At 62.0% G+C, this 57,275-nt stretch carries 53 protein-coding genes and 4 pseudogenes (1 of these 57 running past the window's edge); 21 read left to right on the forward strand and 36 right to left on the reverse strand.

What is annotated here, in order from left to right:
* Positions 1-225: hypothetical protein (locus HV744_RS30155; RefSeq protein WP_246279257.1), on the reverse strand; the 225-nt coding region annotated here is incomplete at its 3' end.
* On the opposite strand from HV744_RS30155, the pseudogene HV744_RS30160 reads away from it, so the two are divergent.
* The 5 genes and pseudogenes from HV744_RS30160 to HV744_RS30180 all read left to right on the forward strand — a co-directional run.
* Positions 189-342: pseudogene (locus HV744_RS30160) on the forward strand (IS701 family transposase); the annotation flags it as partial. The gene HV744_RS30155 and the pseudogene HV744_RS30160 sit on opposite strands and share 37 nt — an antisense overlap.
* Before the next feature lie 644 nt (positions 343-986).
* Positions 987-1,448, forward strand: coding sequence for an IS200/IS605 family transposase (gene tnpA, locus HV744_RS30165; protein WP_175153007.1), 462 nt, complete (start codon positions 987-989; stop codon positions 1,446-1,448).
* A 128-nt stretch (positions 1,449-1,576) separates the two neighbouring features.
* The gene (locus tag HV744_RS30170) at positions 1,577-2,896 is read left to right on the forward strand and encodes an IS4 family transposase (RefSeq protein WP_175153008.1); all 1,320 of its coding nucleotides are present in this window, start codon (positions 1,577-1,579) and stop codon (positions 2,894-2,896) included.
* Positions 2,897-3,496: 600 nt separating this feature from the next.
* Positions 3,497-4,096: pseudogene (locus HV744_RS30175) on the forward strand (sugar transferase); the annotation flags it as partial.
* A gap of 102 nt (positions 4,097-4,198) precedes the next feature.
* Positions 4,199-5,305, forward strand: a complete 1,107-nt coding sequence (locus tag HV744_RS30180; protein ID WP_175153010.1) for a glycosyltransferase — start codon at positions 4,199-4,201, stop codon at positions 5,303-5,305.
* A gap of 128 nt (positions 5,306-5,433) precedes the next feature.
* Here HV744_RS30180 and HV744_RS30185 read toward each other — a convergent pair whose 3' ends face one another.
* The 3 genes from HV744_RS30185 to HV744_RS30195 form a co-directional block, all read right to left on the reverse strand.
* On the reverse strand, positions 5,434-6,354 hold the full coding sequence (locus HV744_RS30185) for a glycosyltransferase (protein ID WP_175153011.1): 921 nt from the start codon (positions 6,352-6,354) through the stop codon (positions 5,434-5,436).
* A 98-nt stretch (positions 6,355-6,452) separates the two neighbouring features.
* The gene (locus tag HV744_RS30190) at positions 6,453-7,397 is read right to left on the reverse strand and encodes a glycosyltransferase family protein (RefSeq protein ID WP_175153012.1); all 945 of its coding nucleotides are present in this window, start codon (positions 7,395-7,397) and stop codon (positions 6,453-6,455) included.
* 315 nt (positions 7,398-7,712) lie between these two features.
* A complete protein-coding gene (locus tag HV744_RS30195; protein WP_175153013.1) occupies positions 7,713-8,624 on the reverse strand; it encodes a polysaccharide deacetylase family protein in 912 nt (303 codons plus the stop codon).
* A 405-nt stretch (positions 8,625-9,029) separates the two neighbouring features.
* Here HV744_RS30195 and HV744_RS30200 point away from each other — a divergent pair, with 405 nt between their 5' ends.
* The 3 genes from HV744_RS30200 (at position 9,030) to HV744_RS30210 (ending at position 13,813) form a co-directional block, all read left to right on the forward strand.
* Positions 9,030-11,291 (forward strand): polysaccharide biosynthesis tyrosine autokinase, encoded by a 2,262-nt coding sequence (locus tag HV744_RS30200; RefSeq protein WP_175153014.1) that lies wholly within the window; start codon positions 9,030-9,032, stop codon positions 11,289-11,291.
* A 199-nt stretch (positions 11,292-11,490) separates the two neighbouring features.
* Positions 11,491-12,603, forward strand: a complete 1,113-nt coding sequence (locus HV744_RS30205) for an MATE family efflux transporter (protein ID WP_246279258.1) — start codon at positions 11,491-11,493, stop codon at positions 12,601-12,603.
* A gap of 94 nt (positions 12,604-12,697) precedes the next feature.
* On the forward strand, positions 12,698-13,813 hold the full coding sequence (locus HV744_RS30210) for an LTA synthase family protein (protein ID WP_246279259.1): 1,116 nt from the start codon (positions 12,698-12,700) through the stop codon (positions 13,811-13,813).
* A gap of 72 nt (positions 13,814-13,885) precedes the next feature.
* Here HV744_RS30210 and galE (HV744_RS30215) read toward each other — a convergent pair whose 3' ends face one another.
* Positions 13,886-14,908 carry a UDP-glucose 4-epimerase GalE gene (gene galE / locus HV744_RS30215; protein ID WP_175153016.1) on the reverse strand — a complete coding sequence of 341 codons (1,023 nt, stop codon included), beginning with the start codon at positions 14,906-14,908 and terminating at the stop codon, positions 13,886-13,888.
* A gap of 187 nt (positions 14,909-15,095) precedes the next feature.
* A pseudogene (locus tag HV744_RS30220) lies at positions 15,096-15,266 on the reverse strand (glycosyltransferase family 2 protein); the annotation flags it as partial.
* 25 nt (positions 15,267-15,291) lie between these two features.
* Here HV744_RS30220 and HV744_RS30225 point away from each other — a divergent pair.
* Positions 15,292-15,585, forward strand: a pseudogene (locus tag HV744_RS30225) (methyl-accepting chemotaxis protein); the annotation flags it as partial.
* A 57-nt stretch (positions 15,586-15,642) separates the two neighbouring features.
* On the opposite strand, the gene HV744_RS30230 reads toward HV744_RS30225, so the two are convergent.
* The 11 genes from HV744_RS30230 to HV744_RS30275 form a co-directional block, all read right to left on the reverse strand.
* Positions 15,643-16,377: an ABC transporter ATP-binding protein gene (locus HV744_RS30230; RefSeq protein WP_175153017.1), complete on the reverse strand. Its 735-nt coding sequence runs from the start codon at positions 16,375-16,377 to the stop codon at positions 15,643-15,645.
* 84 nt (positions 16,378-16,461) lie between these two features.
* On the reverse strand, positions 16,462-18,402 hold the full coding sequence (locus tag HV744_RS30235; RefSeq protein ID WP_175153018.1) for a branched-chain amino acid ABC transporter ATP-binding protein/permease: 1,941 nt from the start codon (positions 18,400-18,402) through the stop codon (positions 16,462-16,464).
* 8 nt (positions 18,403-18,410) lie between these two features.
* Entirely contained in the window at positions 18,411-19,286 is an 876-nt protein-coding gene (locus HV744_RS30240; protein WP_175153019.1) for a branched-chain amino acid ABC transporter permease, read from the reverse strand.
* Positions 19,287-19,435: 149 nt separating this feature from the next.
* Positions 19,436-20,650 carry an ABC transporter substrate-binding protein gene (locus HV744_RS30245; RefSeq protein ID WP_175153020.1) on the reverse strand — a complete coding sequence of 405 codons (1,215 nt, stop codon included), beginning with the start codon at positions 20,648-20,650 and terminating at the stop codon, positions 19,436-19,438.
* Between the two features lie 502 nt (positions 20,651-21,152).
* A complete protein-coding gene (locus HV744_RS37725; protein ID WP_246279260.1) occupies positions 21,153-21,503 on the reverse strand; it encodes a T6SS effector amidase Tae4 family protein in 351 nt (116 codons plus the stop codon).
* Positions 21,401-21,766 carry a hypothetical protein gene (locus tag HV744_RS37730; protein WP_246279262.1) on the reverse strand — a complete coding sequence of 122 codons (366 nt, stop codon included), beginning with the start codon at positions 21,764-21,766 and terminating at the stop codon, positions 21,401-21,403. The genes HV744_RS37725 and HV744_RS37730 overlap by 103 nt, the downstream gene beginning before the upstream one ends.
* A gap of 3 nt (positions 21,767-21,769) precedes the next feature.
* On the reverse strand, positions 21,770-22,330 hold the full coding sequence (locus HV744_RS30255) for a PAAR domain-containing protein (RefSeq protein ID WP_175153021.1): 561 nt from the start codon (positions 22,328-22,330) through the stop codon (positions 21,770-21,772).
* 551 nt (positions 22,331-22,881) lie between these two features.
* Positions 22,882-23,904, reverse strand: coding sequence for a UDP-glucose 4-epimerase GalE (galE, locus tag HV744_RS30260; RefSeq protein WP_175153022.1), 1,023 nt, complete (start codon positions 23,902-23,904; stop codon positions 22,882-22,884).
* Positions 23,905-23,917: 13 nt separating this feature from the next.
* Positions 23,918-25,066, reverse strand: a complete 1,149-nt coding sequence (locus HV744_RS30265) for a glycosyltransferase family 4 protein (RefSeq protein ID WP_175153023.1) — start codon at positions 25,064-25,066, stop codon at positions 23,918-23,920.
* A gap of 51 nt (positions 25,067-25,117) precedes the next feature.
* On the reverse strand, positions 25,118-25,948 hold the full coding sequence (locus HV744_RS30270) for a glycosyltransferase (protein WP_175153024.1): 831 nt from the start codon (positions 25,946-25,948) through the stop codon (positions 25,118-25,120).
* Positions 25,945-27,207 (reverse strand): oligosaccharide flippase family protein, encoded by a 1,263-nt coding sequence (locus HV744_RS30275; protein WP_175153025.1) that lies wholly within the window; start codon positions 27,205-27,207, stop codon positions 25,945-25,947. The genes HV744_RS30270 and HV744_RS30275 overlap by 4 nt, the downstream gene beginning before the upstream one ends.
* A gap of 279 nt (positions 27,208-27,486) precedes the next feature.
* Between HV744_RS30275 and HV744_RS30280 the strand changes: the two genes are divergently transcribed.
* The 5 genes from HV744_RS30280 to HV744_RS30300 all read left to right on the forward strand — a co-directional run bounded on the left by HV744_RS30280 (position 27,487) and on the right by HV744_RS30300 (position 33,414).
* Positions 27,487-28,881, forward strand: a complete 1,395-nt coding sequence (locus tag HV744_RS30280; protein WP_175153026.1) for a phosphomannomutase/phosphoglucomutase — start codon at positions 27,487-27,489, stop codon at positions 28,879-28,881.
* A 339-nt stretch (positions 28,882-29,220) separates the two neighbouring features.
* Positions 29,221-30,222 (forward strand): lipopolysaccharide heptosyltransferase I, encoded by a 1,002-nt coding sequence (gene waaC, locus HV744_RS30285; RefSeq protein ID WP_343056478.1) that lies wholly within the window; start codon positions 29,221-29,223, stop codon positions 30,220-30,222.
* A gap of 48 nt (positions 30,223-30,270) precedes the next feature.
* On the forward strand, positions 30,271-31,155 hold the full coding sequence (kdoO, locus tag HV744_RS30290; RefSeq protein WP_175153028.1) for a Kdo hydroxylase KdoO: 885 nt from the start codon (positions 30,271-30,273) through the stop codon (positions 31,153-31,155).
* A gap of 76 nt (positions 31,156-31,231) precedes the next feature.
* Positions 31,232-32,545, forward strand: coding sequence for a lipid IV(A) 3-deoxy-D-manno-octulosonic acid transferase (gene waaA / locus HV744_RS30295; protein ID WP_175153029.1), 1,314 nt, complete (start codon positions 31,232-31,234; stop codon positions 32,543-32,545).
* 119 nt (positions 32,546-32,664) lie between these two features.
* Positions 32,665-33,414, forward strand: a complete 750-nt coding sequence (locus HV744_RS30300) for a Fic family protein (RefSeq protein WP_175153030.1) — start codon at positions 32,665-32,667, stop codon at positions 33,412-33,414.
* A 4-nt stretch (positions 33,415-33,418) separates the two neighbouring features.
* Here the strand turns inward: HV744_RS30300 and ureG are convergent, their stop codons facing one another.
* The 13 genes from ureG to urtA all read right to left on the reverse strand — a co-directional run bounded on the left by ureG (position 33,419) and on the right by urtA (position 45,959).
* Positions 33,419-34,063 carry an urease accessory protein UreG gene (gene ureG, locus HV744_RS30305; RefSeq protein WP_175153031.1) on the reverse strand — a complete coding sequence of 215 codons (645 nt, stop codon included), beginning with the start codon at positions 34,061-34,063 and terminating at the stop codon, positions 33,419-33,421.
* Positions 34,064-34,074: 11 nt separating this feature from the next.
* The gene (locus tag HV744_RS30310) at positions 34,075-34,755 is read right to left on the reverse strand and encodes an urease accessory protein UreF (protein ID WP_175153032.1); all 681 of its coding nucleotides are present in this window, start codon (positions 34,753-34,755) and stop codon (positions 34,075-34,077) included.
* Positions 34,742-35,362 (reverse strand): urease accessory protein UreE, encoded by a 621-nt coding sequence (ureE, locus tag HV744_RS30315; RefSeq protein ID WP_175153033.1) that lies wholly within the window; start codon positions 35,360-35,362, stop codon positions 34,742-34,744. The genes HV744_RS30310 and ureE overlap by 14 nt, the downstream gene beginning before the upstream one ends.
* A 2-nt stretch (positions 35,363-35,364) precedes the next feature.
* Positions 35,365-37,071: an urease subunit alpha gene (gene ureC, locus HV744_RS30320; protein WP_175153034.1), complete on the reverse strand. Its 1,707-nt coding sequence runs from the start codon at positions 37,069-37,071 to the stop codon at positions 35,365-35,367.
* A gap of 52 nt (positions 37,072-37,123) precedes the next feature.
* Positions 37,124-37,429: an urease subunit beta gene (locus HV744_RS30325; protein ID WP_175153035.1), complete on the reverse strand. Its 306-nt coding sequence runs from the start codon at positions 37,427-37,429 to the stop codon at positions 37,124-37,126.
* Between the two features lie 18 nt (positions 37,430-37,447).
* Entirely contained in the window at positions 37,448-37,750 is a 303-nt protein-coding gene (gene ureA, locus HV744_RS30330) for an urease subunit gamma (protein ID WP_054041799.1), read from the reverse strand.
* 207 nt (positions 37,751-37,957) lie between these two features.
* Positions 37,958-38,770, reverse strand: a complete 813-nt coding sequence (locus tag HV744_RS30335; protein WP_175153036.1) for a transporter substrate-binding domain-containing protein — start codon at positions 38,768-38,770, stop codon at positions 37,958-37,960.
* Positions 38,771-39,045: 275 nt separating this feature from the next.
* Positions 39,046-39,933 carry an urease accessory protein UreD gene (locus HV744_RS30340; RefSeq protein ID WP_175153037.1) on the reverse strand — a complete coding sequence of 296 codons (888 nt, stop codon included), beginning with the start codon at positions 39,931-39,933 and terminating at the stop codon, positions 39,046-39,048.
* Positions 39,934-40,046: 113 nt separating this feature from the next.
* Positions 40,047-40,739 carry an urea ABC transporter ATP-binding subunit UrtE gene (gene urtE, locus HV744_RS30345; protein WP_175153038.1) on the reverse strand — a complete coding sequence of 231 codons (693 nt, stop codon included), beginning with the start codon at positions 40,737-40,739 and terminating at the stop codon, positions 40,047-40,049.
* Positions 40,740-40,758: 19 nt separating this feature from the next.
* Positions 40,759-41,622, reverse strand: a complete 864-nt coding sequence (gene urtD / locus HV744_RS30350) for an urea ABC transporter ATP-binding protein UrtD (RefSeq protein WP_175153039.1) — start codon at positions 41,620-41,622, stop codon at positions 40,759-40,761.
* Positions 41,619-42,803 carry an urea ABC transporter permease subunit UrtC gene (gene urtC, locus HV744_RS30355; protein ID WP_175153040.1) on the reverse strand — a complete coding sequence of 395 codons (1,185 nt, stop codon included), beginning with the start codon at positions 42,801-42,803 and terminating at the stop codon, positions 41,619-41,621. The genes urtD and urtC overlap by 4 nt, the downstream gene beginning before the upstream one ends.
* 1 nt (position 42,804) lies before the next feature.
* Positions 42,805-44,457: an urea ABC transporter permease subunit UrtB gene (urtB, locus tag HV744_RS30360; protein WP_175153041.1), complete on the reverse strand. Its 1,653-nt coding sequence runs from the start codon at positions 44,455-44,457 to the stop codon at positions 42,805-42,807.
* Positions 44,458-44,660: 203 nt separating this feature from the next.
* The gene (urtA, locus tag HV744_RS30365; RefSeq protein ID WP_175153042.1) at positions 44,661-45,959 is read right to left on the reverse strand and encodes an urea ABC transporter substrate-binding protein; all 1,299 of its coding nucleotides are present in this window, start codon (positions 45,957-45,959) and stop codon (positions 44,661-44,663) included.
* Positions 45,960-45,990: 31 nt separating this feature from the next.
* Between urtA and HV744_RS30370 the strand changes: the two genes are divergently transcribed.
* Positions 45,991-46,167, forward strand: a complete 177-nt coding sequence (locus HV744_RS30370; RefSeq protein ID WP_175153043.1) for a hypothetical protein — start codon at positions 45,991-45,993, stop codon at positions 46,165-46,167.
* A gap of 142 nt (positions 46,168-46,309) precedes the next feature.
* A complete protein-coding gene (gene aptA, locus HV744_RS30375; RefSeq protein ID WP_175153044.1) occupies positions 46,310-47,641 on the forward strand; it encodes an omega-aminotransferase AptA in 1,332 nt (443 codons plus the stop codon).
* A 140-nt stretch (positions 47,642-47,781) separates the two neighbouring features.
* On the opposite strand, the gene HV744_RS30380 is transcribed toward aptA, so the two are convergent.
* Positions 47,782-48,885, reverse strand: coding sequence for a DUF3443 family protein (locus HV744_RS30380; RefSeq protein WP_281363682.1), 1,104 nt, complete (start codon positions 48,883-48,885; stop codon positions 47,782-47,784).
* 107 nt (positions 48,886-48,992) lie between these two features.
* On the opposite strand from HV744_RS30380, the gene HV744_RS38100 reads away from it, so the two are divergent.
* Positions 48,993-49,208 carry a hypothetical protein gene (locus HV744_RS38100; protein ID WP_281363683.1) on the forward strand — a complete coding sequence of 72 codons (216 nt, stop codon included), beginning with the start codon at positions 48,993-48,995 and terminating at the stop codon, positions 49,206-49,208.
* A gap of 183 nt (positions 49,209-49,391) precedes the next feature.
* Here the strand turns inward: HV744_RS38100 and HV744_RS30385 are convergent, their stop codons facing one another.
* From HV744_RS30385 to HV744_RS30405, 5 genes are all read right to left on the reverse strand, one after another.
* Complete coding sequence (locus tag HV744_RS30385) at positions 49,392-49,850, reverse strand: DUF2844 domain-containing protein (RefSeq protein WP_175153046.1); 459 nt, start codon at positions 49,848-49,850, stop codon at positions 49,392-49,394.
* 137 nt (positions 49,851-49,987) lie between these two features.
* Positions 49,988-51,277 (reverse strand): DUF3443 family protein, encoded by a 1,290-nt coding sequence (locus HV744_RS30390; RefSeq protein WP_175153047.1) that lies wholly within the window; start codon positions 51,275-51,277, stop codon positions 49,988-49,990.
* 38 nt (positions 51,278-51,315) lie between these two features.
* Entirely contained in the window at positions 51,316-51,813 is a 498-nt protein-coding gene (locus HV744_RS30395; protein ID WP_175153048.1) for a DUF2844 domain-containing protein, read from the reverse strand.
* Between the two features lie 175 nt (positions 51,814-51,988).
* Complete coding sequence (locus tag HV744_RS30400; protein WP_175153049.1) at positions 51,989-52,312, reverse strand: rhodanese-like domain-containing protein; 324 nt, start codon at positions 52,310-52,312, stop codon at positions 51,989-51,991.
* A 59-nt stretch (positions 52,313-52,371) separates the two neighbouring features.
* Complete coding sequence (locus HV744_RS30405) at positions 52,372-53,025, reverse strand: protein-L-isoaspartate O-methyltransferase family protein (RefSeq protein ID WP_175153050.1); 654 nt, start codon at positions 53,023-53,025, stop codon at positions 52,372-52,374.
* A gap of 358 nt (positions 53,026-53,383) precedes the next feature.
* Here HV744_RS30405 and HV744_RS30410 point away from each other — a divergent pair, with 358 nt between their 5' ends.
* From HV744_RS30410 to HV744_RS30425, 4 genes are all read left to right on the forward strand, one after another.
* On the forward strand, positions 53,384-54,460 hold the full coding sequence (locus tag HV744_RS30410) for a LacI family DNA-binding transcriptional regulator (protein WP_175153051.1): 1,077 nt from the start codon (positions 53,384-53,386) through the stop codon (positions 54,458-54,460).
* A gap of 3 nt (positions 54,461-54,463) precedes the next feature.
* Positions 54,464-55,951 carry a sugar ABC transporter ATP-binding protein gene (locus HV744_RS30415; protein WP_175153052.1) on the forward strand — a complete coding sequence of 496 codons (1,488 nt, stop codon included), beginning with the start codon at positions 54,464-54,466 and terminating at the stop codon, positions 55,949-55,951.
* On the forward strand, positions 55,932-56,945 hold the full coding sequence (locus HV744_RS30420) for an ABC transporter permease (RefSeq protein WP_175153053.1): 1,014 nt from the start codon (positions 55,932-55,934) through the stop codon (positions 56,943-56,945). The genes HV744_RS30415 and HV744_RS30420 overlap by 20 nt, the downstream gene beginning before the upstream one ends.
* A gap of 114 nt (positions 56,946-57,059) precedes the next feature.
* A protein-coding gene (locus HV744_RS30425; protein ID WP_175153054.1) for a substrate-binding domain-containing protein crosses the window boundary here: on the forward strand, positions 57,060-57,275 show its beginning. The gene runs 747 nt beyond the window's last position; only the first 216 of its 963 coding nucleotides appear in the window; the start codon lies at positions 57,060-57,062; its stop codon lies beyond the right edge, outside the window.

The raw sequence follows: 57,275 nt of genomic DNA on the forward strand, positions 1-57,275 counted from the left end.
GGCGTAGTGCACGTCACTGATTCGTTCGAAGCGCAGCAGCAGACGGCGAAATTTATCTTCCCAGGCGAACACGCGCTCAATGGTGCGAAAGCGCTCTTCAAAGATCGCCGGATCGAAGCGTCGCTTACGACCGCGCTTTGGGTTTTTGCGTCCACGCCACCCATATGCAGCGATACTCAATGCGGCTTGGCTTTCACCACCACGCCACATTGAGTATCGCTGCATATGGGTTTCTGATGGCTCGGCGACTCAGGATGCGATCAGATGTACGCGATAAAAAACTTCTTCGAACGCGCGCTGCCTGCCCTTCCCCCGGATTACATCCCACGGGGCAGTTCAGCGCGCGTCGTGTACGGGCAGTCGGAGAGAGTGAAAGCCAGCATTTCGAATGACCTTCGAATCAAGGCATACATTAATCGCAAACTCGCGGCCAACTACACTACGCAGTTTCGCGAAGACGCCGCGAAGTCTGCAATGAACGATGTCACCGATTATGTGGCTTACCGCGCAGCGGCTTGCCGTATCGATCCACCATACTCGTTATCGTAAATCGGTGACGCGTCAACGCATAGCGCGAACGCCCTACCCAAATCTTTTCGACCGCGCGGAAAAACAAGTTGCCCTTTCATCACCGCTTCACCTAAGTGTGGGTACGTGATGGACGCATACAACGGATGAATTGATCAGTTGAATCGATAGTAGTGTAGGTCCGGCCAGACTATGTGTAACCGAATAAATAGACAAGCGTCTGATCTGATGATACGTCTGACTCACATTAGGCCACAGCCTATTCGTCATGACAATGGCAAGTGGTGTGCGGCAAGAAGTCCAATTGAGACTACTTCATACGAGCAGTTTAATGACAAATCGAAATCCACGTCCTATGGGCGTGGTCATCGCCTAACTGGCTATGCCTGTTAGAGCACCTGCCCATGCAGGTACCTTTCTGTGTGTTGTCCCCACAACGCATAAAAATGAAAACAAGCATGAGCAGGTTCAAGAGAGCATCGCATGTCATATGGCATTGTCAATACCACATTGTGTGGGTGCCGAAGTATCGGTTCCGTGTACTGCAAGGTCCGGTTGGCAAGCAGGTCTACAAATGCGTGATGGTGTTTAGTCAGCAACTGGGCTGCGAGGTTGTAGAACTCAATGTGCAGCCGGACCATGTGCACCTTTTGGTGAGCATTCCGCCGAAGCTGTCGGTATCCGGATTGATGGGCGTCCTGAAAGGACGTACCGCCATACGAATTTTTGCGGCCTTTCCATTTTTGAAGAAGAAACCTTATTGGGGCAATCATTTCTGGGCAAAGGGTTACTGCGTAGATTCGCTCGGTTTGAACAGCGAGATGATTCAAAAGTACGTTCGGTTCCAGGAGAAAGAAGAGATGCATCAAGAGCAGCTTCAGTTGGAACCGGGTAGAGGACCTTCTCAGAAGGGCCGCTAGGTATGCCCCCCTATCTAAGGTTTCCCCACATCTCATGCGCAGCAGTTAGGTAGCGGCGCATGATTCGCTTGTAAACCGTGGCAGGCAATGTTAACTTCGCGCAAGTTCATTGACCGTGATGTACTGCATTGTCTGGCACCGATGACCTTGACGATTGGGCGAGCGACGAGTTCGACGCGGCGGACTTGGGCGACGCGCGCCTGACGCAGCGACTCGTCGCGCTCGCGCGTCGACTGGCGCAGAGTCCGCAGTGCTCGTTTCCGCAGTCGCTCAACGGGCCCGAGCTTAAGGCGGCGTATCGCTTCTTCGATAATTCGCAGGTTGATACCGACGGGGTGTTGGGATCGCACATCCTGCAAACGCTCGGCCGCATGCAGCAGGTTCCCGTCGTGCTGGCCGCTCAGGACACCACCGAATTCAATCTGGCGCATCTTCCCGCCACCGAAGGTCTGGGCTATGGCACCGGCAACAATCTGCGCGGATTCATGATGCACAGCCTGCTGGCCGTCACACCCGAGGGCTTGCCGCTGGGCATGCTGGGCCTGAAGACGTGGGTGCGTCCGCCCGAGGAATATGGCAAGACGAAGCAGCGCAAGCGGCGGCCGATCCAGGATAAGGAGAGCGTGAAATGGCTGGAGGGCATCGGGCATCTTGCGTCGCTGAAGGCACACTGTCCCGACACGCAGGTCGTCGGCGTGTGTGATCGTGAGGGCGATGTCTATGACGTGTTCGTGGCCGAGCGGCCCACTGGGGTCGACTGGCTGGTGCGCGCGTCCTGGAATCGCAGCGTCGCGCATCCGCAGAAGTATCTGTGGGAGACCCTTGCGGCAGCACCCGTGCTGGGCGAGACCGAGCTGCTGGTGCCGGCCAGAAGCGGAAAAACGTCTGCGCGTACGGCACGCCTGACGGTGCGCTGCATGCCGATACGGCTGCGCCCGCCCCGGGCTCGCCGCAACGAGAAGTTGCCGGATGTCGAAGTATTCGCGATCCATGCCCTGGAGACTGACGTTGCTGAAGGCATTGAGCCGATCGAATGGATGCTGCTGAGCTCGGTCCCGACCCACACGCGCGAAGAAGCACTTGAACACCTGGCATGGTACGCGCGCCGCTGGACCATCGAGTCGTGGCACCGGGTCCTGAAGAGCGGCTGCCGCGTCGAGGCGCGGCAATTCGGAAACCTCGATCGTTTCGTGAGGGCCACTGCGCTGTTTGCGGTGATCAGCTGGCGCATTCTCTATGCGACGCTGCTCGCCCGGCTGGACGGCGATCTGCCTTGTGAAGTGCTACTGCAACCGGTCGAATGGCGGGCGTTGTACTGTCGAATCCATGGCACGACCAGACTGCCCACAAAAATCCCATCGCTGGCTCAGTTGGTGCTGTGGATCGCCAGGCTCGGCGGTCATCTGAATCGCAAGCATGATCGGCCCCCCGGACCGACCGTCATATGACGCGGCTTCCTCTCGCTGCATGAGATCACTGAGATGTACCGGATCTTTCGGCAAAACGAATAACCTGGCAACTCTTAAGAAGTGGGTAAACCCCAGCCCCCTATGGGGGGCTTAATGCGAAACCAGGTTCTACGAACGTGGTGATTCATTTCGAGAAATGCGGATTTCTCCGGATCTTGATGAATTTATTTTCGTCTGATGAAGTCATCTCAAACGCAACTAAATTGCCAGCGCAAGCGTTTAATGACGTGTCGTGATCGGACTGTACGATGGCGTCAGTATGCGCTATTGACAGCATTCAGACGGCGGGTCGCCATGTTACGCTCAACGCGAATCCTTAGCGACAGTCACGAGATTTATCGAAATCGAAAAATCTCTCTCTGATAGAAAAGAAATAAGCATTGCAGTATTTCGCCAAGGTGCCAGCGCCGGCACCGTCCCCAAGGATGTCTGCGTCTTTAAGGAGATAGCATGGTCGATTCCAACGCCGCCGCGGATCCGAAACTGGAAGACGCGTGCCTCGACGTCACTTCAAAACAAGCCGTCTTGGATGAATCCAATCCAACAAACACGAATATCCTCCTCGCGTGGTGGGCAGACGTCGTGAAGAGAACCATGGACGTCTGCGGAGCTACCGTCCTGCTGGTTCTGCTATCTCCGGTACTACTCGTCATAGCGTTGATCGTGATGAGGGACCACGGAAACGCTGTGTATGGACACCCGAGAATTGGCCGAGGAGGACGAACATTTCGTTGTCTGAAATTTCGCTCGATGGTCAAGAACTCAGATGAGGTTCTCGCCAACCTGCTCGCAACCGATCCGAAAGCTCGCGAAGAATGGGACCGCGACTTCAAGCTTAAAAACGATATTCGTATTACACCGGTGGGACGCATCCTGCGGAAAACGAGCCTCGATGAACTGCCTCAACTCTGGAACGTGTTGCGCGGAGATATGAGCCTGGTTGGCCCACGTCCTGTCGTGCAAAAGGAGCTTGCTCGGTATGGCCGCGATGTTCGCTACTACCTCGCGCTGAAGCCGGGTATGACGGGCTTGTGGCAAGTTAGTGGCCGCAATGACGTGGATTACCATACGCGAGTTTCACTCGACGTGAAATACGCGATGGACCGTTCGCTAGCATTCGACATCGTGATCCTCTTCAGGACGGTCAAGGTGGTGTTCGCGAAAGACGGGGCGTACTAGGTCGTCCGCATTAGCACGCGTCATTCATTGCATATCGCCGTAGTTATTTCGAGACATGGGCGATGTGTTCCGCTTTCCTTCCGGAATTGACGAGAAAATGTTATGAGAGTGGTCCACGTAATCGAATCGACTGCTACCGGAACACTTGCAGTTGTAAGCACGCTAGCCACGCGTCTCGCCAAGGAAGGTCATGAAGTGTATGTGATCTATTCCGAGAGAACTGAAACACCCAGGGACCTGCGTGCCCTGTTCCACCCGGACGTCGTCCTTCAGCATCTTCAGATGAAAGGGCCTTCGTTGACCCGCATACTGTTTGGATTGCGTCGGCAGCTTGTCGAATTGAAGCCGGATATCGTTCACTTGCACTCGTCGTTCGCAGGATTTCTCGGACGGGTGTCTACATTGTTTTGCTTGCCGTCAACAGCATTCCTGTATAGTCCGCATTGCATCTCTTTCGTTCGCAAAGACATCAGCCGTTTGAAGCGATATTGTTTCACCGGGCTGGAATTGCTGGCATGCATGAGGAGCTGCACATATGTCGGTTGCTCTGAAAGCGAGTGTGCGGCGATCCGCCGCTACCTTCGGCGCGACGCCGTGCTGGTCGAAAATGCGATTGACCGAGCTGTCGCAGTTCAAGGCGATACTCGTTCGGAGAAAATCCGCGTAAGAAATAAGAGAAGGATTGTGACGGTCGGCGGTATTCGTGTGCAAAAGAATCCCCGGCTATTCGCCGAGATTGCGCGTTCATTCAATCGGGACGACGCCGAGTTCGTATGGATCGGAGATGGCGACGCTGATTTCAAAAGAACGCTTGAGGATGCGGGCGTGCGGGTTACTGGGTGGCTCACGCGAGGCGAGGTGATCGACGCTGTGGCTCAAGCGGATATCTATCTGTCGACGGCGTCCTGGGAGGGCATGCCAATTTCACTAATCGAGGCAATGACGCTTGGTACGCCCGTGATCGCATCCGATTGTCCGGGAAACATCGACACCATTCGTCACGACTCGACAGGCGTGATCTATCAGACAGCTCCGGAAGCGACGTTACTTATAAAGCGAATGATGGACGACGACGTATTTCGGGAAGGCTTATCGCGGCGCGCTCAGCAGGAAGCACGCAAGAGATTTAGCGAGGATCGCTTCTTTAACAACTTCGTGTTGCTCTATTCAGATCAGTTAAAAGACATTCGTCAGGGCGTCGTTTGCTGAACAAGTGATTGCGCGGCCGACGTCGTAAGCACACGGGCCGCGCACTCCCCTCCCCATGCCGACTTTCGTCGCGAGCGTTTGTTACGCGATGGTTTGCGCTCATTCTCGCGCAAACCATTCGCCGCGCTTTAAACTCGCTCGAGATAACGCTCCACGCCCGAGGCGGCTATCACACTCGTCCATCGCAGATGCAGTAGCGTGGACGGATCATTCAACGGCACCATATCGCCGTGAAAATCGCACATGCTGGAAAACACGTTGGGGCCGGTCACTTTGCATTGAATTCCGAACGCGGCAGCGGCATTCAGATTCGAGGGCGAGTCGTTGCAGATGATTCTTTTACCGAGCGCGGCATACTCCAGAAGCTTGGTTGGAGTTTGCACGTTATAGGGGCGCTTATACGGTATGGTCGAAACAGCGATTTCGCAATTACGCACCACCGCGAGCGCATCGCGTTGGGACAGGCGTCCTGTAAATAAGATGCCGGGCGATTGGAGATATGCGTCCGAAATTTCCTTCTCGACGGGCCCGATCAGAACCAGGGTATCCAAGTCGCGCTTCGCGGCCAAAAAGTCCGCGATGAAGCCGACAAAGCCGCGCTCCCGCGTTATCTCTCCCAGATAGCAATACGTGCCAGAGGGCAGCGTCTGATTACGGTCAGCGTCCGTGGTGAAGATCCAGTCCGGCACACCCATGGGCAGGAAAATGGTATCCACGCCGTCTTCGAAACCCATCAAAACGCGCATCGACTCATTCTGAAAGATTCTCAGGTCGGGCCGCGGATGAAATCTTTTTTTGATGCTGTCTTTCAGCGCGCTGTTACGCCCGACCGAAAGCGACCGGTAGTCGTGTATGACGAACTTGGCTATCGGGCTTATCGGGTAGAAACCCATGATGCACCACAGAACATATCCCTCTGGATTTTTGACCTTCTTATACTCATGCAGGGTCCCCGATGACACTTGGCACCCGTTTTCAACGAAATACCTGGTATAGGCATCTATCTCAGGATAATTTGCTTTGCCGGGATGAAGAATGAATATTTGCATTCCATTGCCACCGTTCTATTATCGTTTGCGTCCGGGCCCGTTGCGCCTTCCCGGAGCGCGAATCCTACTTGTTGTAATGTCACATGCCACTGAATCGGTCAGGAAATGCTTAGCTTGATATCTTTCGGCAGGAAAGACGCAACATTCGATCGTTCTATTACCCGGTCCCATATCAGATTTGCGAAATCAGAACGACGGTTTGTTTTTGCCTCACGTATCGCATCCTCGTCGATTCCGTCAAAGATCCTCGCTGTCGTGATGACACTGTTGATACCCATCTCCTCGCAGCATCGAATATTCGACGGGGAATCGTTGCATAGAATCTTCTTGCCCAGCGCCGCATACTCGAGAAGCTTGGTTGGCGTCTGATAGCAGTGCGGCCGATGATACGGAAAGTAGCACACGGCAATCTCGGATTCGGCCACGTGCTTCAGCGCGTCACGTTGAGGCAGCGGGCCTGTAAAGATGAGATTTTCCGCGCTTGAAAATCTTTGGTAGATACGCGGGTCCGGCTTCCCCACCAGGAGAAGCGAAATCTTGCGGCTCGAAAATTGCGTGATGAATGCGTCCAGAACGCGGTCAAATCCCCGTTCAACGCTCATTTCGCCGATGTAGCAGAAGTCGGCTTTTTTCTCAGCCTGACCGCCTTCCTCGTGCACGTCGAATATCCAATTTGGTACGCCCATCGGCAGAATGACGCTAGGCACGCCTGGACCAAAGCCCATTATTTCCTGTTGCCGTTTGTTCTGAAAAATTCGCAGATCCGGCTGCGAGTTGAAAAATCTCTTCGCGAAGTCCTTCATGGCCGGCCAGCCGCCGACGGAGAGCGACCTGTAGTCATGGATGACGAAATCGGACGCAAACCGATTCGGATAGAACCCCATGATTGCCCAGAGCAGGAAATCATCTTTCTTGTCGAGCTGCTTATATTCGCTCATTGCTCCAACGGCCACGTCCACGCCACGCGCCTGAAAATAATTTTTATAGGCAGTAACTTCCGGATAATTGGCGTTGCCCGGATGCATGATGAAGATCTTACGCATGTTGCCTCTTTGTCGACCAGGAAGATGAGGAACAATAAGGCCGCTCCTAATAAATCGTTTCGCGGATCATTGTCGCTACACAAGCGCAGCGAGCCCAGAAGGTGCGGGGCTGTTTGCTGTGTCAAGCGCCGGGTTCAGGCTATCCGGCACTCGTATTCTTACTAGCGGTATGTTCTCGCCGTAATGGGCAGCAGTCTGTTCGATGTCGCTCGCAGAACGATCGGGCTTATAGCTTCGCATCGTCGCTTCGCTGTCTAGGCGACATTCCATAGTCGGGATCAGTCAGCGCCACTCCCGTGGAAAACGCCGCTATCGTTACGCTCGATTCAATGACTGGGGTCTTGCGAAGAGGCGTGCCCCGAAGCGCCGAATCCGTCCCAGCCGCAAATAGCGCAGGACTAATGTGAGGCCGGTGAGCTGCGCGGCAAACCATTGCGCCGAGGAATCATCTTCGATATCGAAAGCTTTGAGTCGAAACGGATCGCTGCCCTCGTCGTTCCAGCCAACGTCAGTCGTGCGTCCCGTTTTGTACCCAGCGGCTTTCAGCAGGGCAACCTCGCGCGAACCGTAAATTCCATACGGGTAGGCAAAATGCTCGCATGGTTTGCCGACAATTCGTTCGACCTCCACTTTGGACACGGCCATTTCCTCGAAGCACTCGTCTTCTTCACAGCGAGTCAACGTCGGATGAAAGCGCGTGTGAGACTGGAAGTCGACATATGGGCGCATCGCTTCGATCTGTGCGGCGCTAAGTCCACTGATTGTCGCCGCTTCGTCCAGACGATCCTGGCGGAAACCTCGTGCATCCAACTCAGCCAAGCGCTCATCGTTTTTCATACGGATGAGCCGCTTCACACCCGCATTTTTGGCGATAGGATGTAACCACCAATGCGTGCGTTCATGCGCAACGACACTACTGCAGATGTAAATAGTGGGTCGCACGCCGTATTTGATGAAAACGGGAAGCAGGTTTGCGTTGCGCACATGGCCATCGTCGAATGTAACGGCGACGCGCGGACGACCATTTCCCCGCGAATTGGCCTGCGACAACGGGACGAACTCAACCTTGTCTTTGAGGTACTGAAAATGAGCGTCGAGTGTGGCGGGCGTAGGATCGTGATACAACAATATCGCGACGCGATCACGCCAAAACAAAGCTCGAACCACCGCCGGGGCGCCAGTGAAAAGTAGGGCGCGTGTCAATATCTCGCGCATCAATGATTTCATTTGTATGTCCAATTAACGGCCGTTTAAATGCATTGTGCCGTTACGGCCAGGAATGAGAATGTGCGATAGCGTACAGAGGTTGGGGCGGCCTTCAGATAGTCTGACATAGCTGCCGGAGTGAATATATATCTTTCCGTTTTTTTTTTGTCGCCGTATAAGCTGCAGGAAAACGGGATATTTGCCGGGCTGTAGGATCTTTAATCATTAGACGATAAGACGTATTATTTCGAGCGGTCGGCGGTGATCACCGTGGGGGCCGACCTGATTGCGATGCGACGTGCAAGACTGACGGGGTGAGCACGCTCCGCTCAGAGTGTTGCACGGCCCGTGCCAAGAAACAGGATTCCGCAGCGCCTGCACACTAAATCAAAGTTCCAGCCTTGTACACCGACCCGTGGGGTTTCGATGACTCAGATCTCTCCGCTTGCGAATGCTGCTGTACTGCGAAATGATGACGTCAATCTTTCTCGTTATTTCGACGTACTAATGGCAAACCGTTGGCTTGTCGGTGGAATCGCCGGCAGTGTGCTTTCTCTCGGCGTGGTTTACGCTTTTATCGCACCTCCGCTTTATCAGGCCGACATCCTCGTTCAGGTTGAAGACAGTATCCCGACCAACAACCCAAAAAGCCCTCTAGGTGACGTCTCCAGTATGTTCGACGTGAAGACGGAGGCTACGGCCGAAATGGAGATTCTTCAGTCAAGGATGGTGGTCGGGAAAGCGGTCGACGATCTTGGCCTCGACGTTAGCGCAAAGCCAAAACGTTTTCCGCTGATCGGAGATTGGTTAGGGCGGCAAGCCAAAAGTCTTTCTGAGCCGGGAATCTTCGGAGTTGGCGGCTACGCATGGGGCAATGAAGCGATCAGGGTTTCAAATTTCACCGTTCCAGAAGACATGGAGGGTGAGAAATTTGTCTTGACCACACTAGGTGGAGGCCGATATCGGCTTAAGCAAGCCGACCTCGACATGGCCATTGAAGGCCATGTGGGCGGAATGCTGGATTCCAAACAGTCCGGTGGTGACGTCACGCTGCGGGTGGATTCCCTGACGGCAAAGCCGGGCACTCAATTCGTGCTGGTAAGGGAGTCTCGTGAAAAGACGGTGGAAACCCTGCAAAACAAGCTCAACATCTCGCAGAAAGGGAAGGACAGCGGCATTATCGGAGCGTCACTGACAGGCGCGGACCGTCTGCTGACCGCCAGCACACTCGCCGAGATCGGCAATGCTTATGTCGAACAGAATCTCAAGCGCAAGGCGGCGGAAGCCGAGAAATCCCTTGCGTTTCTAAGCGATCTGCTTCCGCAACTCAAGGGCGACCTCGAACGGGCGGAAGGACGCTATAACGACATGCGAAACCGCATGGGCGTCTTCAACCTCAGCGAGCAGGGCAAGGCTTATCTGGAACAGAGTGTCGCTGCGCAACGCAGCTTGCTTGAACTCAAGCAGAAGCGAGCGGAGCTGGCCGCGCTTTACACGCCAGGCCATCCAACTGTTCAGGCGGTCGATCAGCAAATCGCCATGATGGCCAGCAGGATCGAAAGTCTCTCGAAGCGAGAACAGGCGCTGCCGGATCTCGAGCAAAATACGCTGCGCTTGACCCGCGATGTGAATGTCAACAATGACCTGTACGTCGGCATGTTGAATAACATGCAGCAGCTCAAACTGGTCCGGGCTGGCAAGGTGGGGACGGTGCGGCTGATCGATAGCCCGGTTGTGCCGAAGGAGCCGATCAAGCCAAACAAGCTGCTGGTGATTGTCTATGCCGCGTTGGGCGGTCTGATTCTGGGCGCTGGTGCGGCGTTCGCTCGCGCAGCGCTCTATAAAGGCGTGACCGATCCTCAGGAGATCGAGGAACAAACGGGATTGAATGTCTATGCAACCGTGCCGCTGTCACAGGCAAAATTCGCACGAATTGGAAAGGCGCCTAATCTGCTCACGCACGACAAGTTTCTGCTTGCAAGCGAGTTCCCTCGTGACCCGTCTATTGAAAGCATCCGCCGACTCAGGACGGCGCTTCATTTCGCCATGCTCGAGTCTGAATCCGGAGACAATCGGGTACTGCTGACGGGCCCGACCGATCAGGTTGGCAAGTCGTTTCTCTCCGCCAACCTGGCAGCCGTCGTGTCGGCGGCTGGAAAGCGTGTCCTGCTGATCGACGCGGATTTCCGCAAGGGCCATCTTGAACAATACTTCGGCGTGAGTTCGAAGCCCGGTCTGGCTGACTATCTTGCATCTGACGTGACGGCTGATTCGGTGATCTTGCGTGACGTGCTGCCGGGCCTCGACTTTGTTCCGCGCGGAACATCCCCGGAGAATCCTGCTGAGTTGTTGCTCAGCGAGCGCATGCAAGAATTCCTCGCGAAGACGGGTGAGTACGACACGGTGCTGATCGACACGCCGCCCGTGCTTGCCGTGTCCGACGCGACCGCGCTTGCCCATAGCTGCGGCACCGTACTGCTGGTGACACGTTTCGAAACGACTTCCATTGACGAGGTGATGGAGGCGAGCAAGCAGCTCAAGCAGGCGAACGCCCGGGTAAAGGGTGTGATCTTCAACGGGATCAACACGGATATCTATCGCTATAGCTTTGGCTCGCGCGCTGGCCTTTATCGGAACGCTTCCTATCTCGACGCGTTGCCAGCTGGCGCAGAGGCGCGGAAAGACTAGCCTTGGCTCGAGGCGAGGACCGTCGTCGTAAAGAGCGATGAAAAATCCACCCGGCGTTCGACGTAGATAAATTGTGAATATCAAACACTCGTTCGTAAGTATTGCTGGAGTCGTACTAAGCCAGGCGCTCAACTTCGCTTCAATACTGTTAGTTGGAAAGTATTGCGGGCCGACGGATCTTGGGTACTTCAGCCAGCTCATGGCCGGCGGACTCTTTATCGGGTCGGTGATCGGCTTGCGCCTGGAGGTTGCGTGCATGGCGGCGGACAAGCCGCTTGCGGTCCGCGCGATGACGAGTTCCAGCGCAGTCGCCATTCTGATCGGATTGGCGCTGGTGGTGGCCACGACACTAGCCGGCCACCCGGAATACATACCGGTGATCGGGCTGGCGTTTGGCGTGTTTCTGCAACAAGCTTTGTGCGCAGCGCTCACTAGCGAAAGAAAATACACAAAGATCGCGACGATCAGATTCTTTCCCAACGCCGCATTCGCAGGCTATTTTGTCTGCTTGATGGTGGTGTCAAAAGGGCAATGCACCGGCACCAGTGTATTCAACATCTATAGCTGGATCTTTCTTGTGTCGACTTTCGTGCCGGCAGCGATCTACCTTTTCTCGGCTCGACGGATGATACCGAACGCCTTCATGAGGTTTTCGGAGCTTCAGATCCAGTACGCCAAATTTGGCGTGCCTACGACCACGCTGAATTCATTCGTGATTTATGCGTCGGCGATATTGATGCCGTTGATCTTCGATCATCGCGACGCCGGTATTTTCGCTCTCGCCTATCGCGTGGGCTATTTCCCCGCTTCCCTGTTATCGCAAAGCCTCGGCGCTGTCTTCCGTCGCGATCTCATCGATTATTTCGATGGCGAAAAGAGGGGGCGAGAGAATCCATCAAGACAGTTCTTTACGACGCTGACGTGCATCAGTTTTGCTCTCGTCGCAGCGTGCTATGCGGGACTGAGCTTGATCATCCACGTGAAGATGGGTGAACAGTGGGAATCTTCCATGTCGGTGTACCTGCTTTTCATTCCCTATTTCATTACGATGGCAATCTACGGCTCCATGGCGCAGGTTTTCATCGTTGTGAACCGGCAGAAGATCGACTTGATGATTCAGATGGCCAACGCCGTGCTGATCTTCCTGATCTTTGCAACGGCTCATTTCCTGGGAGTCGGTTTCATCCAGACGCTGCTGCTTCTCAGCATTAGCGGGACAATCATTGCGAGCGTGGGTACTTATCAGGCAATCAAGATTGGCAAAGGGCCGGATGCATATCTGGACCGGCAGCCTGGTTGGGGAACCCCATGACAGCCGCGCGTAAAGAATTGCGGCGCGACGATCGGTATTGCGAGGACGGTCGCTCAACCGCGAGGCAAATCACGCGGTCGTTCAGGGAAAGAAAATGCGCATTGTAAAAATACCCGGCATCATCGGCGCGAATGCGAGCCCTGGCGTTTCGGCCGCGGTCTGGTTCGTCTTGTTCGTCGCGCTTTATGCGGTTTCGGCGGCGCACGAGACATTCCTGCCGGCGCGATTCCTGTTTGATGAGGCGGTGATCTTCGACCGAATGAAGACCGTCACTTCTTTCCTGGCGTTCGGAGACTCCTTCGACAACCTCGCGTGGATATTCAACTTCTTCGGACTTGAAAACTACTCCATATCCTTGCTAGGTTTTTTGGTGTCGACGTTTGGCATGTTCTTCGCGATCTGGGGTTCTCATGTACGGTCACTCAGGCCCGCGGAGTTTTTCCTGGTGGCTTTCTGGCTCGTCAATCAGACCGTCTACATCGGCGTTCCGTCGAAAGAGCTCATCATATCGATTCTGGTGCTGGTGCTGTTATTTTTTAGCTCGTCGCGAGCTATCCTGGCTTTGTTTGTATTTCTGGCGGCATTGGTCGCCATTTACTTCCGGTCTTATTGGGGCATCACGTTGGTGGCGACCGTGGTCCTTTACCTCGGCCCAAATGGCATTAGAAAGCCCGTATCACTGATTTTTTTTGCACTCGTTCTATTCGTAGTCGTCGCCTTTGCTTTTCAGAAGGCGTACGGTGAATCACTGGATTTCGCGAGGCAAAACGCCAATGAGTGGCGAGATCCCAACGAAGTGGGTTCGATCATCGTCCAGTTCATTCCAGGCAGCGGTATTTTCATTGGCGTCGCGAACGTCGCCATCACCCTTGCGACCTTTGTTTTGCCGCTACGGTTGATCACATCGGGTTCTCCATTGCAGACCCTTGGCGGCATCGGCGTGTTTTTTACTTTCGCGATCGTGTTCCTTCGGTATCGCGCGGCCGCATCGCTGTTCCCGGTGGGCCGATTCGAGAAACTGTGTTTTTGTTTTCTGGTCAGTTTCATCGCGACGCAAGCCATTTTCGAACCGGACTATGGTTCATTCCTGCGACATCTCTCGCCGGTGTCGCCGATGGTCATGTATCTCGTTCTTCGACTGGAATCGCTTCGCAAAGGCAAAGACGAGGTCACCGAGCGCCGCCTCGTGTCCTTGTCCGCGAGGGCCTGAGCGCTCAGGCCGTCGCGCGCATACGCGCGACGGCATCCGGCTCGCTCACCTGAGCCGGACGCCGTTTCCAATTCACTCAAATCCGTTCGGATTGCTCGACTGCCAGCGCCAGTGATCCTGGCACATCCTCTCCATCCCGAACTCTGCCTGCCAGCTCAACAGCTTCGCCGCTGCCGCCGGATCGGCGAAGCATGAAGCGACGTCGCCGGGACGACGAGCGACGATTTCATAAGGCACCGGCTTGCCGGATGCCTTCTCGAACGAGCGCACCACGTCGAGCACGCTATAGCCCTGGCCTGTCCCCAGATTCACCACGAAGCTCGCGTCGTGCTTCACCAGCGCATCGAGCGCGGCCAGGTGACCGCGCGCCAGATCGACCACGTGGATATAGTCGCGCACGCCGGTGCCGTCGGGCGTTTCATAGTCGCCGCCGAACACCCGCAGCTTGTCGAGCTTGCCGACCGCCACCTGCGCGACATACGGCATCAGGTTGTTCGGAATGCCGGTGGGATCTTCGCCGATCAGACCGCTCTCGTGCGCGCCGACCGGATTGAAGTAGCGCAGCGTGGCGATGCGCCATGACGGGTCGGCCACTTCCAGATCGCGCAACACCTGCTCGGCGATCAGCTTCGACTGGCCATACGGATTGGTGGCCGACAGCGGGAACGACTCGTCGATCGGCGAGCTCTTCGGCACGCCATACACCGTCGCCGACGAACTAAAGACGAACTGCTTGACGTTGCGATCACGCATCACGCCGAGCAGGCTCAGCAAGCTGCCGACGTTGTTGCTGTAGTACTCGATCGGCTTGGCCACCGATTCGCCCACCGCCTTCAGCGCGGCGAAGTGAATCGCGCCCGTGATCGGATGCGCATCGAAAATACGGTTGAGCGCCGCTTCATCGCGCGCATCGTTTTCGTAGAAGGTCACAGCGCGGCCGGTGATTGTCTCCACGCGCCGCAGCGATTCGCGGTTGCTGTTCACGAGATTGTCGATCACCACGACGCCGTAGCCGCCGTTCAGCAGTTCGACACATGTGTGCGAGCCGATAAAGCCGCCGCCGCCCGTTACCAGAATCGTGCCCTTCGTTGTCATGCTGTTTGCTCCGTTAAAGTAAAACGCCCGTCATTTTCTGCACCAGGTCTTGATACGTTTCGACGCGCCATGCAGCAGCCGCGCACGCTCAGAATGCACTAACAAATTCTGCTCGACAATCGCGGCCTGGTCGGCGCAGCTGCAGACGCAGCGTCGAAGTCACCTGGCGGCGGCGCCTGGTCGCGCTGATGCCGCCGTTCTGCGGCATGCGCAGCACTTCGATTTTCAGGTTGTCGAGCGCCGGCGCGACGATCGGCGGCGTGCTGCCATCGTCGACGATCAGTACGTGCACCAGCGCACTTTCGCTGAACGACGCGAGCGTCAGATCGACGTCGGCCTGGCCGTTGTACGCGGGCATGAGCCCCGCGACATCGTCGAGTGAAATCTGCGAATCGGCGGCCAGGGTCGAGGAGGGCGCATCGCTCGCGTCCGATCCGCAGAAGACGATTCACGAAGCGATGAGCGCGGTCGAGCGCGTCACGGGCGTGATGAACGAGATCGAGGCGTCCGCGCTGGAGCAGAGCGACGGCATCGAGCAGGTTAACAAGGCGGTCTCGCAGATCGACGAGGTCACGCAGCACAACGCCGCGCTCGTCGAGCAAGCCGTGGCCGCGGCGAAATCGCTGGAAGAACATGCGGTTGCATTGTGTGACGCGGTGACGGTGTTTCAGCTCGACGCGATGGCGACAGACGCGTCGACCTCGGCCTGGCAATGGCCGCTTCCGTCCATTGCCTCAATGACTCGTACCCAGATAAGCGGCCTTCACCGACGGATCATTGCGCAACTGCAGCGCCGGCCCATGCGCGGCGATCCGGCCGTTCTCCAGCACATAGCCGTAGTCGGCCACATTGAGCGCCGCCGCGGCGAACTGCTCGACCAGCAGCATCGTGACGCCCTGACTCTTCAGATTCTCGATGATGCGAAACACCTCTTCGACGAGAATCGGCGCGAGCCCCATCGACGGTTCGTCGAGCAGCACCAGTTCCGGGTTCAGCATGATCGCGCGCGCCATCGCCAGCATCTGCTGCTCGCCGCCGGAGAGCGTGCCGGCCAGTTGATGGCGCCGTTCCTTCAGGCGCGGAAACAGTTCGATCGCGCGCTCCAGATCGGCGTTCACGTCGCCGCGCGGCCGCGCCCAGGTCAGGCGCGGGAAAGCGCCGAGAATCAGGTTGTCGGTCACGCTCATCGTCGCGAACACGCGCCGGCCTTCCGGCGAATGCGCGAGTCCGAGCCGCGCGATCCGATGTGAGTCCAGCGCGTCGATCCGCTTCGCGCCGGCGCCCACCCCCATCGTGATCTCGCCGGCGCTCGGGCGGATCATTCCGGAGATCGCGCGCATCGTGGTGGTTTTGCCCGCGCCGTTCGAGCCGATCAGCGTGACGACCGACGCCTTTGGCACGTCGATCGAAATGCCGTGCAGCACTTTGACCTTGCCGTAGCCCGCATGCAGATTCTTGACCGATAGCATGTCTGTTCCTGTGGATCTTCTCTCGTGAATCTCGAAGGATGCCGCCGCTTGCGCCGAAACCCAGGCCGAAACCCAGGCCGAAACTCAGGCCGCTTGCCCGGCCGCCTCGCCGCCGAGATAAGCCTCGATGACTTTTTCGTTCGACTGAATGTCGGCCGGGTTGCCTTCCGCGATCTTCTGCCCGAAATCGAGCACCGACACGCGGTCGCATACGCTCATCACGACGTCCATGTGATGTTCGATCAGCACGACGGTAATGCCGTGATCGCGCACCTTGCGGATGATCGCGACCAGCTCCTTGATATCCGGCGCGGTGAGCCCCGCGGCCGGTTCGTCGAGCAGCAGCAGTTGCGGATCGAGCGCGAGCGCCCGCGCGATTTCGAGCAGCCGCTGCTTGCCGTACGGCAGGTTGCGCGCTTCTTCGGCGGCGACGTTCTCCAGCCCGACGAAACGCAGCATGCCGAACGCGCGCTCGCGGGCGGCGCGCTCTTCGCGCCGGTAACGCGACGACATCAGCCCGACGTCCGCGAGATGGGTGCGGAAGGTGTGATGCAGACCGACCAGCACGTTTTCGAGCGCGGTCATCTCGCCGAACAGCTGCACGTTCTGGAACGTGCGCGCGATGCCCGCCAGCGCGATCTGCGCCGAGGTCTTGCCCGCGAGCGACGTGCCACGGTAATCGAGGGTGCCGGCGGTCGGCACATAGATGCCGGTCAGCACGTTCATCATCGTGCTCTTGCCCGAGCCGTTCGGGCCGATCAGCCCGTGAATCGTGCCGCGCTGCACGGTCAGGTCGACATTGTTGAGCGCCTTCAGCCCGCTGAACTGCATCAGGATGCCGCGCAATTGCAGGATGTTTTCGGTGTCGCCGGCCTGCACGGCCTGAATCGCGTCGGCGCCGATCGTCTCCGGTTTCGTCGTGTCGACGGTGACCGTGCGCACCCGGCCATGCATCACGATCTTGCGCACGAAACCGACCACGCCGTCCTGCAGGTAGTACACGACGAGCAGGATCATCAGGCCGAAGATCGTCAGCCGCCAGTCGGCGAGCGTATCGATGCGGTACGAGAACGCAGCGAGCCCCACGGTGCCGAGCACCGGTATCGCCACCTTGCGCGGCGTGGACACCCTGCGCGCCAGCGCCACCACCGCGCCAATCACGACCACGGCCGCCAGCACCGACGCGACGATGCGGAACATGTCGATGTCGTCGAGCAGTTTCGGCAGCAGCACGATGATCGCCGAGCCGAGCAGCGCGCCGGTGCGCGTCTTGCGCCCGCCCATGATGATCGCGAGCAGGAACAGGATGGTCAGTTCGAAGTTATAGGTATTCGGCGAGATGTATTGCTCCGAATACGAGTACAGGCAGCCGGCAAGACCGGCAAACCCCGCGCTGATCACGAACGCGTAGACCTTGTAGCGATACACCGACACGCCCATGCAGTCCGACGCGATCGGACTGTCGCGCAACGCTTCGAACGCGCGGCCCAGATGCGACTTGAGCACGCGGTGCACGACGATCAGCGACACCACCAGCAGCGCCGCGACGAGCCAGTAGTATTCGACTTCGTTCATCGGCCGCGCGCCGAGCGATGGCTTCGGAATCTTCACGCCCATCGGCCCGTTGGTCAGAAAATCCATCTCGTTGATGAGGATCTGGATGATCGTGCCGAACGCGAGCGTCACCATCGCGAGGTACGGACCGGACACGCGCAGCGCCGGCAGCGCGAGGATCGCGCCGAAGCCGGCCGTGATCAGAATCGCCAGCGGCGCGGTGACGAAAAACGGCATGCCGAGCTTGATGAATAGCACGCCCGCCGTGTAAGCGCCGACGCCGAACAGCCCCGCATGCCCGAGCGAAACCTGGCCGGTATAGCCGACCACGATGTCGAGACCGAACAGCAGGATCGCGTAGATCATGATGGTCTCGAACAGATGGATGTAATACGGGTTGCCCGACAGCACCGGGAACACCGCGAGCGCGATCAGCGCGAAAGCCGACGCAATGAGTTTCTTCAGGTTCACGGCGGGCCTCACACTTTCTTGATCGAGGTCTTGCCGAACAGGCCGGCGGGTTTCAGCGCGAGCACGATCAGCAGCAGCACGAGCCCCGGCACATCCTTGTAGCCGGTGGAGATGTAGAAGCCGGTGGTGGTCTCCGCAATGCCGAGGATCACACCGCCGACCACGATGCCGAGGCCGCTCGACAACCCGCCGATGATCGCCACCGCGAACGCCTTGAGCCCGAGCACCGCGCCCATCGTCGCGCCGGTCAGCGTGAGCGGGGCGATCAGCACGCCGGCGAACGCGGCGGTCAGCGACGACAGCGCATACGAAAACGTGATCACGAGGCCGGTGTTGATGCCCATCAGCGCGGCGGCGTCGCGGTCGTTTGCGGTGGCCACGACCGCCTTGCCGAAGATCGTCTTGCGGTTGAAGAACTCGACTGCCAGCATCATCACGAGCGCTCCGCCTACCACCAGCAATTCCATCGGCAGCACGTTCGCGCCGAACACCTTGAGCGGCGCTTCCGGCAGCGGCGACGGAAAGCGCAGATCATCGCGGCCCCAGACGTTTTCCGCGACGTTCTTGAAGATGATGCCGAGCGCGATCGTCGACATGATCCAGCCGAACTCGGATTTGATCCTGATCGCGGGCCGCACGCCGATCCGTTCGACGAACGCGCCCTGCAGCAAACCGAACAGGCAGACGAGCGGAATCATCAGCCAGTAGTTGACGCCGGGCGAGACCAGCGTGAGGCCGACCAGCGCGCCGAGCATCAGCGCGTCGCCCTGGCCGAAGTTCAGCGTGCCGGAGGTGGCGAACGTGAGTTGATAGCCGAATGCGATCACGGCGTAGATCATGCCGAGCGCAATGCCGCTATAGATGAGCTGCAGAAGAATGGCCATCGTCGAGCGCCTTGGAGTTCACCGTCTATGAAGCAAAGCCGCCCCCGCCGGCGGGCGGGGGCGGCTTTGGAACCTGCTGCCGCGCTTGTGTCCGCGCGTGAATCAGCGTGCCCGGCGCGCGCTGCGCACCGGGTTCGCGCCGTTTGCGACTAGTTCGACGTCGCCTGCTTGGTGCGCAACTGGCTGCCGCCCTTGCGATCGGCCTCGTACGCATAGATCACGCGGCCGCCCTTGACCTCGCCGACCACCGGCACGTTCGGGCTGATCGCTTCGTGGTCGTCGTGCGTGAACGGCTTGTCGTAGACCATCACGACGCCTTCCACCTTGGTGTTGAGGCTTTCGAGCGCGGCACGCACCTTCGGGCCATCGGTCGAACCGGCCTGGGTGATCGCGGCGGCCAGCAGATAGATCGAGTCGTAGCCTTGCGCGGCGGACACCGGCGAGTCGATGCGGTTGTTCTTCGGCTTGAATTCCTTCAGGTACGCGTCGATGAACGCCTTGCGCTTCGGCGTGTTCGCTTCCTGAATGAAGGTCTGCGGCATGCGCGCGCCTTCGCCGTTGGTGCTGGCGTTGTCGATGTAGTTCGCCATCGACAGGGTCCAACTGCCGATCAGCGGCACTTTCCAGCCGAGCTTGGCCATGCCGTTGGCGATCTGCGCGAGTTCCGGTCCGATTCCGTAGGTCAGCACCGCTTCAGCGCCGGCCTCTTTGGCCTTGAGCAGCTGCGCGGTCATGTCGACGTCCTTGATGTTGAATTTCTCGACGGCGACCGGCTTCACGCCTTTTGTGGCGAGCGCTTTTTCGAGGTCTTCGCGGCCGAGCTGGCCGTAGTTGGTCGAGTCGGCGAGAATCGCGACCTTCTTGAAGCCGCGTCTGGTGACGGCTTCATCGACGATCATCGGCGCCTGAATGCGGTCCGCGGCGGCGTTGCGGAACACGTAGTTGTCGGGCTGGTCGGTGAACTGCCTGGTCACGATGCTGCCGGTCGCGACATTGTTGAAGACCGGGATTTTCGCTTCCTGGAAGAAGCGTTGCGACGCGAGCGCGACGCCGGTGTTGATGTAGCCGACCACCGCGACGACCTTCTCCTTGTTGATCAGCTCTTGCGCGATCTGTACGCCGCGTTCGTTCTTCGCTTCGTCGTCGCGTTCCACCAGCACGATCTGCCGGCCCAGCACACCGCCGCCTTTGTTGATTTCAGCGGCGGCGAGACGCACGCCGTCGCGCATGCTCACGCCCATCGAAGACGACCCGCCGGTGAAAGGTCCATCGACGCCGATCTTGATCGGGTCGGCCGCGTAGCTGACGTTAGCGAGGGCGCAAAGCGCGAGCGCGCTCACCACGCTCTTCAAGCAAATTCCCATAACTGTCTCCGTAGCATGTCTTTTTCTGCACGGAGCCTCGATGCGGCTCCCATGCGCGCCGATCGGACGTTGTTAGGAAGCCTGACCGTCCACCGGTGAGGCAGTATATGAACCGTAAAGCGTTAGTAATATTCGGGCTTACCCGCTTGGTGCAATCCCGCAATCGACGGCGGCGGAGTCCGTGCATTGCGACTCCAGGCGGCGCGCTCGTCGGTGGTTCAGTATTCGGACGGGCGCGCGGCATTGCCTATGCGCGTTGCCCAGAAAACGATTTATCACGGCCTGCCGGACTGCCCGGCGCGATGCCTCTTTATCATTGCCCCGCCAAGGACTGCAAGCAGAAAACCGACAATCAAACCAAAACGCAAAGCAAACACTAGCGCTCGCATGCCGCAGGCGTCTCCGCATTCAACGGTTTGTGGCGGTAGGGCGATATAAAGCCCTACAAGGCCGCCCCCGATGGTACCGGCGACGAACAGGAGCGCGAATATGAGCGCCGTCCTCACATGATTTCCCAAAACAGGATCAATTTCGAGTCAGCGAGATTGGAGTAAAGGTTCTCTGGACCAACGCCAAAAATGGATAGCGGATTCCACACCTTATCTATACCGAATGTGAACCGAAGAGTCGTTTCCGAACTCGACGTAAGGCGATCTACGTTCCACAAATCGATGTGATCCCCCGTCGGCTCTCTTTCCTTGAGATTGCGCCGCCAGTAACTCCCAAAGAAGATAACTCCCGTTTTACCCTTCACGTTATCTTGCCAGCCTGTGCCCGTAATTGGCAGAGGGGCGGGACAACCAGCAAAGGGGCGACGCTGAAGCCATTCCGCCACTTCCTTAGCCCGAAGCATGTGACTTGGCGGGTGACCGTGAAACCAGCACTTCTCTTCTCGCCCTTGAACGACTTATTGGTGATCCCCACGCCAGCGAGGCACGTGCCGAAGCGAATGGCGCACTCGTCCTGAAACGCTGGCTTGCCCGTGGACGGGTCTGTACACGGGGCCGAGTGTGGATAGGCCGCCCACAACTCGGCAAAAGTAACAGCCTTCAAATGCACTTCCTTGATCGAGTTCGGCGTGGAGTTCGTTCTAACGATAGTCTTCTTGTTCGGCATTGCTCAGGTTCCTTTCCCTCTTGCGAGGGCGTCGTCACCCCAGTAAACGTGGTAATCGGCGGCAGCATCGGTGTACAAGCGTGGCAGATGACCGTCGTTATCCAGTCGACCTGAGAAGGTCCCGCCGTCTGCTGTTTCGATGAAATATGGGTAGCCTTCGGTTGCGCCGCGCCCTATCGCTCTGACTCGTTCGTCGTAAGAGCCGATCACGACAGACGCGACACCGCCGCCGATGGTCTTGCTTGAGGCAACAGTGCCCATTGATTCGGCCATGTCGTCGCACCATGACTCGCCGGCAAGCGTCGCGACGATTTGTGGCGGCGATGGGCACTTGCAAAGGACGATATCGCGGTCAATTGCGGTTTCGCCCATGAAGTCGATACGGCGGGGGCCGCCGGCCTTCAAAATCGTGCCTGTGCTCTTGCAGGCTTCGCAGTATGCCGATCCCCCAATGAGGGCAACCTGGCGACCGGCGTCACCGATAGTAAAGACCGGACCCGCGTAGGGCAGTATTTCGCCGCCGCGTTCCAGGCTGTCGCCGACTACGGCAATTCGACGCATCATTATTTCGTGTCCTGTTCCACGTCGATTTAGATGCGAACCAGACCGTCCCGTGCGAGCGCTTCGTAGCCCCAAATACACGGTGCAGACGTTACCCGGCTGACGCGGGCGCCACGCTCGGTAAGCGCACCGATGGCTGCGAACAGATGCGTCGTATCGTTCTTCGGCTGTTCCGGCATATTCACGTCTGTGGTCTGGATCGGGGTAGTACCTACTTCATTGCTGGTACAACTGACGAACGAACTCGGCAGGGCATTAGCCCACGAGACTGGAGTGCAGCTATATCGGATAACTCCGAAAAGACGGGGTTATTGCCGAAACACATCCTGATGCAGCATCGCTTTTTTGGAGGCGGCGCCATTTTCTGAATAGGCTGCACTTGTGAGGACGTGTGTTGCAGATAGGGAGGATTTCCGCGCTGACACGAAAATCAGGCGTGGCCACTGAAGGAAGGCGGCCTCGGGCTGCTCGCCAAGATCGGCGAGCAGCCACCGGTTCAACGGCGAAAGGATGCTTTGTCAGGTGATTCCCGATGCCACCGCCGATACTCGGACTCAGGCAAACCCACGCGGATTCGTCGACTGCCAGCGCCAGTGATCCGCGCACATCCGCTCGATGCCGAACTGCGCGCGCCAGCCGATGATGTTCTCAGCCGCCGCCGGATCGGCGAAGCACGATGCGACGTCGCCCGGACGGCGCGCGACGATCTCGTACGGCACCGGCTTGCCGGATGCCTTCTCGAACGAGCGCACCACGTCGAGCACGCTATAGCCCTGGCCCGTGCCGAGGTTCACGACGAAGCTGGCATCGCGCTTGACCAGCGCATCGAGCGCGGCCAGGTGTCCGCGCGCCAGATCGACCACATGGATATAGTCGCGCACGCCGGTGCCGTCGGGCGTTTCATAATCGCCGCCGAACACCCGCAGTTTTTCGAGCTTGCCGACCGCCACCTGCGCGACATACGGCATCAGGTTGTTCGGAATGCCGGCCGGATCTTCGCCGATCAGACCGCTCTCGTGCGCGCCGACCGGATTGAAGTAGCGCAGCGTGGCGATTCGCCATGACGGGTCGGCCACTTCCAGATCGCGCAACACCTGCTCGGCGATCAGCTTCGACTGGCCATAAGGATTGGTGGCCGACAGCGGGAACGACTCGTCGATCGGCGAGCTCTTCGGCACGCCGTACACCGTCGCCGACGAACTGAACACGAACTGCTTGACGTTGCGATCGCGCATCACGCCGAGCAGGCTCAGCAAGCTGCCGACGTTGTTGCTGTAGTACTCGATCGGCTTGGCTACCGATTCGCCCACCGCCTTCAGCGCGGCGAAGTGAATCGCGCCCGTGATCGGATGCGCGTCGAAAATACGGTTGAGCGCCGCTTCATCGCGCGCATCGTTTTCGTAGAAGGTCACAGCGCGGCCGGTGATTGTCTCCACGCGCCGCAGCGATTCGCGGTTGCTGTTCACGAGATTGTCGATCACCACGACGCCGTAGCCGCCGTTCAGCAGTTCGACACATGTGTGCGAGCCGATAAAGCCGCCGCCGCCCGTTACCAGAATCGTGCCCTTCGTGGTCATGCTGTTTGCTCCGTTAAAGTAAAACGCCCGTCATTTTCTGCACCAGGTCTTGATACGTTTCGACGACAACCCGCTCGTCGAATTCTTCCGCGACTTTCTGCCGGCCGCGTTCCGCCATCGCACGGCGCGCGGCGCCGCTCATGTCGAGCATGCGCGCGAGCTGTGTCGCGAGACTCTCCGCGTTGCGCACTTCGCACAGCAATCCATTGACGCCGTCGGCCACCACCTCGCGGCAACCCGGCACGTCGGTCGCGACGATCGGCCGGCCCATCGCCGACGCTTCCATCAGCGTGCGCGGCACGCCTTCGCGATACGACGGTAAAACGATGCAATCGGCATCGGCGATGAAGGGCCGCACATCGTGCGCCTCACCAAGATACTCGATGATGCCTTCCTGTTCCCACGCGGCCACCTCGTCGCGCGTGATCGCGCTCGGGTTGTCGACGCCGGCCGGACCGAGCAGTTGGAACCGCGCGTGCGGATAACGTTCACGCAATCGCCGCGCGGCTTCCACATATTCGCCGACGCCTTTGTCCCACAGGAGCCGCCCGATCAGCACGAACCTGAAGTCCGGCCGCTCCGGCAGCGGCGTGAACGCGAACTGTTCGAGATCGACGCCTTCGCCATGCAGCAGCCGCGCACGCTCAGGATGCACTAACAAATTCTGCTCGACAAACGCTGCCTGGTCGTCGCGATTCAGAAACCAGATTTCGCGCGGGAAGCGGAACGCGAAACGATACAGTTTTTTTGCCACCTGCGCGGCGCGGCTGTGCTGAATGAAGACGTAGCCAAGCCCGGTCGTCACCGCAACCGACTGCACGCCCGCGAGCTTCGCGGCGATCGAGCCGTAGATGTTCGGCTTGATCGTGTAGTGAAACACCACGTGCGGGCGGATCGTCCGGTATTGCCGGTAGAGCGACGCGAGCGTGCGCAGGTCGTCGCGCGGATTGGTGCCTTTGGAGGCAACCGGCAGTTCGATGCAGCGGCAGCCCATCGCGGTGAGCAGTTCGAAAGTGCGGTCGCGCGGCGCGAGCACCGTCACGTCGACGCCGCGTCCGACCAGCATGCGGATCAGCCCCTGCCGATAGGTATAGATTGCCCAGGCGGTGTTACAGACGAGTGTAATGCGCAGCGCGGGCGTCGACTTCAAGGCAGGCTTCATGCGGGAACGGGCTCGGCGGTGAATGGGGCGGTGTCGGGGACTGTGTATGGACTAGTGGCTCGCGCGCGGCGGGAGCAGGACGCGTTTGACTCGCTGGAGCGCGCGGTACGGCATCACCAGATGCAGCAGATTTTTCGCGAGGCCGAGCCAGTCGTACGGATTGGCGGCGTTGAAATAGCGCAGTTGCAGACGCAGCGTCGAAGTCACCTGGCGGCGCCGTTTGGTCGCGCTGATACCACCTTCGTTCAGTTCGTAGTAGAGCCCGAGCTCCGGCAGGTTCGCGCAGTCGTAGCGCTCCATCAGACGCACGAACAGATCGAGGTCTTCGGCGGAACGATACGCGGCGCGATAGTTGCCGACCGCGCGCACCGCGTCGATGCGCAGCATCATCGAAGGATGCGCGAGGCATGAGCGGAAAAACCGCAAGCGGCGGATCGCATCGGGCTCGGCGGGAGGCTTCAGCATGAAGAGCGGCTCGCCCGCGCGCGTGACGACCTGGGTCCACATGCCGAGGCCGGCCACCTGCGGATGCAACTCCATGAACCGGCGTTGCTTCGCGAGTCGTTGCGGCACGCTGCGGTCGCCCGCATCGATTCGCGCGGCAAAGCGAAAGCCGCGCTGCGCGAGCGCATCGATGCCGGTTTGCAGCGCGCGCTCGATGCCGCCGTTCTGCGGCATGCGCAGCACGTCGATCTTCAGGTTGGCGAGCGCCGGCGCGACGATCGGTGGCGTGCTGCCGTCGTCGACGATCAGGACGTGCACCAGCGCAGTTTCGCTGAACGACGCGAGCGTCAGATCGACATCGGCCTGGCCGTTGTACGCGGGCATCAGCACCGCGACGTCGTCGAGTGAAATCTGCGCGGCGGCGGATGAGTTCGTCATGGGCGCAATTTGAAACGAATGTAATAAAGATTAACCGACGCAGCCGCCAGATAGCCGGCCGAGAGGCCCACCAGCGCGCCATAGGCGCCAAGCCGGGGAATCGCCAGCAGATTGACTGCGAACGCGACGGCCAGCGCCAGCAGCCACTTCGCGAGCAACACGAATTTGGCCTGATACTTCAGCACAATCAGATTGCCGATCGCTTCGATGCCGGCGGGCACCGACAGCCACACGGCCCAGCGGAAGATCCCGATTGCGCCTTCGAAGTCCGGCCCGAACACGCGCCGAATGATCAGAGCGGCCAGCAGGTCCAGCACGAGCGCGCCGCTCACCATCAACGCGGCGGTCATCGCGGTGAGCCGCCACATATTGCGGCGCAGTTGCGCGGCGTCCTGCACACGGTAGACGAACGCGGGCGCAATGGTCTGCGCGAGCATCAGCGCGAGCGTGATCCAGTTTTCGTTCAACTGCTGGGCGGCGGAATAGCGGCCGAGGTCGGCGAACGAAATCGCCCGTTCGAGCATCAGCCGGTCCAGTTTCAGAAACAGATACATACAGATCAGGCCGAGCCAGAACACCGTGCCCGCGCTCGCGAAATGCTTGAAGAGCGAACGGTCGACCCGCCAGCCGAGCCGGCCGCCATGCCGGCGCATGAAGTAGATCAGCAGCACCGCGCCGATCGCCGCGGATTCGAGCGCCCACAGCCAGCCGAAGCGTGCGGGCGTGGCCGCCGCGCGCACCAGCAGATAGACGCAGCCGGCCTTGAGCACGGCGGTGCTCATGCTGGTGAGCAACTGCGGCTTGCTGTATGTCATGCTTTGCAGCCACGCGTTGATCACGCCGACGAACGGCTCGCGAAACAGCATGGTCACCGCGAGCCCCGCGAGCATCGCGCCGACCAGCGGTTCGAAGACATGCAGCGCGATGCCGAGCCACGTAAGCAGCAACGCCGCGACGGATACCGAGAGACGCAACGCGAACGCGCTGCCGAGTACGGTGCCGAGTTGCGCGGGCGGCCGGCCGACGATGGTGGGCACCAGGATTTCCGCGCCGCAGACCCAGGTGATCGGCGAGAGCACCAGCAGCAGCGTGTTCGCGTATTGCCATTTGCCGAAGGTGTCCGGCCCGAAGTAACGCGCCAGCATGCCGCTGATCACGATCGCCACGCCGATCTGCGTGAGCCGTTCGAGCCCGAGCCAGACGATATTCGTGAAGGCCCGCGTGACGTCCGGATTGGCGAAGCGTTTGAGCGTCAGCATCCGGTCGCCGCTCGCCGGTCCGCGTGTGTGAAGTGCTCGGCGGCACCGTGCGCGTTTGCCCACCCGGCCGACTGTCGCGGCAACGTAACAAATGGAGGGCGTCTAGGCATTAGAATGGCGTTGTTCAGGCTGGTCAGAAGAACGCAATTATAAGTTGGAACCGGATCGCTTCCGGCAAGGGCGCACCACAGCGTTTCACCGCTACGTTTTAACGCTGGTTTTACCGATTGGTCATCGGTGCGCCGGTCAAAATTTTCCATTGCACGCAAGTGAGCCAACATGATCTCCAAATCCATTTTCAAGGCGTATGACATTCGCGGCGTAATCGGCAAGACGCTCGACACCGATGCCGCACGGTCCATCGGCCGTGCATTCGGCAGTGAGGTGCGGGCGCAAGGCGGCGACGCGGTGGTGGTCGCGCGCGACGGACGCCTGTCGGGTCCCGAGCTGATTCAGGCACTGTCGGACGGTCTGCGTGCGGCCGGCGTCGACGTGGTCGACGTCGGTATGGTGCCCACTCCGGTCGGCTACTTCGCAGCCAGCGTGCCGTTGCAGCTCGCGAGCGGCGAACGCCATGTCGATTCGTGCATCGTCGTGACAGGCAGCCACAATCCGCCTGACTACAACGGCTTCAAGATGGTCCTGCGCGGCGCGGCCATCTACGGCGAACAGATCCTCGCGCTGCATCAGCGCATCGTCGACGAGAACTTCAGCGACGGCAGCGGCACGTACACCGAGTACGATATCGCCGACGCGTATCTCGAGCGCATCGCCAGCGACGTCAAGCTCGCGCGCCCGATCAAGATCGTGGTCGATACCGGCAACGGCGTCGCCGGCGGCCTCGCGCCGAAGCTGTTCAAGAAGCTCGGCTGCGAGCTGGTCGAACTGTTCACCGAGATCGACGGCAACTTCCCGAACCATCACCCGGACCCGGCTCACCCGGAAAACCTGCAGGACGTGATTCGCGCGCTGAAGGAAACGGATGCGGAAATCGGCTTCGCGTTCGACGGCGACGGCGACCGCCTGGGCGTCGTCACGAAGGACGGCCAGATCATCTATCCGGACCGCCAGCTGATGCTGTTCGCTGAGGAAGTGCTGTCGCGCAACAAGGGCGCGCAGATCATTTACGACGTGAAGTGCACGCGCAATCTCGCGAAGTGGGTGAAGGACAAGGGCGGCGAACCGTTGATGTGGAAGACCGGCCACTCGCTCGTGAAGGCGAAGCTGCGTGAAACCGGCGCGCCGCTGGCCGGCGAAATGAGCGGCCACGTGTTTTTCAAGGACCGCTGGTACGGTTTCGACGACGGCCTGTACACAGGAGCGCGTCTGCTCGAAATTCTCACGCGCGTGGCCGATCCGAGCCAGCTGCTGAACTCGCTGCCGAACTCGAACTCCACGCCGGAGCTGCAGCTGAAGCTCGAAGAAGGCGAGAACTTCGAACTGATCGCGCGTTTGCAGCAGAACGCGAAGTTCACCGGCGCGGACGACGTCGTGAAGATCGACGGCCTGCGCGTCGAGTATCCGGACGGCTTCGGTCTCGCGCGTTCGTCGAACACCACGCCGGTGGTGGTGATGCGCTTCGAAGCCGATAGCGACGCGGCGCTCAAACGCATTCAGGAAGACTTTCGTCGCGTGATCCTCGCCGAGAAGGCCGATGCGAAACTGCCGTTCTAAAGGCTGAGGCGGCGGCGCGGTTCGACCCGTTTCGGGTCGTTTCGAATCGCCGCCGTCGTAGAACGCGGCGCGGGTTTCACTTACCGCGCCGCGTTTTTTCATGTCATTTACATGTGACGCGCTAAAATCGCGGTCCTCTCGTGAGAAGACGCCGGGCCGTCCCAAGTCTTCTCACCCCCCTCGGGGGGCCTGGCGCGTAGCGACAGGTTTTGGGGGCGCTTTTACTAAGACGCCGGGCCGTCCCAAGTCTTCTCACCCCCCTCGGGGGCCTGGCGCGTAGCGACAGGTTTGGGGGCTCTCTTAACGCATCTTCGGGCCGGATAGCCGGTTTTCCCACTCTTGAGCGTGCAAAAGATACTGATCGTGCGGGTGTCGTCATTGGGCGACGTCGTTCACAACATGCCGGTGATCGCCGACATCCGACGCCGCCATCCCGATGCCCTGATCGACTGGCTCGTCGAAGAAAGCTTCGTGGGGCTCGTGCAACTGGTGACGGGCGTGCGGCGGGCCATACCGGTGTCGCTGCGGCGCTGGCGCAAGCGCATCCTGTCGGTCGACAACTGGCGCGAGATCGGCGCGTTCCGGCGCGCGCTCGCCGCCGAGAACTATGATCTCGTGATCGACTGCCAGGGGCTCATCAAGACCGCATGGGTCGCAAGCATGGCGCGCGGGCCGCTGGTCGGCCTCGCGAACCGCACCGACGGCGCGGGCTTCGAATGGCCGGTGCGCTTCTTCTACGGCAAGCGCGTGCCGATCGAGCCGCGCACCCACGTGGTCGAACGCACGCGGCAACTGGTCGCCGCGGCGCTGAACGACCCGCCGCCGCAACCCACCGACGACATCGACTTCGGCCTCGACACCGGGCGCGCGGCGCTGGCTTTGTCGGAAGCGAATCTGAACCTGCCGGTGCCGTACGTGGTGTTCGTGCACGCGACTTCGCGCGCCGACAAGCAATGGCCCGATAGCGCGTGGATCGAGCTGGGGCAGTCGCTGGTGCGGCGCGGCGCGTCGATCGTGCTGCCGTGGGGCAGCGACGCCGAGCGCACGACCAGCGAGCGTCTCGCGAAGGAATTCGGCGCGGCCGCGATCGTGCCGCCGAAGCTGTCGTTGCCCGCGGTGGTCGGCCTGATCGAAGGCGCGGCCGCGACGGTTGGCGTTGACACAGGTCTAGTCCACATTGCGGCGGCGCTGAAGCGGCCCACGGTCGAGTTGTACAATTTCTCGACGGCGTGGCGCACCGGCGGCTACTGGTCGCCGAACGTCGTCAATCTCGGCTCGGCCGGACAGCCGCCCACGCTGCAACAGGTCAAGTCGGCACTGGCCGGTTTCGGCCTGCTGTAACCCGTCGGTGCGCTTCGCCTTGCGCACCCTCCGTTCTCAAGGGCGACCATGAACGAAACCCAGATCATCGAAGTAGCGAGCGCCGACTGGCACGCACGCAACCTGTCCGTGCCGCGCGAGACGCTGCTCGCCGGCGTCGAACGCGGCAAGGTGCTGTACTTCCCGAACCTGCGCTTCGCGATCGAAGGCGGCGAACAGGCGCTGCTCAATCCCGCGCTCGCCGATCCGAGCCGCAAGAACATCAGCCTCGAACCCAACGGCGGCGCGTTGCACGGCGTGGCCGGCGACGCCGTCACGCAATCGGCGGTGCGCGCGTTGATCGCGCGTTATCAGACCAATGCGCGCACGCTGGTCGACGGGCTCTTTCCCGAATACAACGGCAAGCTGCGGGTCGCGCCAACCAGCTTGCGGCTGCATCAGGTGGAAACGCGCGAAACCTCGTGGCGTAAAGACGATAGCCGTCTGCACGTCGACGCGTTCCCGTCGCGGCCGAACTACGGCGAGCGCATTCTGCGCGTGTTCACCAACGTCAACCCGCATGGGGCGCCGCGCGTGTGGCGCGTCGGCGAACCGTTCGAGGACATGGCGCGCCGCTTCCTGCCGCGCATCAAGCCGCAGATGCCGGGTTCGGCATGGCTGCTGAATCTGCTGCACGTGACCAAGTCGCCGCGCAGCGAGTACGACCATCTGATGCTGAATCTACACGACGGCATGAAGGCCGATCTCGACTATCAGAAGTCGAGCCCGCAGGAGACCATGCCGTTCCCGCCGGGCTGCGTGTGGGTGTGTTTCTCCGACCAGACCTCGCACGCGGTGATGTCCGGCCAGTTCATGCTGGAGCAGACTTTCTTCCTGCCGGTCAAGGCGATGGCGCAGCCCGAATGCGCGCCGCTCGGCATTCTCGAGCGCCTGAAGGGCAGGGCGCTGGTTTGAGCGCCGCGCTCTTTCTGATGGTTTTGCGACGCGTGGCGGCTCATGCGCCGAAGCACGCGAAGCACGCGGAGTGCCGATGCTGAGGGCGATTTATAACGCGCTCTGGTGGCTGATCGCGCCGCTTGCGGTGCTGCGTCTGCTGATTCGTTCGCGCAAGGAGCGCGGCTACCGCGAGCATCTCGGCGAGCGCTTCGGATACTCGCGCGGGCGCTTGCCTGAAGACAACGGGCCGCTGATCTGGGTGCACGCGGTGTCGGTCGGCGAGACGCGTGCCGCGCAGCCGCTGATCGACGCGCTGATGAAGGCGCGTCCCGACGCGCGCATTCTGTTGACCCACATGACGCCGAGCGGCCGCGCGACCGGCACGGAGGTTTTCGGCGACCGTGTGTTGCGCAGCTACTTGCCGTACGACATGCCGCATGCAGTGCGGCGCTTCTTGCGCGCGTGGCGGCCGTCGCTTGGTCTGGTGATGGAAACCGAAGTGTGGCCGACGCTGATCGACGAATGCCGTCGCGCGGATGTGCCGCTCGTGCTGACCAATGCGCGGATGTCGGCGCGCTCGTACAAGCGCGCGGCCAAATTCGGCGGCGCGACCAAAGACGTGTTCGGCGGGTTTGCGCGCGTGCTGGCGCAGAGTCCGTCGGATGCCGAGCGGCTCACCGCGCTCGGCGCGCGCAACGTCGCGGTGCTCGGCAATCTGAAGTTCGACATGAGCACGCCGCCGGAACTGGCGGCGCGCGGTCACGCGTGGCGCGCGGCGATCGGCACGCGGCCGGTGTGGGTCGCGGCGAGCACGCGCGAGGGTGAAGAGGCATTGGTGCTGCAAGCGTTCGCGGCGCTTGAGGTCGAGGCCGCGCTGCTGATTCTGGTGCCGCGTCATCCGCAACGGTTCAACGAAGTGGCGGCATTGGTCGAGAAGGCCGGGCTGCGGCTCGAGCGGCGTTCGAACTGGGCGCCGGATGCGAAAGTGGCGTCCGCGGCCACGAGCGGCGGCGTGCCGGCGTTGCCTGCCGGCGTGAACGTGCTGCTGGGCGATTCGATGGGCGAATTGGGCGCTTACTATGCCACCGCGGATCTGGCGTTTATCGGCGGCAGTTTGCTGCCGCTCGGCGGGCAGAATCTGATCGAGGCGTGCGCGGTCGGTGTGCCGGTGCTGATCGGGCCGCATGTGTTCAATTTCACGCAGGCCACGGCGGATGCGGTGGCGGCAGGCGCCGCGTTGCAGGTGCAAGATCCGGCTGAGCTCGCGCGTGCTTTGCGCGAACTATTCGGCGACAAGCCGCGGCGGCTGGCGATGGGCGGCGCGGCTGCCGCATTCGCCGCGCGTCATCGTGGCGCGACGGCGCGGACGGTGGACGTGTTGATGGCGGTGTTGCCGGAGTCTGAGTGAGTGCTGTGAAATGCGGAGCGTGGCGCATCGCTTCGCTCATCGATAATTAATATATTCTGCGAAGATTGGGCTTGTGAATCCCCGGCCCTGTGACTTGAACCGCTCTCTCACCGCCTGCGATGACGCTTTTCACCGACCTTGGCTTTCAATGGGACCGCGCCGCGATTCCACAAGACATCCCGATCCATTCGATCAAACGGGCGTGCTTCCGCTTTCATCGAATGTTGCCGGAATTCGTGTGGGATGCGAGTGTGCTCGAAGGGAATCCTTTTACGTTTCCCGAAGTGAAGACGCTGCTCGACGGCGTCACTGTTGGTGGTCGGAAAATTTCCGATCAGGAGCAAATCCTGAACCTCGCGGAGAGTTCGAAGCGTTTGCTGGCGATTGTGCAGAATGGGCGATTTGCACTCGATAAAACCACGTTCTGCGACCTGCATCGCCTCGTTGCGCGTAACGAGGCTCTCGAGTGGGGCGTCTTCCGTGGAGAAGGAGAGGAGACGCGATACACACCTGACGTCGCATTGGGCGAGGCAGGACGCTATACGCCGCTACCAACCTTACCTGGGGCGCCGGAACTCAACCAGGTCTTTAACGCAGGTACCCGCGCGCTTGCGGAGCAGGTTTCGAATGCCTTCGAACGCGGCTGCGCGTTCTTCCTGTTCGGCGCGTTGCAGCAGTTCTTCTTCGATGGGAATAAACGTACGTCACGTTTCATGATGAACGGCGTACTGATGGCAAACGGTATCGATGCGATCAGTGTCCCGGCACAGCGCGCGGCCGACTTCAACGAAAAGATGGTGCGCTTCTATCTGTCGAAAGACGCGACGGAGATGATGGCATTCCTGGTTGAATGCCATCCGGGGGAGTAAAGCATCAAACCTTCAACAACCCCTTCTTCTCGATAAACCTCACCACCTCATCCAACCCGTCGAGCGCCTTCAGATTGCACATCACAAAGGGCCGCTCTCCGCGCATCTTTTTCGCATCCGCAGCCATCACGTCGAGATTCGCGCCGACCATCGGCGCGAGGTCCGTCTTGTTGATCACCAGCAGATCCGATTTCGTAATGCCGGGCCCGCCTTTGCGCGGAATCTTCTCGCCGCCCGCCACGTCGATCACGTAGATGGTCAGGTCCGACAGTTCCGGACTGAACGTCGCCGCGAGATTGTCGCCGCCCGATTCGATGAACACGATATCGGCGTCGGGAAAGCGCGTCAGCATGCGGTCGACGGCTTCGAGATTGATCGACGCGTCTTCGCGGATCGCCGTATGCGGGCAGCCGCCCGTCTCGACGCCCATGATCCGCTCGGCCGGCAACGCGCCCGCCACGGTCAACAGACGCTGGTCTTCTTTCGTATAGATGTCGTTGGTGATCGCGACGAGGTCGTACTGTTCGCGCATCGCCTTGCAGAGCATTTCGAGCAGTGTGGTCTTGCCGGAGCCGACCGGGCCGCCGACGCCCACGCGCAGCGGCGGCAGTTTCTTCGTGCGCAGGGCGGGATGATGAGGTGCGTTCATGATGGATCGATTTATGAGCGAAAGAGCCGCGAATACTGCGACTCGTGACGCGCCGACAGAATGCCGAGTTGCGGCGCGAAGGTGTTGATGTTGTCGGGTGAGGTGGCCAAAGCGCGCGTGACGGCGGCATCGATCGGCTCGCGCAATGCGACGATGATGCGCTGGCCCGCGAGCTGCCCCAGCGGCACGGCCTTCAACGCGGCGGCGGCCTGGTTCTCTATCCAGCTAAAGGCGTAAGCGGCGAGCGCGGCGTCGACGGCTGCGTCGTGCGCGTAGGCGGCGAAGGCGAACGCGGTGGGTTGCGCGAGCGGCGTGATCGACGCGAGCGTCGCGCGTCTTGCCGCATCGCCCCATTCAAGCGACACGCACAGTTGCCGCAATGACCAGCCCATCTGTTCCGTTTCGCGGCGCAGTTCCGCGGACTCGCGGCTCGCGAGGAATTCGCCGTTGGCTTCGGCGAGACCCGCGGTGTCATGCGAGCGCCAGCGCTCCATCTGATGCGCGAGGAACGGCAGTTCGCCGTGCGCGAGCACATCGGTCAGGCCGCCGGCGATCCACGCGCGGGCGGAATCGGCGTCGGTGATCAACTGCGCTTCGATCGCCGCTTCGAGACCCTGCGAGTAGCTGAATGCGCCGATCGGCAGCGCCGGCGACGCGAGATGCAGCAGCGCGGTGAGTTCAGCGATGCGCATGATGCGGGTGATGCGCGTGGCCGCAGGATTCGTCGTGCACGTGGTCGCTGTGGTCGTGGTCGTGATCGTGCGCGTGGCCATGCTCATGCCCATGATGCTCACCAAACACCTGCTGCGCAAGCGCATAGTCCTCAGCGAACGTCTCATCATGCCCATGCTTATGCCCGCCGCCATACGCGCCGGTCTCAGGCTGAAACGGCATCGACACCTGATCGACCGTCGCGCCGATGCGCTTGAGCATGTCGGCCAGCACCGGATCGTATTCGAGCTTCAGATAGTCCGCGCCCACTTCCACCGGCGTATGACGATTGCCGAGGTGATACGCGGCACGCGTCAGCGTCAACGCATCTTTCGCGCGCACGTACAGCACCGCTTCCGCTGCGGCGACCACCCGCACGAGGCCGCCATCGTCGGCGACCAGCACATCGCCGTCGCGCAGCACGGTGCCGCGCGGCAACAGCAGTGCGACTTCTTCGCCGTTATCGAGCGTGGCTGCGAGCCGGCTCTTGCGCCGTTCGTCGCAAGCGAGCGTCAGCGTCGGCGCCCGCTTCACCAGCACCGGCGCGAGCTTCAGATGCGGCGCCAGCAGTTTGTCGAGAGTACGCATGGTTAGAACAGAAAGTAGCGTTGCGCCATCGGCAGCACGGTGGCCGGTTCGCAGGTCAGCAACTGACCGTCGGCGATCACCTGATAGGTTTCCGGATCGACGCTGATCGCCGGACGCCACGCGTTGTGAATCATGTCGGCCTTCGAGATGTTGCGGCAGTTCTTCACCACGACGATACGCTTGTTCAGGCCGTAACGTTCGGCCACGCCCGCGTCGGCGGCCATCTGCGAAACGAAGGTCAGCGACGTGCGGCCCAATGCTGCGCCGCGCGTCGCGAACATCTCGCGATAGTGCACCGGCTGCGGCGTCGGAATCGACGCGTTGGGGTCGCCCATCTGCGCCATCGCGATCATGCCGCCCTTCAGGATCAGCGACGGCTTGATGCCGAAAAACGCCGGCTCCCAGAACACCAGATCGGCCCACTTGCCCGGCTCGATCGAGCCGACTTCATGCGAGATGCCATGCGTGATCGCCGGGTTGATCGTGTACTTCGCGACATAGCGCTTCGCGCGGAAGTTATCGTGACGCGTGGTGTCCTCGGGCAGCGCGCCGCGTTGCACCTTCATCTTGTGCGCGGTCTGCCACGTGCGGATGATCACTTCGCCCACGCGGCCCATCGCCTGCGAATCCGACGACAGCATCGACAGCGCGCCGAGATCGTGCAGGATGTCTTCGGCCGCGATGGTCTCACGGCGGATGCGCGATTCGGCAAACGCAATGTCTTCCGCGATAGACGGGTCCAGGTGGTGGCACACCATCAGCATGTCGAGATGCTCTTCGAGCGTGTTGACGGTATACGGGCGCGTCGGATTGGTCGAGGATGGCAGCACGTTCGCTTCGCCGCACACCTTGATGATGTCCGGCGCGTGGCCGCCGCCCGCGCCTTCCGTGTGATACGTGTGGATCGTGCGGCCCTTGAACGCGGCCACCGTCGCTTCGACGAAACCCGCTTCGTTCAGCGTGTCGGTGTGGATCGCGACCTGCGTGTCGGTGTCGTCGGCCACAGAGAGGCAGTTGTCGATCGCGGCGGGCGTGGTGCCCCAGTCCTCATGCAGCTTCAGACCGATCGCGCCGGCGGCGATCTGCTCCAGCGCCGGTTGCGGCTGGCTGACGTTGCCCTTGCCGAGAAAGCCGAGGTTCATCGGATAACCATCGGCTGCCTGCAGCATGCGTTCGAGATGCCACGGACCCGGCGTGCAGGTGGTCGCGTTGGTGCCGGTGGCCGGGCCGGTGCCGCCGCCGAGCATCGTGGTCACGCCGCTCGCGAGCGCTTCTTCGATCTGCTGCGGGCTGATGAAGTGAATGTGCGTGTCGATGCCGCCCGCCGTCACGATCAGGCCTTCGCCCGCGATCACTTCGGTGGCCGCGCCGATCGTGATCGTCACGTTCGGCTGGATGTCGGGATTGCCCGCCTTGCCGATTGCGGCAATGCGGCCGTTCTTGATGCCGATGTCGGCCTTGACGATGCCCCAGTGATCGAGAATCACCGCGTTCGTCACGACCGTATCGACGACCTCGGCGTGCACGCGTTGCGACTGGCCCATGCCGTCGCGAATCACCTTGCCGCCGCCGAATTTGACTTCTTCGCCGTAGGTGGTGAAGTCGCGCTCGACTTCGATCAGCAACTCGGTATCGGCGAGGCGCACGCGGTCGCCGGTGGTAGGGCCGAACATCTCCGCGTACGCGCGGCGGCCAATGCGTAATGTCATGGTGTGAGTCCGGAAATGAGCAGGGCGGTCAGGCAGTTGAGCGCGCGGCGCATCACAGCTTGCCCATCACCTTGCCGTTAAAGCCGTAGACGACACGCTCGCCCGCCAGTTCGACCAGTTCGACGGTGCGTTCCTGGCCGGGCTCGAAGCGCACGGCGGTGCCTGCCGCGATGTTCAGCCGGAAGCCGCGCGCCGCTTCGCGATCGAACGACAGCGCCGCGTTCACTTCGTAGAAGTGGTAGTGCGAGCCGATCTGCACGGGACGGTCGCCGGTATTCGACACGACCACCGTGACCGTGGCGCGGCCCGCATTCAGCTCGTGTTCGCCGTCGTCGATGAGGAGTTCGCCGGGAATCATGGGATCTGCCTTACGAGATCAGGGGATCGGGTGATGAACGGTGACGAGCTTGGTGCCGTCGGGGAACGTGGCTTCGACCTGGATGTCGGGGATCATCTCCGGCACGCCTTCCATCACATCGGCGCGCGTGAGCAGCGTGGTGCCGTAGTGCATGACCTCGGCGACGGTCTTGCCGTCGCGCGCCGCTTCCATCAGCGCGGCGGTGATGAACGCGATCGCTTCCGGGTAGTTCAGTTTGAGGCCGCGCGCGCGGCGCCGTTCGGCAAGCAGCGCGGCGGTGAAGATCAGCAGCTTGTCCTTCTCGCGAGGTGTCAGCTTCATCGAATGTGTGCGTTGGGTTGTGCCGGTCCCTGCTGGGTCCGGCCGCGGCAATGATAGGCACTGCGCGTTACGGTCGCGATCGCGTGAAGCGCACGCGGCGAGGCCGCAACACATGCAGGGCCGGATGAGCCGGTCACGGTATCAAGTCCGGCTAACGGTGGGCTTACAAACGGTGTGCTTAAAAGGGTGTGCTTAAAAGCGGCGCGCTTACAGATCAGTCGGCAACGGTGCGCCGAACCACTTCTTCGACATCGTGTTGAGCGTGCCGTCCTGCTTCGCCTGCGCGATGGCGGCGTCCACTTTCTGCTGCAGGCGCGGCTCGTTCTTGTTCATGCCGACGAAGCACGGCGAATTCCTGATCACGAACTTCGGCTCCGGACGGCGCGGCGGATTCTTCGCGAGGATCGCGGCCGCGACGATGTTGCCCGCGGCGATCAACTGCACCTGGCCCGACAGAAACGCGGCGATGGTCGCGTTGTTGTCCTCGAAGCGTTTGATGGTCGCGTTCGGCGCCATCTGCGAGAGGCCGATTTCCTCGAGCGCGCCACGCGTTGCGCCGACCGTCTTGCCGGTGAGATCGGCGGGGTTCGCGACCTTGATGTCGGCGGGGCCGAACACGCCCTGGTAGTACGGCGCATAGGCGGTCGAAAAGTCGATCACCTTCTCGCGATCCGGCGTCTTGCCGAGCGACGAGATCACCAGATCGACCTTGCCCGTTTGCAGATACGGAATGCGGTTCGCGCTGTTGACCGGCACGAGTTCGAGCTTCACGTTCATCGACTTCGCGAGCAGCTCGGCGGTGTCGATGTCGTAGCCTTGCGGCTTCATGTCGGCGCCGACCGAACCGAACGGCGGATAGTCTTCCGGCACGGCCACTTTCAGCACACCGGCCTTGGCGATATTGTCGAGCGTGTCTGCGTGAGCGGCGACTGCATGAAAGGCGAGGTGAGCGACGATGGGCGCGGACAGCAACGCGGCGAGCAACGCGCGGCGCGTGGGGCGAGGGAGTGGTCGTTTCATGTTCTGTGAGCGGTGGTGGCGGTGTCGTGATGGCGGCGAGCCGGTCGGCTGCCGTCAGGGCGCGGCAGCATCTTGGGGAAGGTCGACGCAAGGTGTGTGCCATGGCTGTGCAGCGTGGGCTGGCGGGACACCAAGCCAGGAGACGCACACGATTGGGGCGTTAGAGCGCGCCGTGTTGGTGCGTCGCGGGTCTTACTACGGTGAAAGGCTCGCTTCGTTCGAAGCTGGCAGCGCAATGGATTGCGGAGCAGGCCGCGAATCGCGTGTGCAACGATTTACGTCGACCAGATCCGCAACGGCACCGCCGCGACGCCATGCACGACCGGCCGCAGTTGCAGCCAGCAGCGCGTCAACGCGTGCTGCAATGTCTCCATCGAGCGCGAAACCGCGCGCACTAGCACCACGCCATGCGTCACGCACGAAGCAGCGGCGCGCAGCGAATCGTCGAACGGCAGTTGCGCGGTCAGCGACTCGGCCAGCGCGTTGTCGCAAGCCGCGCCGACGGCCCACAGCGTTCCGTAGACGGGAAAGCCTGCGAGTCCCTGAGCCGCATCGCGCAGCGGATCGTCCGCGTTGAGGCTCGCGCGTTCGAGCCATAGCAGCTCGCCGTTCGGGCCGACGATCCGCGACACTGCGCGCAAGCAACCTTCCGACCACCGCTCACCGGCAGCTTGCCGTCCGAGCTGGGTCGCATCCCAGCCAATCGCGGTAGCGCCCTCGGCCAAGGTCAGCGAAAAATCCAGCTGCGCATTCGCGTGGTCGAACACGATATTGTTCTGCGGCAACCAATCGAGCTTCGCCTGCTCGCCGACGCGCACGGCGATATGCTGCTTCGCTGCGCGGCCATTGGACTTGTACCACTTGGTCGCGCCGGGCGTCGTGATCACGGCATGCGCACCGGCGCCGACCACGATGTCGATAGCGAGTTGATCGCCGCCCGCGATCCCGCCGGGCGGATGCACGATCACCGCATGGCAGATCGCATGACCTTCCGGATAGAGCGGCCGCTGCACGCGCAACGGCCCATCATGCAGCCGATGCAACAGCGTCGTGCGCTCGTCCTGTTTGACGAAGCCGAGTTCGAGACGCGCGCGCCAGGACGAATGCGAATGCGCGGCGGCATGCGCAGTGGCGAGCGTGACGTGATTTTCGTGAAGCGACATGCGAATGAACGTGCGATCGGCGTGTTAAGACCAGTGGGCTTGCGGGCGCGAGCCGCGCCGCCCAGGATGTGGCGAGAATAGCACGCAAGCTTGCGCGTGCCCTCACATCGCGATCACACGGCGATCAGTGCGCGCACGCCATCGGTATCCATGTTGGCGCCTTCGCCGCCCGCGACGATCTCACCCCGGCTCATCACCCAATACCGGTCGGCGATGTCTTTCGCGAAGTCGTAATACTGCTCGACGAGCAACACCGTCATGCCCATTTCCTCGACCAGTTGACGCAGCGTGCGGCCGATGTCCTGAATGATCGACGGCTGGATGCCTTCGGTCGGTTCGTCGAGAATCAGCAGTTGCGGATCGCTCATCAGCGCGCGGCCAATCGCGAGCTGTTGCTGCTGACCGCCCGACAGATCGCCGCCACGACGGCTGCGCATATCCTTCAGGACTGGGAACAGTTCGTAGATCCGCTCGGGGATTTTCCTGGGCGCTTTCTTGCTGGCCGCGCCGACCAGCAGATTTTCCTCGACGGTCAGCCGCGGAAAGATATCGCGGCCTTGCGGCACATAGGCGAGCCCGTGCTCGACGCGCGAGTAGGTCGGCAGCTTGGTGATCGGCGTGCCGCGCCACGCAATCGAGCCGCTCTTCGTCTGCACGACGCCCATCAGGCAGCGCAGCAGCGTGGTCTTGCCGACGCCGTTGCGGCCCAGCAGCACCGTGAGCTTGCCGTCGGGCACGGTGAGCTGCACATCGCGCAGGATGTGGCTGCCGCCGTAGTACTGGTTCAGGTTATCTACTTCTAGCATGTGCGTTCGCGCCTCTAATTCATCGACCTAAATACGACTCGATGACCGTCTCGTCTTGCTTGACTTCGTCGAGCGTGCCGTGCGCGAGCACGCGTCCTTCGGCCATCACCGTGACCTTGCCGGTGTCGCCCGACAACGCCGCCACGAACTCCATGTCGTGTTCGACCACCATCATCGAGCAGGTGCCGCGCAGATGATTGAGCAACTCGGCCAACTGCATGGTCTCGTCGTCGGTCATGCCGGCGGCTGGCTCGTCGAGCAGCAGCAGCGCCGGTTGCTGCATCAGCAGCATGCCGATTTCGAGCCGCTGCTTCTGTCCGTGCGAAAGCTCGCCGGCGAGGCGCCGCGCTTCGCTCTCGAGGCCGATCAGCGCCAGCGTCTGCTCGATGCGCGCCTGCGCCTGACGATCCAGGCGCGCGCGCAACGACGCCCACCAGCCCTTGTCGGCCTTCATCGCCAGTTCGAGGTTCTCCCACACGGGATGCTGCTCGAACACGGTCGGCTTCTGAAACTTGCGCCCAATCCCCGCGCGCGCGATGGACGGCTCGTTCATCCGCGTCAGATCGATCGACTGCCCGAGAAAGACCTTGCCGGAATCCGGCTCCGTCTTGCCGGTGATGACGTCCATCATCGTGGTCTTGCCCGCGCCGTTCGGGCCGATGATGCAGCGCAGTTCGCCGGCGTCGATCGCAAGTGTCAACGCATTCAGCGCGCGAAAGCCGTCGAAGCTCACCGTCACGTCTTCGAGGTACAGGATCGTGCCGTGCGAAACGTCGATCTCGCCTGGCACGACAACGTGTCCCATGCTCGCGACGCCGCTCAACGAGCGCTCGGCGGGTTCTTCCGGTAAGGCCAGATCAGGAACCATCGGGTTTTCGTTCATGAGCGGTTCCTCTTGCGCGTCACGAGTTCGATCAGTCCAATGATGCCGTTCGGCAGCAGCAGCGGGACCAGCACGAAGATCAGACCGAGAAAGAACAGCCAGTATTCAGGAAAGTTCGCGGTGAAGAAACTCTTCGCGCCGTTCACCGCGAACGCGCCGATGATCGGTCCGATCAGCGTGCCGCGTCCGCCTACCGCGACCCAGATCGCCATCTCGATCGAATTGCCCGGCGACATCTCGCCCGGATTGATGATGCCGACCTGCGGCACGTACAACGCGCCGGCAATGCCGCACAACACGGCCGACACGGTCCACACGAACAGCTTGTACGCGAGCGGGCTATAGCCGAGGAACATCAGGCGCGTTTCGCCGTCGCGCACGGCGGTCACCACGCGGCCGAGTTTCGACGTGACGATGGCTCGTGCGCCGAGGAATGCGAGGATCAGCACCGCGAACGTGATCAGCAACAGCGCGGTGCGCGTGGCGGGGTGCGTGATCGGAAAGCCGGCGATGCGCTTGAAGTCGGTGAAGCCGTTATTGCCGCCGAAGCCCGTTTCGTTGCGATAGAACAGCAGCATCGCGGCGAAGGTCATGGCCTGCGTGATGATCGACAGGTACACGCCTTTCACGCGCGAGCGGAACGTGAAGAAGCCGAACACCCACGCGACGACTGCCGGCACCAGCACCACCAGCAGCAGCGCATAGCCGAGATGCTGGGTGCCCTGCCAGTACCACGGCAACTGATGCCAGTCGAGAAACACCATGAAGTCGGGCAGGTCGCTGCCATATTTGCCGTCGTGGCCGATCGCGCGCATCAGGTACATGCCGATCGCGTAGCCGCCCAGCGCGAAGAACAGCGCGTGGCCAAGGCTCAGAATGCCGCAGTAGCCCCACACGAGGTCGAGCGCGAGCGCCGCGATCGCGTAGCACATGAACTTGCCGGTGATCGTTGTCGCGTACGCGGACAGATGCAGCGCGCTGGTCTCCGGCACCACCAGCGTGGCGAACGGTACGCCGAGCCCGAACACGATGATCAGCGCGATCAGCGCGAGCCATGCACGGCGCGACAGCAGTGCGGGACGCGGCGGCAGGCCGAGCGCGAAGCCCGCTTGCGCGTCGCGGCCGGCAACGGCGCCGCTGCCCGCCGTGCCGACATGAGCGGACGAGGTTGCCGATGTCATCTCATGCCTCCGCACTACGGCCCTTGAGGGCGAACATGCCCTGCGGACGCTTCTGGATGAACAACACGATCAGCACCAGCACTGCGATCTTCGCGAGCACCGCGCCCCAGAACGGTTCGATCGCCTTGCTGACGAGCCCGAGCCCGAAACCGCCGATCACCGTGCCGGCCAGCTGGCCGACGCCGCCGAGCACGACCGCCATGAACGAATCGATGATGTAGCTCTGGCCGAGGTCCGGCCCGACATTGCCGATCTGCGACAGCGCGCAGCCGCCCAGCCCGGCGATGCCCGCGCCGAACGCGAACGCATACGAATCGACCCGCGCGGTCTTCACGCCGACGCAGGCGGCCATGCGACGGTTCTGCGTAACCGCGCGCACGAACAGACCGAGCCGTGTCCTCGTCAACACCGCCCACGCAATCCCGACGACGATCAGCGAGAACGCCAGGATCGCCAGCCGGTTGTACGGCAGGATCAGATTCGGCAGCACGGTCACGCCGCCGCTCATCCACGCCGGGTTGATCACTTGCACGTTCTGCGCGCCGAACAGCATGCGGGTCGCCTGAATCAGGATCAGGCTGACGCCGAAGGTGGTCAGCAGCGTTTCGAGCGGACGGCCGTACAGGTGCTTGAGCACCAGCCGTTCGAGCACGATGCCGACCAGCCCCGCCGCCGCGAACGACGCCGGCACCGCGAACAGCGGATACCAGTCGAACGCGCCGGGCGCGAAGCGCTGAAACAGGTTCTGCACGACATAGGTGGCGTACGCGCCGATCATCAGGAATTCGCCGTGCGCCATGTTGATCACGCCGATCAGCCCGTACGTGATCGCAAGTCCGAGCGCGGCGAGCAGCAGCACGCTGCCGAGCGACAAGCCAGCGAACAGCGTGCCGGCGATCTGGCTGCGGCGCTGGATCGCGTCGAGCTCGTCGATGCCGCCTTGCGCGGCGGCGCGCACGCGATCGTCGGCTTCGACGAAGCTGCCGTCCGCTTTCTTCGCGACCAGCGGCCGCAGCAGTTCGTTCATGTCGAGATCGTGGCGCGCGGCCACCAGTTGCACGGCTTCCAGGCGCCTGGCCGGATCGGCATCGTGCAGCGCGGTCATCGCCCACAGTGTGTCGAGGCGCTTCTTGAGCGCCGGATCGGTTTCTTTCGCGCGGGCCGCGTCGACCAGCGGCTTGATCGCCGGATCGGAGTTTTGCAGCAGCGCGCTGATGGCGGCTGCACGGGTCGCCGGGTCGGGCGAGTCGAGTTGCAGGCCCGACAGCGCGCCCGTTACTTTCGAGCGCAGCAGGTTGTTCAGCGTGACCGGCTGCGCGTCGCCGGCGGCGACCGTCTTGCCGGTGACCGCATCGCGCGCGGTGTCGCCGTCTTGCAGCAGCACGGCACCCGCGTCGGTGGCGAGCGCGCTGTCATCGGACAGCGCCTTGAGCAGCGCGAGCGATTCTTTGTCGTGGTTGGCAATCAGCCTGTCGATCGCCGCGGATTTCGCGTCGAAGTCGTCGCCGGCGAGCGGCGCGACATCGGCAGGGCTCAGCGCGAACGCGCCAAGCGGCGCGCCGGCGAGCAGCACGAGCGCCGCGCTGCCGAGGCTGCGCCGGGCCAGTCGTGCAAAGTGCGCGATGCGTGCGGAATTCAGGAATGAAAACGCCATGGTGGCCTTTGAAGAAAAACCGGTAGCGCGGCGCGGCATGGGTTGGAAGAGCCGTGCGAGGTCGACGGTCCAAAAGCAAATGCACGCGCCGGAACCCAATGACGACTACCAACGCTCGACGCGGCGAGCGCGTGCGCCGTGAGTTCACATCGGCTCGCTATGCAGCTAACCGCGCCGTCACAGCGAGCCGTCCTGTCACTCGATCACGCGACGCGCGAGCGCTTCAGGAACGCCGGAATCGAACTGACCACGTCCGGCTTGCCCGAATTGCCGGCGATGAACGGACTCCACGGCTGCGCGCGGATCGCGGTCCTGGTCCGCCACACCACGTTGAACTGGCCGTCGGCGCGCACTTCACCGATCATCACCGGCTTGTGCAGATGGTGATTGCCGTCCATCTCCAGCACGAAGCCCGACGGCGCGGCGAAGGTCTGGCCGACCATCGCCACCCGCACCTTGTCGACGTCGGTGCTCCTGGCCTTCTCGACCGCCTGCTTCCACATGTGGATGCCGACGAAGGTCGCTTCCATCGGGTCGTTGGTCACGCGCTTCGTACCGCCCGGCAGGTTGTTGTCCTTGACCCACGCGGCCCATTGCTTCTTGAACTTCTCGTTGGACGGATTGCGCAGCGACATGAAGTAGTTCCATGCCGCGAGGTTGCCGACCAGCGGCTTCGTATCGATGCCGCGCAGTTCCTCTTCGCCGACCGAGAACGCGACCACCGGCACGTCCGACGCCTTCAGCCCCTGGTTGCCGAGCTCCTTGTAGAACGGCACGTTCGAGTCGCCGTTCACCGTCGAGATCACCGCGGTCTTGCCGCCTTGCGAGAAGGTCTTGATGTTGGCGACGATGGTCTGATAGTCGCTGTGGCCGAACGGCGTGTAGACCTCCTGAATGTCGGCTTCCTGCACGCCCTTGGACTTGAGGAACGCGCGCAGAATCTTGTTGGTCGTGCGCGGATACACATAGTCGGTGCCCAGCAGGAAGAAGCGCCTGGCACCGCCGCCTTCCGCGCTCATCAGATATTCGGTCGCCGGGATCGCCTGCTGATTCGGCGCGGCGCCCGTGTAGAACACGTTGCGCGACATTTCTTCGCCTTCGTACTGCACCGGATAGAACAGCAGGCCGTTCAGTTCCTCGAACACCGGCAGCACCGACTTGCGCGACACCGAGGTCCAGCAGCCGAACACCACCGAGCACTTTTCCTGCGTGATCAGCTGGCGCGCTTTTTCGGCGAACAGCGGCCAGTTCGACGCGGGGTCGACCACCACCGGCTGCAACTGACGGCCCATCACGCCGCCGTTCTTGTTGATGTCCGCGATGGTCATCAACGCAGTGTCTTTGAGCGATGTTTCGGAGATTGCCATCGTGCCCGACAGCGAATGCAGAATGCCCACCTTGATCGGACCGCTAGCGGACTGCGCATGCGCGAACGGCACCCGACCCGCAAGCGCCAGTGCACCGGACATGGAGCCGAACTTCAACAGACTGCGACGTTTCATGTGTTTCCCCTTGCCATTGATGGTGACTGTTATGGACGTCGATTTCGGCCAGCAGGGCTTATCCCTGCATGACTTGCCGCTTGTGTACTGCAAGCCACATGCCATGCAGTCACTTCGACGCGAACTACGCGTCTTGCGCGCTGCCGCGCGCTTGCCGGGCGGGCCGGTGACGCGCGCTGCGGTGCAAAACTGGTGCAGGATCGCCTGATGAGCCTCGTTCAGGTGCGTGACGCGCCGCAACGAAGCGCGCGCATCCGCCAGCGGCCGTCGACGGTGCATGACCGCCGCGCCTTTGTGCATGCGCCTCGCTCTGCCTACACTGAAAGACCACTCACGCGAGGAGACACGACATGAACGAGCGCACCAGCGTCAGTCCACCCGATATGTCCGCTTTCTGGATGCCCTTCACCGCGAACCGCCAGTTCAAGAGCGCGCCACGTCTCTTGGCGAGCGCGAAGGGGATGTACTACACGTCGCACGATGGGCGGCGCATTCTCGACGGCACCGCGGGCCTCTGGTGCGTCAACGCGGGCCATTGCCGCGATGAGATCGTCGCGGCGGTGCAGGCGCAGGCGGCCGAAATGGATTTCGCGCCGACCTTCCAGATGGGCCACCCGAAGGCCTTCGAGGCGGCGACGAAAATCGCCCGTCATACGCCGGGTGATCTGAAGCACATCTTCTTTGCGAACTCGGGCTCGGAGGCGGTCGATACCGCGCTGAAGATCGCGCTCGCTTATCACCGCTCGCGTGGCGAAGGGCAGCGCACGCTGTTGATCGGACGCGAGCGCGGTTATCACGGGGTCGGCTTCGGCGGCATTTCGGTGGGCGGCATTGCTCCGAACCGCAAGGCGTTTTCAGGCGGACTGTTGCCGGCGGTCGATCACTTGCCGCATACGCTGAACCTCAAGGAGGCGGCGTTTTCGAAAGGACAACCCGCATGGGGCGCGCATCTCGCCGATGAACTCGAACGGCTCGTCACGCTGCACGATGCGTCGACGATTGCCGCGGTGATCGTCGAACCGGTGGCCGGCTCGACCGGGGTATTGATTCCGCCGCAAGGCTATTTGCAGCGGCTGCGCGAGATCTGCGACAGGCACGGCATCCTGCTGATCTTCGACGAAGTGATCACCGGCTGGGGACGCCTCGGCGCGCCGTTCGCCGCGCAGTACTTCGGCGTCACGCCCGATATGCTGACGATGGCCAAGGGCACCAACAACGCGGCCGCGCCGCTGGGGGCGGTCGCCGCCAGCGCGAAGATTCACGACGCGATCGTGAACGGCGCGCCGGCCGGCATCGAGCTGTTCCACGGCTACACGTACTCGGGGCATCCGATCGCGGTCGCCGCGGCTTGCGCGACGATCGAACTCTATGAGCGTGAGCAACTGTTCGAACGGGCCGCGCGGATGGCGCCGCTGTTCGAGAGCGCGATCCACAAGCTGCGCGGCGAACCGCATGTGATCGACGTGCGCAATCTCGGACTGGTGGGCGGCGTGGAGTTGGCGCCGCGCGCGGGCGCGTCTGGCGCGCGGGCTTATGACGTGTTCGTGCGCTGCTTCGAGAAAGGCGTGTTGACGCGCTATACCGGGGATATTCTGGCGTTCTCGCCGCCGTTGATCGTCGAGGAAGCGCAGCTCGACGAGATCTTCGGGACGGTCGCGGAGGTGTTGAGGGAGACGGAGTAGGGCGGGCGCGTTTCGTTGTGCTTCGTTGTGCGTGGTTGGTGTGGAGGACTGCGCATTGGACTGGCTCCGCGGCTGTAAAAAAGGCCGGCGCTTGTGGCGCCGGCCTTTTCGTTTCGCTCCATTCGCGCTGCGTTGCCCGATCAGAACGCGATGAACGGCCCTGTCAAGTTGCCGATCTTCACATTGTTGAGCGCGGTATAGACGCTGCGGCCGTAAAAGAACGGCAGGCCCCAGAGGAACGAGCCATACATGGGCGAACCGAGGCTGTCATAGGCCGCGTACTGATTGGCCAGCAGCGAAAATCCGTTCGCGAGCGAGAACGGCACGGTGACCGGCGTGGATCCGCCCGTGGCGCCCACGAGGATGGCGGACAGGCTGAGCGTCGTGGGCGGCACGAACAAGTAATTCGAGGCGCTACCCGAATAGGGCACCGTGGTGTCCGTGAAGAAGTTCGCATTGGAACCGCTATCGATCGCACTGAGATACTGGACGCCCTTGTACGTGGTCGTGAAAAAGCCCTGATTGAGCGCGAGAACGTTCGGATTCGACGGCAGCGCATCATTCGCCTGCGTGCCGATGCCAAACACGAGTTCGCCCGTCGCGCTTGCCTGGCCGTCGGCCGGTAACGCGGGCAGACGGATGATCGTGCCGTTGTTGTCCGACGTGAAACTGGCGACCGGATTCATGACCTGAGTATCGAGCGGAACGCGCGTGCTGCTGCATGAAGTCGCGGACGTGCAGTAGTAATAGGCGGCAGGCAGCGGTGTCGTCGCTGCGGTTGGGTAATCACGCTGTGCCGGGGCGATGCCGAGCACGCCATTGGCGCCCATTTCGGCAACCGTGTTCAAGTTGAGGCCGCCGTTCTTCACGCAATCCGCCGGAGTCGAGTACTTGCCGTCGGCGATCACCTGGATCGGCATGTTGGCCGCCACCTTGCTGCCGATCGTGACGTCGGCGCGTTTGATGGATCCCCACGTATAGCCGGCGTTGAACTGCGCGCATTCGACGATCGGCGCGTTACCCGTCGGATCGTCAGTAGCGCCGGTTTGCGCCGGCAGGCTGGCGCCGAGTGCCGAGCTTAACGCGCTGCCGAGCACACGTACGCCGGTCGAGCCGGTGTCGACCTGCATGTGATCGATGGTCGCGCATTGGTTGGCGCCCTGGCCCCCCGGGATGCAAATCGTCACGCTCACGTACGGTATGTTGGCGTAGGTCGACCATCGTTCCACGGTGATGGGGGCGATGTTGGTGACGGGCGTGGGAGTTGGCGTTGGCGTCGGACTTGGCGTCGGAGTCGGACTTGGCGTCGGCGTCGGAGTAGGTGTCGGAGCCGGACTTGGCGTCGGAGTAGGTGTCGGAGTCGGACTTGGCGTCGGCGTCGGCGTCGGCGTCGGCGCCGGACTTGGCGTCGGCGTTGGAGCAGGTGTCGGAGCCGGACTTGGCGCCGGCGTTGGAGCAGGTGTCGGAGCCGGACTTGGCGCCGGCGTTGGAGCAGGTGTCGGAGCCGGACTTGGCGCCGGCGTTGGAGCAGGTGTCGGAGCCGGACTTGGCGTCGGCGTTGGAGTAGGTGTCGGAGCGGGACTTGGTGTTGGTGCCGCCGGCTTATCGCTGTTATTCGTCGCGTTAGCGCTGCCATCATCGCCGCCGCCACCACACGCGGACAGCGCCAAGCCAGCAGACAGGATCGCGCAGCCGAGCTTCTTATTGAAAGTCGTCATAGTGTTTGTGTTCGGTGAATCCACGCGCCGCTTCATTGCAGATTCTCCATGCGGATATTGGCGGGAACGAGGCGCGGCAAAAATGCCTTGCCGAAAAAGTAGCCTGTATGGCCGGCCGACTCGATATGGAAAGCACTGTTGTGCTGGACCATCGGACCGATGCCGTGCGTGCGCCCTTTGCCGGGGTTGGCGAAGTTCGGGAAGTAGCTGCCGAGCAGCTCGCTCATGTCCGGGCGCACCGGACCTTGCCACGTGACGGCGAACACCACGTTGGTGGGCAGCACGTATTCGCGGATCGTCACGCCGTTGGCGTCGGTCGCCTCGCGCACCGTGTACGACGCAGCCGCAACGTTCGACGTTGCCCCCGACTGGAGCAACGAGCGCGGCGCCGCAACCGCGTGCGTACGCGTAGCTGGCGCTGCGCCCAATGCCGCGTAAGCGGCGAGCGGCGCCAAGGCCGCGAGCGCCAGCGCGCTCTTCACAAATTTCATCTCAATGCTCCAGAAAACAGGTCGGAGCATGGTGCCCGCGGGCCGTTATTGGGATTGCAGGAAAATTCCGAACTCGAGATGGGAAAGGGCGTAAGGCGGCGCCATCGACTAGCGCCGCCCTTGCATTCATGCAGTCGTCAGAACGCGACGAACGGTCCGGTCCGTTGGCCGATCCTGGCGGGGCCGATCACCGTATAGACGCTGCGGCCATAGAAGAACGGCAGTCCCCACAGGAACATGCGGTTGTTGGCGGTACCCGCAAAGTAGCTCCCGACGTTGTCGAGCGCCGCGTTCGGGGTGGCCATCAGACTGTAGGCATTGCCGACCGAGAACGGCATCTGCACAGGCGTGCCGCTGCCGTTGGTGGCCTCCATCGTCGCAGTCAACTGCAGCGTGCTGGTTGGCACGTACCACAAGCTGTTGGGGTCGCTGGGGATCGCGTTATCCGCAAACGCATAGCTATTGGTGCCGCTGTCGATGGCGCTGCGGTTGAACACCTGGCCCTGGTACTGCGTCGTGAACGTGCCGTATTTGTCGACGGCGAACACGGTGGGATTGGCCGGCATCGCATTGTTCTGCTGCGTGTTGACGCCGAACACCAGCTGGCCCGTGACGCTCGTCTGGCCGCCCGCCGCCAGCGCGGGCAGACGGATGACCGTGCCGTTGTTGTCGGCGGCGAACGCGGAGACCGGGTTCGTGACCTCCTTGCTCGCCAGCATGCGGGTGCTGATGCAGTTGTTCTGCGCCGTGCAATAGTAGTAGTTGCCCGGTATCGCGGTCTTGATCGCGTCCGCGGAATCGTTCGTGAAGTTGTCGATGCCGATAATGCCGTTGATGCCGCCGATCCTGCCCAGGTCCGGGCCGCCTTGAGCCGAGCAGTCGCCCGGCGTGTCGAACGCGCCATCCGAAATCACCTGGATCGGCAGATTGCTCGCGGTCTTGCTGCCCATCACGATGTCGGCGCGTTTGACGGAGCCCCACATGTAGCCCGAAGCAAACGGCATACATTCGGCGATCGGAAATGCGCCGCTGGTGTCATCGACCGCACCGACTTGCGTGAGCAGCAGCGGGGCCAGCGAGGGAATCGCGCGGGCCATGATGCGCACGCCTGTCGAGCCGGTGTCGACCAGCATGTTGTCGACGCTCACGCACTGCGCCGGACTCTGCGTGCCGGGCACGCAGACCTGGATCGACGCGAGCAGCGAATTGACGGTGCCCGACGAGGGGTCGACGCGAACCGACATGATGTTGGTGCCGGTGGCCGGGGCCGTCGTGCCCGAGCCGTTCGGGTTGTTCGGCGTGATGGGCCAGTCAGGCTTGGCGTTCCAGTGCACGTCGCTGCTGCTGTCACTGCCGCCGCCGCATGCGGCGAGCGTGACAAGCGCGACAAACGCGGCAAGCCGGAGCGTCTGTTTCATGGTGTTCATATTCTGTTTTCCGTAGCTTGGCACACGTTCCGCACGTTCTATTGCAGATCGCCCGGGCGTATGCCAGCGGGTATCAGATGCGGCAGCCAGGCGATGCCGTAGAAGTGCCCCAGACGGCCGCCCGATTCGATGCGAAATGTGCCGTCGCCGCTACTCAACGGTCCGCTGCCGAGCGTGCGGCTTTGACCTGCGCTGACGTAGTTGGGGAAGTAGTTGCCGAGCAGCGCGGTCATATCCGGACGGATCGGTCCTTCCCACGTGACCGCGAACACCACGTTGCTGGGGAGCACGTATTCGCGGGTCGTGACGCCGTTGGCGTCGAGCGACTGGCGCACGGTGTAGGGCGCGGTGCTGGCCGCGCTCGCCGGCTGGGCGGCCAGGGCTGTCTGAGGCGTGGCCGTCGCCACGGCTGACTGCGGTGTGGCGCGCAGCATGGTCGCTGACGCGGCGCCAAGGTTCGGCGCGCCGCCGAGGCCGGCATGCGATGAGAGCGGCAACAGGGTTGCGGCCAGCATCGCGACTCTCAAAGATCTCATCACGCGGCTCCAGAAAATGTCGGAGCATGGTGCCTGCGCGATGCTCAGGAAACCGTACGAACTTTCCGAAGCTGATGCGCGAAGCAGCGTAATGAAAGCGGGGCGTCAGTGTTGTTACGCGGGCTGAAAAGTCGCGAGGCCCGGCGCCCGCCGGCGCGTCATCGCGACCGTGCGCTCAGTAGGTGGGAACGGACGGATCGACCTGACGCGACCATGCGTCGATACCGCCTTGCAGATTGAAGACGCTGGTATGGCCACGCGATTCGAGGAACATCGCGACCTGGGCGCTGCGCGCGCCGTGATGGCAGACGCAGACGATTTGCGCGTCGTCATCGAGTTCTTCGCTGCGCGCGGGAATCTCACGCATCGGAATCGACACGGCGCCGGCGATCGACGCCGTCTGGATTTCCCATGGCTCGCGCACGTCGAGCAGCACGGGGGCGGGACGCGAGGTGTCGGCGAGCCATTCGGCGAGCGCCGCAGCAGTCAGATTTTGCATCAGCGGGACATCCAGTTCAGAGGACGGCCGCAGCGCGGCCGTCCGGATCGGCGTATGGCTTAAAACTTGAAACGCGGCGGCTGCACGGCGTTGATCAGCGGCTCGACATACGTTTCGAACACGTCGGCGATGCGGTATTGCTTCTCGTCGATACGCGTGATGACTTGCGCCTTCATGACCGGCGCGGTGCCGACGAAGGCCGCGAGGCGCCCGCCGATCTTCAGGTGTTCGAGGATTTCCTGCGGCAGCACCGGCAGGCCGCCCGACACGCAGATCACGTCGTACGGCGCGGCGCCGGCCCAGCCGCGCGACGCGTCGCCGGTGGCGACTTCGGCGTTCAGCACGCCGTTGGCGATCAGGTTGTTTTTGGCCAGTTCCGCCAGTTCCGGTTCGATATCGACCGTCAGCACGTGCTGCGCGCGATGCGCGAGCAGTGCCGCCATGTAACCCGAGCCCGCGCCGATTTCGAGCACACTTTCGTGTTTCTTCACCGCCAGTTCCTGCAGCACGCGCGCCTCGATGCGCGGCGCCAGCATATGCTGACCGGCCGGCAGCGGCACTTCGAAGTCGACGAAGGCCAACTCGCGATAGGCGGCAGGGACGAAATTTTCACGCTTGACGATCGACAGCAGATTCAGCACGTCCTGGTCGAGCACTTCCCAGGGGCGGATCTGCTGTTCGATCATGTTGAAACGCGCTTGCTCGATATTCATGGTGGATTCGGCGGTTTGGTTTGGCGAGTGGGCGATGAGGTTGACCCTGCGTTTGACCGTGCGTTGGGCCAACTCCGCCACTGACTTTTTGCCTCTGACCGGCCGCTTCGCGAAAACCACGCTGGATGCGGGCCGCGCCAGGGTAACTGCGGGATTGTACCAAATGGCGGCGTCGAGCCGGGTTCTCGCGGGCAGGCGCGCCGGCCTGCGGTTCGCGTCCTTGCGTGTGCCGGCGCAGTCTGGTGCATCCCTGCGCGAGCCGTTGCGGCCCCCGTGTTAATCCCTGGCGATCCGTCCTTGCGATTCCCGCTTTGATCGTCCAAGAATGTAATCGATTACATTTTCGACACGAGTTCACTTGTCCAGATCGTCGTCCAAAGCGGCCCCGGCGGCGTTGTCCGGGGCGCGTCCTCAGCCCGGGATTCGGCCGCTGCGCGCGGCCGAAGGCTTGTCGATCGCCGGCGTGGCCGAGCAGGCGGGAGTGTCGGTGGCGACGGTGTCGCGTGTGCTGAACGGCCACGAGAACGTGCGGCCCGCCACGCGCGACAAGGTGCTCGCCGCGATTGACGCGAGCGGCTACCGCGTCAACGAACTCGCGCGCAATCTGCGCACCGCCGAAAGCCGGCTGTTGTTGACCATGGTGCCTGACGTCGGCAATCCGTTTTACGCGGAGATCGTGCGCGGCATCGACAGCGTCGCGCGCCAGCACGGCTACTTCATGCTGCTGTGCGACACGGGCGCGGACCCAGGGCGCGAGCGCAGCTACTTCGACCTGTTGCGCCGGCGCCGCGCGGACGGCGCGATCTGTCTCGATCCGGCCGCCATCCAGCAGGCGCTCGGCGAGGCGTCCGGCGCGCTGCCGTGGGTCGCGTGCTGCGAGTTCGATCCGGCCGTCGGCGTGCCGTACGTGGGCATCGACAACTACCGGGCCGCCGGCGACGCGGTGCGGCATCTGCTTGCACGCGGCCACCGGCGCATCGGGCTGATCAATTCCGATGTCGACTACCTGTACGCGCGGCAGCGTCAGCAAGGCTATCTGGACGCGCTGACCGAAGCGGGCATCACGCCGGACCCGCGCTGGCGGATGAACCTGAACAGCCTCGACTACGAAGCGGGCGCGTCCGCCGCGCTCACGCTGACGCAGCAGCGGCGCGCGCCCAGCGCGATCTTCGCGGTGTCCGACACGTTGGCGATCGGCGTGATCCACGGCTTGCGCAGCGTCGGCAAGCGAGTGCCGGACGATGTCGCGGTGGTCGGTTTCGACGACATCTCGCTTGCCGCGCAAATCGATCCGCCGCTCACCACCATCGCGCAGCCGATGCGCGAACTCGGCGAAACCGCCGCGCGCCTGCTGTTGCAGCGCCTGGCGAATCCTTTGGCGAACGTGCCGGGCGTGCTGCTGCCGCATCGGCTCGTGATTCGCGGGAGCGCGTGAACCATGAGCCTCGCGATCCGTTTCGACGACATCCGCAAAGACTTCGGCCCGGTGCGCGTGCTGCATGGCGTGAGCTTCGATCTCGCGCCGGGGCGCATCTACGGTCTGCTCGGCGAGAACGGCGCCGGCAAATCGACGCTGATGAAAATCCTCGCCGGGTATGAGACCGCGACCTCGGGCACCTTGCTGGTCGAAGGCCGCGCGCAACAGTTCGCCGGCTCGCGTGAAGCTGAAGCACAGGGCATCGTGCTGATTCACCAGGAGTTCAATCTCGCCGAGCATCTGACGATCGCGCAGAACATGTATCTCGGCCACGAGAAGCGGCGCGGCTGGTTCGTCGACGACGCGGCGATGCGCGCCGAGGCCGCGCGTTATCTCGCGCAGGTCGGTCTGCAGAAAGCGCCGGACACCAAGGTGCGCACGCTGATCGTCGCGGAAAAGCAGATGGTGGAGATCGCGAAGGCGCTGTCGCGCCGCGCGCGCCTGCTGATCATGGACGAGCCGACCGCCACGCTGACGCCGGCGGAAACCGAACGGCTCTTCACGCTGATGGCGAAGCTCAAGGCCGACGGCGTGACGATCGTCTACATCTCGCACAAGCTGGACGAAGTGGAGCGCATCACCGACGAAGTGATCGTGATGCGCGACGGCCGCTTCGTCGCGCGCAGCGAGACCGCGGCGCTCGCGCGTCAGCAGATGGCGAACCTGATGGTCGGGCGCGATGTGTCCGACATGTTCCCCGACAAGCTCACCGTGCCCGCCGACGCGCCGCTCGCGTTAAAGGTGGAAGGCCTTGCCGTGCCGGATTGGGTCGAAGACCTGAGCTTCGACGTGCGCGCCGGCGAAGTGCTCGGCTTCGCGGGCCTGGTCGGCGCGGGCCGCACGGAGGCGTTCGAAGCGATCATCGGCTTGCGCAAGCGCACCGCGGGGCGCATCGAAATCGCCGGACGGCGCGCCGACCTGAAGAGCCCGCGCGACGCGATGCGTCACGGCCTCACGTATCTGAGCGAGGACCGCAAGGGCAAGGGCCTGCACGTGAACCTGAGCCTGCAGGACAACGTCACGCTGATGACGCTCGAACGCTACGCGCATCCGCTGCTCGATCTGAAAGCGGGGCGCGCGGCGTTGACCAGGGCGGTCGGCGAATTCGGCATCCGCACCGGCGATCTGTCGAGCCGAGCGCGGATGCTCTCCGGCGGCAATCAGCAAAAACTCGCGCTCGCCAAGTTCCTGCAACCCGACCCGAACGTGATCGTGCTCGACGAGCCGACTCGCGGCGTCGACGTCGGCGCGAAACGCGACATCTATTTCCTGATTCATCGTCTCGCCGTGCAGGGCCGCGCGGTGATCGTCATTTCATCCGAACTGATCGAGCTTATCGGCTTGTGCCACCGCGTCGCCGTGATGCGCGCGGGACGCCTGCAAGCCACGCTGACGCTCGAGCATCTGACCGAAGAGGAGTTGATCGCCCATGCGACCGGCACCCACTGAAGCCGTGCAATCCGGCCGCGCGCTGCGCTTCGCGCATCGTCTGTATGCGCTCGGGCCGCTGGTCGGGCTGATCCTGCTGTGCATCGTCGGCACGCTGCTGAACCGCGATTTCGCGACGCTCGACAACCTGATGAACGTGCTCACGCGCACGTCGTTCATCGGCATCATCGCGGTCGGCATGACTTTCGTGATCATTTCGGGCGGCATCGATCTGTCGGTCGGCTCGATGGCGGCGCTGATCGCGGGCAGCATGATCTGGCTGATGAACGGACTCGCGTCGGGCGCGGGCGGCCACACGTTCGCGCCGCTCGTGATCGTGTCGATCGGCATTGTGGCGGCGCTGGTGCTCGGCGGGCTGTTCGGCTGCGCGCACGGCTTGCTGATTACCAAAGGACGGATCGAGCCGTTCATCGTCACGCTCGGCACGCTAGGGATCTTTCGCGCGGTGCTCACGTGGCTCGCCGACGGCGGCGCATTGACGCTCGACAATTCGTTATCCGATCTATATGGACCCGTGTACTACGCAAGCCTGTTCGGCGTGCCGGTGCCGATCTGGGTGTTCCTCGTGGTGGCGGCGGGCGGCGCGCTGATCCTCAATCGCACCGCGTTCGGCCGTCACGTGCAGGCGATCGGTTCGAACGAACAGGTCGCGCGCTATGCGGCGATCCGTGTCGACACGGTGAAGATCGTCACGTATGTGCTGCTCGGCATCTGCGTCGGCGTCGCGACCGTGCTCTACGTGCCGCGGCTCGGCTCGGCCACGCCGACCACCGGGCTCTTGTGGGAGCTCGAAGCGATCGCGTCAGTGGTGGTCGGCGGCACCGCGCTCAAAGGCGGCGAAGGACGCGTGATCGGCACGGTGATCGGCGCGATCCTGCTGTCGGTGATCGCCAACATTCTGAATCTGACCAGCATCATCAGCGTGTATCTGAACGCGGCGGTGCAGGGCGTGGTGATTATCTTCGTCGCGTTCGTGCAGCGCGGACGGCGATAGCTATAGCGCTTCAAAGTGCACAAGCGGAAGTGGAGCAACGGCAGGTCCGGGAATCGGGGCGCATGAACGCCTCATAACGCAACTATGTTGCATGGGATCAGAGGAGACACAACCATGAAGCAGGTCATTCGAGCGGTCGGCGCCGGCATGCTGGCGTTGGGGATACTGGGCACGGCAGGCGTCGCGCGTGCCGACGACAAGGTCACGCTGGGCGTCGCGATTCCGACGGCCGACCACGGCTTCACGGGCGGCATCGTCTGGTGGGCGAACAAGGCGAAAGCCGATCTGGAGAAAGCGCATCCCGACCTGAAGGTGATCGTGAAGACCGCG

This window comes from Paraburkholderia ultramafica (assembly GCF_902859915.1).
Lineage (GTDB): Bacteria > Pseudomonadota > Gammaproteobacteria > Burkholderiales > Burkholderiaceae > Paraburkholderia > Paraburkholderia ultramafica.

Bases quoted from the DNA above. Each gene is read 5' to 3' on its own strand.
- galE (WP_175153022.1), bottom strand. From the start codon at position 23,904: ATGACCACGAAGGGCACGATTCTGGTAACGGGCGGCGGCGGCTTTATC.
- HV744_RS30335 (WP_175153036.1), bottom strand. From the start codon at position 38,770: ATGAAACGACCACTCCCTCGCCCCACGCGCCGCGCGTTGCTCGCCGCG.
- ureG (WP_175153031.1), bottom strand. From the start codon at position 34,063: ATGAACGCACCTCATCATCCCGCCCTGCGCACGAAGAAACTGCCGCCG.
- HV744_RS30400 (WP_175153049.1), bottom strand. From the start codon at position 52,312: ATGCAAAATCTGACTGCTGCGGCGCTCGCCGAATGGCTCGCCGACACC.
- urtB (WP_175153041.1), bottom strand. From the start codon at position 44,457: ATGGCGTTTTCATTCCTGAATTCCGCACGCATCGCGCACTTTGCACGA.
- HV744_RS30280 (WP_175153026.1), top strand. From the start codon at position 27,487: ATGATCTCCAAATCCATTTTCAAGGCGTATGACATTCGCGGCGTAATC.
- waaA (WP_175153029.1), top strand. From the start codon at position 31,232: ATGCTGAGGGCGATTTATAACGCGCTCTGGTGGCTGATCGCGCCGCTT.
- HV744_RS30310 (WP_175153032.1), bottom strand. From the start codon at position 34,755: ATGCGCATCGCTGAACTCACCGCGCTGCTGCATCTCGCGTCGCCGGCG.
- HV744_RS30210 (WP_246279259.1), top strand. From the start codon at position 12,698: ATGCGCATTGTAAAAATACCCGGCATCATCGGCGCGAATGCGAGCCCT.
- galE (WP_175153016.1), bottom strand. From the start codon at position 14,908: ATGACAACGAAGGGCACGATTCTGGTAACGGGCGGCGGCGGCTTTATC.
- HV744_RS30340 (WP_175153037.1), bottom strand. From the start codon at position 39,933: ATGTCGCTTCACGAAAATCACGTCACGCTCGCCACTGCGCATGCCGCC.
- HV744_RS37730 (WP_246279262.1), bottom strand. From the start codon at position 21,766: ATGCCGAACAAGAAGACTATCGTTAGAACGAACTCCACGCCGAACTCG.
- HV744_RS30405 (WP_175153050.1), bottom strand. From the start codon at position 53,025: ATGAATATCGAGCAAGCGCGTTTCAACATGATCGAACAGCAGATCCGC.
- HV744_RS30240 (WP_175153019.1), bottom strand. From the start codon at position 19,286: ATGGCCATTCTTCTGCAGCTCATCTATAGCGGCATTGCGCTCGGCATG.
- HV744_RS30200 (WP_175153014.1), top strand. From the start codon at position 9,030: ATGACTCAGATCTCTCCGCTTGCGAATGCTGCTGTACTGCGAAATGAT.
- ureE (WP_175153033.1), bottom strand. From the start codon at position 35,362: ATGCGTACTCTCGACAAACTGCTGGCGCCGCATCTGAAGCTCGCGCCG.
- urtE (WP_175153038.1), bottom strand. From the start codon at position 40,739: ATGCTAGAAGTAGATAACCTGAACCAGTACTACGGCGGCAGCCACATC.
- aptA (WP_175153044.1), top strand. From the start codon at position 46,310: ATGAACGAGCGCACCAGCGTCAGTCCACCCGATATGTCCGCTTTCTGG.
- ureA (WP_054041799.1), bottom strand. From the start codon at position 37,750: ATGAAGCTGACACCTCGCGAGAAGGACAAGCTGCTGATCTTCACCGCC.
- HV744_RS30265 (WP_175153023.1), bottom strand. From the start codon at position 25,066: ATGAAGCCTGCCTTGAAGTCGACGCCCGCGCTGCGCATTACACTCGTC.
- HV744_RS37725 (WP_246279260.1), bottom strand. From the start codon at position 21,503: ATGCTTCGGGCTAAGGAAGTGGCGGAATGGCTTCAGCGTCGCCCCTTT.
- HV744_RS30390 (WP_175153047.1), bottom strand. From the start codon at position 51,277: ATGAACACCATGAAACAGACGCTCCGGCTTGCCGCGTTTGTCGCGCTT.
- HV744_RS30325 (WP_175153035.1), bottom strand. From the start codon at position 37,429: ATGATTCCCGGCGAACTCCTCATCGACGACGGCGAACACGAGCTGAAT.
- HV744_RS30245 (WP_175153020.1), bottom strand. From the start codon at position 20,650: ATGGGAATTTGCTTGAAGAGCGTGGTGAGCGCGCTCGCGCTTTGCGCC.
- HV744_RS30230 (WP_175153017.1), bottom strand. From the start codon at position 16,377: ATGCTATCGGTCAAGAATCTGCATGCGGGCTACGGCAAGGTCAAAGTG.
- HV744_RS30275 (WP_175153025.1), bottom strand. From the start codon at position 27,207: ATGCTGACGCTCAAACGCTTCGCCAATCCGGACGTCACGCGGGCCTTC.
- HV744_RS30195 (WP_175153013.1), bottom strand. From the start codon at position 8,624: ATGAAATCATTGATGCGCGAGATATTGACACGCGCCCTACTTTTCACT.
- HV744_RS30395 (WP_175153048.1), bottom strand. From the start codon at position 51,813: ATGAGATCTTTGAGAGTCGCGATGCTGGCCGCAACCCTGTTGCCGCTC.
- HV744_RS30300 (WP_175153030.1), top strand. From the start codon at position 32,665: ATGACGCTTTTCACCGACCTTGGCTTTCAATGGGACCGCGCCGCGATT.
- HV744_RS30420 (WP_175153053.1), top strand. From the start codon at position 55,932: ATGCGACCGGCACCCACTGAAGCCGTGCAATCCGGCCGCGCGCTGCGC.
- HV744_RS30255 (WP_175153021.1), bottom strand. From the start codon at position 22,330: ATGATGCGTCGAATTGCCGTAGTCGGCGACAGCCTGGAACGCGGCGGC.
- HV744_RS30415 (WP_175153052.1), top strand. From the start codon at position 54,464: ATGAGCCTCGCGATCCGTTTCGACGACATCCGCAAAGACTTCGGCCCG.
- HV744_RS30370 (WP_175153043.1), top strand. From the start codon at position 45,991: ATGGACGTCGATTTCGGCCAGCAGGGCTTATCCCTGCATGACTTGCCG.
- HV744_RS30385 (WP_175153046.1), bottom strand. From the start codon at position 49,850: ATGAAATTTGTGAAGAGCGCGCTGGCGCTCGCGGCCTTGGCGCCGCTC.
- HV744_RS30205 (WP_246279258.1), top strand. From the start codon at position 11,491: ATGGCCGGCGGACTCTTTATCGGGTCGGTGATCGGCTTGCGCCTGGAG.
- urtD (WP_175153039.1), bottom strand. From the start codon at position 41,622: ATGAACGAAAACCCGATGGTTCCTGATCTGGCCTTACCGGAAGAACCC.
- kdoO (WP_175153028.1), top strand. From the start codon at position 30,271: ATGAACGAAACCCAGATCATCGAAGTAGCGAGCGCCGACTGGCACGCA.
- HV744_RS30180 (WP_175153010.1), top strand. From the start codon at position 4,199: ATGAGAGTGGTCCACGTAATCGAATCGACTGCTACCGGAACACTTGCA.
- tnpA (WP_175153007.1), top strand. From the start codon at position 987: ATGAGCAGGTTCAAGAGAGCATCGCATGTCATATGGCATTGTCAATAC.
- HV744_RS30270 (WP_175153024.1), bottom strand. From the start codon at position 25,948: ATGACGAACTCATCCGCCGCCGCGCAGATTTCACTCGACGACGTCGCG.
- ureC (WP_175153034.1), bottom strand. From the start codon at position 37,071: ATGACATTACGCATTGGCCGCCGCGCGTACGCGGAGATGTTCGGCCCT.
- HV744_RS30190 (WP_175153012.1), bottom strand. From the start codon at position 7,397: ATGCGTAAGATCTTCATCATGCATCCGGGCAACGCCAATTATCCGGAA.
- urtA (WP_175153042.1), bottom strand. From the start codon at position 45,959: ATGAAACGTCGCAGTCTGTTGAAGTTCGGCTCCATGTCCGGTGCACTG.
- urtC (WP_175153040.1), bottom strand. From the start codon at position 42,803: ATGACATCGGCAACCTCGTCCGCTCATGTCGGCACGGCGGGCAGCGGC.
- HV744_RS30185 (WP_175153011.1), bottom strand. From the start codon at position 6,354: ATGCAAATATTCATTCTTCATCCCGGCAAAGCAAATTATCCTGAGATA.